Annotated in this window: 63 protein-coding genes and 1 tRNA gene (1 of these 64 cut by a window edge); 53 read left to right on the forward strand and 11 right to left on the reverse strand. The window is 50.8% G+C overall.

Annotation, left to right across the window (positions count from 1 at the left end; genetic code table 11):
* The 6 genes from AC2CGP_RS14190 to AC2CGP_RS14215 form a co-directional block, all read left to right on the forward strand.
* On the forward strand, window positions 1-3,444 hold a 3,444-nt coding region (locus AC2CGP_RS14190; protein WP_484502364.1), incomplete at its 5' end, for a beta strand repeat-containing protein.
* Between the two features lie 170 nt (window positions 3,445-3,614).
* Window positions 3,615-5,051, forward strand: a complete 1,437-nt coding sequence (locus tag AC2CGP_RS14195) for a TolC family outer membrane protein (protein WP_015367420.1) — start codon at window positions 3,615-3,617, stop codon at window positions 5,049-5,051.
* On the forward strand, window positions 5,048-7,195 hold the full coding sequence (locus tag AC2CGP_RS14200; protein ID WP_046884157.1) for a type I secretion system permease/ATPase: 2,148 nt from the start codon (window positions 5,048-5,050) through the stop codon (window positions 7,193-7,195). The genes AC2CGP_RS14195 and AC2CGP_RS14200 overlap by 4 nt, the downstream gene beginning before the upstream one ends.
* On the forward strand, window positions 7,192-8,409 hold the full coding sequence (locus AC2CGP_RS14205) for an HlyD family type I secretion periplasmic adaptor subunit (protein ID WP_015367418.1): 1,218 nt from the start codon (window positions 7,192-7,194) through the stop codon (window positions 8,407-8,409). The genes AC2CGP_RS14200 and AC2CGP_RS14205 overlap by 4 nt, the downstream gene beginning before the upstream one ends.
* Window positions 8,410-8,463: 54 nt before the next feature.
* Window positions 8,464-11,598: a glycosyltransferase gene (locus AC2CGP_RS14210; RefSeq protein ID WP_213759532.1), complete on the forward strand. Its 3,135-nt coding sequence runs from the start codon at window positions 8,464-8,466 to the stop codon at window positions 11,596-11,598.
* Window positions 11,599-11,744: 146 nt separating this feature from the next.
* Window positions 11,745-12,617: a peptidase gene (locus AC2CGP_RS14215; protein WP_213759535.1), complete on the forward strand. Its 873-nt coding sequence runs from the start codon at window positions 11,745-11,747 to the stop codon at window positions 12,615-12,617.
* Between the two features lie 45 nt (window positions 12,618-12,662).
* On the opposite strand, the gene hspQ is transcribed toward AC2CGP_RS14215, so the two are convergent.
* Together hspQ and rlmI are read right to left on the reverse strand one after the other, a co-directional pair.
* Complete coding sequence (gene hspQ, locus AC2CGP_RS14220; protein ID WP_015367415.1) at window positions 12,663-12,980, reverse strand: heat shock protein HspQ; 318 nt, start codon at window positions 12,978-12,980, stop codon at window positions 12,663-12,665.
* Window positions 12,981-13,078: 98 nt separating this feature from the next.
* Window positions 13,079-14,281 (reverse strand): 23S rRNA (cytosine(1962)-C(5))-methyltransferase RlmI, encoded by a 1,203-nt coding sequence (gene rlmI / locus AC2CGP_RS14225; RefSeq protein WP_015367414.1) that lies wholly within the window; start codon window positions 14,279-14,281, stop codon window positions 13,079-13,081.
* A gap of 182 nt (window positions 14,282-14,463) precedes the next feature.
* Here rlmI and yccX point away from each other — a divergent pair, with 182 nt between their 5' ends.
* Window positions 14,464-14,745 carry an acylphosphatase gene (gene yccX / locus AC2CGP_RS14230; protein ID WP_015704915.1) on the forward strand — a complete coding sequence of 94 codons (282 nt, stop codon included), beginning with the start codon at window positions 14,464-14,466 and terminating at the stop codon, window positions 14,743-14,745.
* Here yccX and tusE read toward each other — a convergent pair.
* Window positions 14,742-15,071 (reverse strand): sulfurtransferase TusE, encoded by a 330-nt coding sequence (tusE, locus tag AC2CGP_RS14235; RefSeq protein ID WP_015367412.1) that lies wholly within the window; start codon window positions 15,069-15,071, stop codon window positions 14,742-14,744. The two genes, yccX and tusE, sit on opposite strands and share 4 nt — an antisense overlap.
* 87 nt (window positions 15,072-15,158) lie before the next feature.
* Window positions 15,159-15,818, reverse strand: a complete 660-nt coding sequence (gene yccA / locus AC2CGP_RS14240) for an FtsH protease modulator YccA (RefSeq protein ID WP_015704916.1) — start codon at window positions 15,816-15,818, stop codon at window positions 15,159-15,161.
* A 265-nt stretch (window positions 15,819-16,083) separates the two neighbouring features.
* Between yccA and AC2CGP_RS14245 the strand changes: the two genes are divergently transcribed.
* From AC2CGP_RS14245 to AC2CGP_RS14260, 4 genes are all read left to right on the forward strand, one after another.
* Entirely contained in the window at window positions 16,084-17,712 is a 1,629-nt protein-coding gene (locus tag AC2CGP_RS14245; RefSeq protein WP_213759531.1) for an ABC transporter substrate-binding protein, read from the forward strand.
* 143 nt (window positions 17,713-17,855) lie between these two features.
* A tRNA-Ser gene (locus AC2CGP_RS14250) sits at window positions 17,856-17,943 on the forward strand.
* 275 nt (window positions 17,944-18,218) lie between these two features.
* Complete coding sequence (locus AC2CGP_RS14255) at window positions 18,219-18,488, forward strand: hypothetical protein (protein WP_032710168.1); 270 nt, start codon at window positions 18,219-18,221, stop codon at window positions 18,486-18,488.
* Window positions 18,489-18,491: 3 nt separating this feature from the next.
* Window positions 18,492-18,917, forward strand: a complete 426-nt coding sequence (locus tag AC2CGP_RS14260) for a hypothetical protein (protein WP_032710169.1) — start codon at window positions 18,492-18,494, stop codon at window positions 18,915-18,917.
* 147 nt (window positions 18,918-19,064) lie between these two features.
* On the opposite strand, the gene AC2CGP_RS14265 is transcribed toward AC2CGP_RS14260, so the two are convergent.
* The 6 genes from AC2CGP_RS14265 to AC2CGP_RS14290 all read right to left on the reverse strand — a co-directional run bounded on the left by AC2CGP_RS14265 (window position 19,065) and on the right by AC2CGP_RS14290 (window position 23,962).
* The gene (locus AC2CGP_RS14265) at window positions 19,065-20,093 is read right to left on the reverse strand and encodes a tyrosine-type recombinase/integrase (RefSeq protein WP_049052264.1); all 1,029 of its coding nucleotides are present in this window, start codon (window positions 20,091-20,093) and stop codon (window positions 19,065-19,067) included.
* A complete protein-coding gene (locus AC2CGP_RS14270; protein WP_071609812.1) occupies window positions 20,077-20,310 on the reverse strand; it encodes a DUF4224 domain-containing protein in 234 nt (77 codons plus the stop codon). Before AC2CGP_RS14270 ends, AC2CGP_RS14265 begins: the two co-directional genes overlap by 17 nt.
* 69 nt (window positions 20,311-20,379) lie before the next feature.
* Window positions 20,380-22,494, reverse strand: a complete 2,115-nt coding sequence (locus tag AC2CGP_RS14275; protein ID WP_435339082.1) for a 3'-5' exonuclease — start codon at window positions 22,492-22,494, stop codon at window positions 20,380-20,382.
* 194 nt (window positions 22,495-22,688) lie between these two features.
* Window positions 22,689-22,883 carry a DUF1482 family protein gene (locus AC2CGP_RS14280; protein ID WP_484502365.1) on the reverse strand — a complete coding sequence of 65 codons (195 nt, stop codon included), beginning with the start codon at window positions 22,881-22,883 and terminating at the stop codon, window positions 22,689-22,691.
* A 308-nt stretch (window positions 22,884-23,191) separates the two neighbouring features.
* On the reverse strand, window positions 23,192-23,314 hold the full coding sequence (locus tag AC2CGP_RS14285) for a hypothetical protein (protein ID WP_257850952.1): 123 nt from the start codon (window positions 23,312-23,314) through the stop codon (window positions 23,192-23,194).
* 267 nt (window positions 23,315-23,581) lie between these two features.
* Entirely contained in the window at window positions 23,582-23,962 is a 381-nt protein-coding gene (locus AC2CGP_RS14290) for a helix-turn-helix domain-containing protein (protein WP_032707013.1), read from the reverse strand.
* A 107-nt stretch (window positions 23,963-24,069) separates the two neighbouring features.
* On the opposite strand from AC2CGP_RS14290, the gene AC2CGP_RS14295 reads away from it, so the two are divergent.
* The 18 genes from AC2CGP_RS14295 to AC2CGP_RS14380 all read left to right on the forward strand — a co-directional run bounded on the left by AC2CGP_RS14295 (window position 24,070) and on the right by AC2CGP_RS14380 (window position 36,498).
* Entirely contained in the window at window positions 24,070-24,285 is a 216-nt protein-coding gene (locus tag AC2CGP_RS14295) for a helix-turn-helix domain-containing protein (protein ID WP_032707014.1), read from the forward strand.
* Between the two features lie 2 nt (window positions 24,286-24,287).
* On the forward strand, window positions 24,288-24,842 hold the full coding sequence (locus AC2CGP_RS14300) for a toxin YdaT family protein (protein WP_045389612.1): 555 nt from the start codon (window positions 24,288-24,290) through the stop codon (window positions 24,840-24,842).
* Between the two features lie 44 nt (window positions 24,843-24,886).
* Window positions 24,887-25,906: a DnaT-like ssDNA-binding domain-containing protein gene (locus AC2CGP_RS14305; protein ID WP_484502366.1), complete on the forward strand. Its 1,020-nt coding sequence runs from the start codon at window positions 24,887-24,889 to the stop codon at window positions 25,904-25,906.
* Window positions 25,818-26,363, forward strand: coding sequence for a replication protein P (locus AC2CGP_RS14310; protein ID WP_484502367.1), 546 nt, complete (start codon window positions 25,818-25,820; stop codon window positions 26,361-26,363). Before AC2CGP_RS14305 ends, AC2CGP_RS14310 begins: the two co-directional genes overlap by 89 nt.
* A gap of 13 nt (window positions 26,364-26,376) precedes the next feature.
* On the forward strand, window positions 26,377-26,676 hold the full coding sequence (locus AC2CGP_RS14315; RefSeq protein WP_320904684.1) for a MarR family transcriptional regulator: 300 nt from the start codon (window positions 26,377-26,379) through the stop codon (window positions 26,674-26,676).
* On the forward strand, window positions 26,673-27,017 hold the full coding sequence (locus tag AC2CGP_RS14320) for a hypothetical protein (protein ID WP_484502368.1): 345 nt from the start codon (window positions 26,673-26,675) through the stop codon (window positions 27,015-27,017). The genes AC2CGP_RS14315 and AC2CGP_RS14320 overlap by 4 nt, the downstream gene beginning before the upstream one ends.
* Before the next feature lie 282 nt (window positions 27,018-27,299).
* A complete protein-coding gene (locus AC2CGP_RS14325) occupies window positions 27,300-29,411 on the forward strand; it encodes an ATP-binding protein (RefSeq protein ID WP_484502369.1) in 2,112 nt (703 codons plus the stop codon).
* Window positions 29,404-30,501, forward strand: coding sequence for a DNA cytosine methyltransferase (locus AC2CGP_RS14330; protein ID WP_484502370.1), 1,098 nt, complete (start codon window positions 29,404-29,406; stop codon window positions 30,499-30,501). Before AC2CGP_RS14325 ends, AC2CGP_RS14330 begins: the two co-directional genes overlap by 8 nt.
* Before the next feature lie 501 nt (window positions 30,502-31,002).
* On the forward strand, window positions 31,003-31,236 hold the full coding sequence (locus AC2CGP_RS14335) for a DinI family protein (RefSeq protein ID WP_045389594.1): 234 nt from the start codon (window positions 31,003-31,005) through the stop codon (window positions 31,234-31,236).
* A 342-nt stretch (window positions 31,237-31,578) separates the two neighbouring features.
* Window positions 31,579-31,971: a LexA family protein gene (locus tag AC2CGP_RS14340; protein WP_058649374.1), complete on the forward strand. Its 393-nt coding sequence runs from the start codon at window positions 31,579-31,581 to the stop codon at window positions 31,969-31,971.
* Window positions 31,968-32,171: a hypothetical protein gene (locus AC2CGP_RS14345; protein ID WP_015367393.1), complete on the forward strand. Its 204-nt coding sequence runs from the start codon at window positions 31,968-31,970 to the stop codon at window positions 32,169-32,171. Before AC2CGP_RS14340 ends, AC2CGP_RS14345 begins: the two co-directional genes overlap by 4 nt.
* Entirely contained in the window at window positions 32,171-33,202 is a 1,032-nt protein-coding gene (locus AC2CGP_RS14350) for a DUF968 domain-containing protein (protein WP_148406559.1), read from the forward strand. Before AC2CGP_RS14345 ends, AC2CGP_RS14350 begins: the two co-directional genes overlap by 1 nt.
* A 13-nt stretch (window positions 33,203-33,215) precedes the next feature.
* On the forward strand, window positions 33,216-33,818 hold the full coding sequence (locus AC2CGP_RS14355; protein ID WP_484502390.1) for a hypothetical protein: 603 nt from the start codon (window positions 33,216-33,218) through the stop codon (window positions 33,816-33,818).
* A 1,089-nt stretch (window positions 33,819-34,907) separates the two neighbouring features.
* Window positions 34,908-35,207, forward strand: coding sequence for a phage holin family protein (locus AC2CGP_RS14360; protein WP_314733219.1), 300 nt, complete (start codon window positions 34,908-34,910; stop codon window positions 35,205-35,207).
* Window positions 35,204-35,746, forward strand: coding sequence for a glycoside hydrolase family 108 protein (locus AC2CGP_RS14365; protein WP_327061463.1), 543 nt, complete (start codon window positions 35,204-35,206; stop codon window positions 35,744-35,746). The genes AC2CGP_RS14360 and AC2CGP_RS14365 overlap by 4 nt, the downstream gene beginning before the upstream one ends.
* Window positions 35,743-36,090, forward strand: a complete 348-nt coding sequence (locus tag AC2CGP_RS14370; protein ID WP_032710188.1) for a DUF7940 domain-containing protein — start codon at window positions 35,743-35,745, stop codon at window positions 36,088-36,090. Before AC2CGP_RS14365 ends, AC2CGP_RS14370 begins: the two co-directional genes overlap by 4 nt.
* Complete coding sequence (locus AC2CGP_RS14375; protein WP_484502371.1) at window positions 36,087-36,350, forward strand: hypothetical protein; 264 nt, start codon at window positions 36,087-36,089, stop codon at window positions 36,348-36,350. The genes AC2CGP_RS14370 and AC2CGP_RS14375 overlap by 4 nt, the downstream gene beginning before the upstream one ends.
* Complete coding sequence (locus tag AC2CGP_RS14380; RefSeq protein WP_032705630.1) at window positions 36,301-36,498, forward strand: hypothetical protein; 198 nt, start codon at window positions 36,301-36,303, stop codon at window positions 36,496-36,498. Before AC2CGP_RS14375 ends, AC2CGP_RS14380 begins: the two co-directional genes overlap by 50 nt.
* A gap of 748 nt (window positions 36,499-37,246) precedes the next feature.
* Here AC2CGP_RS14380 and AC2CGP_RS14385 read toward each other — a convergent pair.
* The gene (locus AC2CGP_RS14385) at window positions 37,247-37,369 is read right to left on the reverse strand and encodes a hypothetical protein (RefSeq protein WP_257986015.1); all 123 of its coding nucleotides are present in this window, start codon (window positions 37,367-37,369) and stop codon (window positions 37,247-37,249) included.
* Between the two features lie 8 nt (window positions 37,370-37,377).
* Between AC2CGP_RS14385 and AC2CGP_RS14390 the strand changes: the two genes are divergently transcribed.
* The 24 genes from AC2CGP_RS14390 to gpJ all read left to right on the forward strand — a co-directional run.
* The gene (locus AC2CGP_RS14390; protein ID WP_484502372.1) at window positions 37,378-37,665 is read left to right on the forward strand and encodes a hypothetical protein; all 288 of its coding nucleotides are present in this window, start codon (window positions 37,378-37,380) and stop codon (window positions 37,663-37,665) included.
* Window positions 37,665-38,027, forward strand: a complete 363-nt coding sequence (locus AC2CGP_RS14395; RefSeq protein ID WP_032707024.1) for an HNH endonuclease — start codon at window positions 37,665-37,667, stop codon at window positions 38,025-38,027. The genes AC2CGP_RS14390 and AC2CGP_RS14395 overlap by 1 nt, the downstream gene beginning before the upstream one ends.
* On the forward strand, window positions 37,988-38,338 hold the full coding sequence (locus AC2CGP_RS14400) for a hypothetical protein (RefSeq protein WP_428891102.1): 351 nt from the start codon (window positions 37,988-37,990) through the stop codon (window positions 38,336-38,338). The genes AC2CGP_RS14395 and AC2CGP_RS14400 overlap by 40 nt, the downstream gene beginning before the upstream one ends.
* Window positions 38,335-38,766, forward strand: coding sequence for a hypothetical protein (locus AC2CGP_RS14405; protein ID WP_428891168.1), 432 nt, complete (start codon window positions 38,335-38,337; stop codon window positions 38,764-38,766). The genes AC2CGP_RS14400 and AC2CGP_RS14405 overlap by 4 nt, the downstream gene beginning before the upstream one ends.
* Window positions 38,767-38,957: 191 nt before the next feature.
* Complete coding sequence (locus AC2CGP_RS14410; RefSeq protein ID WP_072383085.1) at window positions 38,958-39,392, forward strand: P27 family phage terminase small subunit; 435 nt, start codon at window positions 38,958-38,960, stop codon at window positions 39,390-39,392.
* Between the two features lie 34 nt (window positions 39,393-39,426).
* Entirely contained in the window at window positions 39,427-41,136 is a 1,710-nt protein-coding gene (locus tag AC2CGP_RS14415) for a terminase large subunit (RefSeq protein WP_484502373.1), read from the forward strand.
* Entirely contained in the window at window positions 41,130-41,309 is a 180-nt protein-coding gene (locus tag AC2CGP_RS14420) for a hypothetical protein (RefSeq protein WP_032722455.1), read from the forward strand. Before AC2CGP_RS14415 ends, AC2CGP_RS14420 begins: the two co-directional genes overlap by 7 nt.
* Window positions 41,309-42,574 carry a phage portal protein gene (locus tag AC2CGP_RS14425; protein ID WP_406912296.1) on the forward strand — a complete coding sequence of 422 codons (1,266 nt, stop codon included), beginning with the start codon at window positions 41,309-41,311 and terminating at the stop codon, window positions 42,572-42,574. The genes AC2CGP_RS14420 and AC2CGP_RS14425 overlap by 1 nt, the downstream gene beginning before the upstream one ends.
* A gap of 37 nt (window positions 42,575-42,611) precedes the next feature.
* Window positions 42,612-43,532, forward strand: a complete 921-nt coding sequence (locus AC2CGP_RS14430; RefSeq protein ID WP_148406561.1) for a S49 family peptidase — start codon at window positions 42,612-42,614, stop codon at window positions 43,530-43,532.
* Window positions 43,533-43,607: 75 nt separating this feature from the next.
* Window positions 43,608-44,894 (forward strand): phage major capsid protein, encoded by a 1,287-nt coding sequence (locus AC2CGP_RS14435; RefSeq protein WP_148406562.1) that lies wholly within the window; start codon window positions 43,608-43,610, stop codon window positions 44,892-44,894.
* A gap of 58 nt (window positions 44,895-44,952) precedes the next feature.
* A complete protein-coding gene (locus AC2CGP_RS14440) occupies window positions 44,953-45,216 on the forward strand; it encodes a hypothetical protein (protein ID WP_045389564.1) in 264 nt (87 codons plus the stop codon).
* Window positions 45,197-45,514: a head-tail connector protein gene (locus tag AC2CGP_RS14445; protein ID WP_072383121.1), complete on the forward strand. Its 318-nt coding sequence runs from the start codon at window positions 45,197-45,199 to the stop codon at window positions 45,512-45,514. Before AC2CGP_RS14440 ends, AC2CGP_RS14445 begins: the two co-directional genes overlap by 20 nt.
* Entirely contained in the window at window positions 45,511-45,849 is a 339-nt protein-coding gene (locus AC2CGP_RS14450) for a phage head completion protein (RefSeq protein WP_032722463.1), read from the forward strand. Before AC2CGP_RS14445 ends, AC2CGP_RS14450 begins: the two co-directional genes overlap by 4 nt.
* Window positions 45,830-46,219, forward strand: a complete 390-nt coding sequence (locus AC2CGP_RS14455; protein ID WP_484502374.1) for a hypothetical protein — start codon at window positions 45,830-45,832, stop codon at window positions 46,217-46,219. Before AC2CGP_RS14450 ends, AC2CGP_RS14455 begins: the two co-directional genes overlap by 20 nt.
* 5 nt (window positions 46,220-46,224) lie before the next feature.
* Window positions 46,225-46,617, forward strand: a complete 393-nt coding sequence (locus AC2CGP_RS14460) for an HK97-gp10 family putative phage morphogenesis protein (RefSeq protein WP_484502391.1) — start codon at window positions 46,225-46,227, stop codon at window positions 46,615-46,617.
* A gap of 34 nt (window positions 46,618-46,651) precedes the next feature.
* Window positions 46,652-47,119, forward strand: coding sequence for a phage tail protein (locus tag AC2CGP_RS14465; RefSeq protein WP_200783277.1), 468 nt, complete (start codon window positions 46,652-46,654; stop codon window positions 47,117-47,119).
* A gap of 63 nt (window positions 47,120-47,182) precedes the next feature.
* A complete protein-coding gene (locus AC2CGP_RS14470; protein ID WP_484502375.1) occupies window positions 47,183-47,551 on the forward strand; it encodes a phage tail protein in 369 nt (122 codons plus the stop codon).
* 238 nt (window positions 47,552-47,789) lie between these two features.
* Window positions 47,790-51,137, forward strand: a complete 3,348-nt coding sequence (locus AC2CGP_RS14475; RefSeq protein WP_484502392.1) for a phage tail tape measure protein — start codon at window positions 47,790-47,792, stop codon at window positions 51,135-51,137.
* Complete coding sequence (locus tag AC2CGP_RS14480; RefSeq protein WP_319840642.1) at window positions 51,137-51,475, forward strand: phage tail protein; 339 nt, start codon at window positions 51,137-51,139, stop codon at window positions 51,473-51,475. The genes AC2CGP_RS14475 and AC2CGP_RS14480 overlap by 1 nt, the downstream gene beginning before the upstream one ends.
* Window positions 51,472-52,227: a phage minor tail protein L gene (locus AC2CGP_RS14485; RefSeq protein ID WP_484502376.1), complete on the forward strand. Its 756-nt coding sequence runs from the start codon at window positions 51,472-51,474 to the stop codon at window positions 52,225-52,227. The genes AC2CGP_RS14480 and AC2CGP_RS14485 overlap by 4 nt, the downstream gene beginning before the upstream one ends.
* A 1-nt stretch (window position 52,228) precedes the next feature.
* On the forward strand, window positions 52,229-52,939 hold the full coding sequence (locus tag AC2CGP_RS14490) for a C40 family peptidase (protein ID WP_484502377.1): 711 nt from the start codon (window positions 52,229-52,231) through the stop codon (window positions 52,937-52,939).
* A gap of 35 nt (window positions 52,940-52,974) precedes the next feature.
* The gene (locus AC2CGP_RS14495; RefSeq protein ID WP_484502378.1) at window positions 52,975-53,310 is read left to right on the forward strand and encodes a hypothetical protein; all 336 of its coding nucleotides are present in this window, start codon (window positions 52,975-52,977) and stop codon (window positions 53,308-53,310) included.
* A gap of 52 nt (window positions 53,311-53,362) precedes the next feature.
* Window positions 53,363-53,968 (forward strand): tail assembly protein, encoded by a 606-nt coding sequence (locus AC2CGP_RS14500; RefSeq protein ID WP_410795489.1) that lies wholly within the window; start codon window positions 53,363-53,365, stop codon window positions 53,966-53,968.
* 66 nt (window positions 53,969-54,034) lie between these two features.
* Window positions 54,035-56,051, forward strand: partial view of a TipJ family phage tail tip protein gene (gene gpJ, locus AC2CGP_RS14505; protein WP_484502379.1) — the beginning only. It continues 7,310 nt past the right edge of the window; the window shows 2,017 of its 9,327 coding nt (coding positions 1-2,017); its start codon is at window positions 54,035-54,037; the stop codon falls past the right edge of the window.

Raw genomic sequence — 56,051 nt, forward strand, 5'->3', positions numbered from 1 at the left:
GACAGCGACTCGGATTCGGACAGCGACTCGGACTCGGACAGCGATTCGGACTCTGACAGCGACTCGGATTCGGACAGCGATTCGGATTCTGACAGTGATTCCGACTCCGACAGCGATTCGGACAGCGATTCGGATTCGGACAGCGATTCCGACTCCGACAGCGACTCGGATTCCGACAGCGATTCAGACTCGGACAGCGACTCGGACTCGGACAGCGACTCGGATTCTGACAGTGACTCGGATTCTGACAGTGACTCGGATTCTGACAGCGATTCGGATTCGGACAGCGATTCGGATTCGGACAGCGATTCGGACTCCGACAGCGACTCGGATTCTGACAGTGACTCGGATTCTGACAGTGACTCGGACTCTGACAGCGACTCGGATTCTGACAGCGATTCCGATTCGGACAGCGATTCCGACTCTGACAGTGATTCTGACTCGGATAGCGATTCGGATTCTGACAGTGACTCTGACTCGGATAGCGATTCGGATTCTGACAGCGACTCGGACTCCGACAGCGACTCGGATTCTGTTGAGGCAATACCTGATACCAACAGTTCTGAGGTTGTGCAGCATTACGGCAACCTTAATGGTACCGAAGGTAATCTGTCGCAGTTGGTTGGCGTCTCGCTGTTAAGCACGATTAATGTGTCACTGCTGTCTGGCAGTAGTTTCCGCTTCAACGTGGATAACAACACCACAGAAAATATGACTGTTGATGTCAGCGGCGTGTCACTGCTTTCAACCGGCGGACTGCTAACTTCGATAGTCAATCTGTTGGGGGCTGGAAATACGTTGACGGCCGACCTCTCGGTGATTGATGTCGCAACTGGACGAGTGGTCGCAATTGACCCTGGAAGTGTGAATATCAGCGCGACATTACTTGGCGGGCTGGTGTATAGCGGTACGGCATCCTTCGAGAACTTACCGGCAGGAAACTATGCGTTGGCGATTTCCTCACCGAATTCTGATGGGGTATTGGTTAGCTTGATTAATACGCTCGCGGGAGCGGGTGTAGCCACCTTTGTCGAGGCAACGGTAACCGATTCGTTGGGTTATAGCGGAAGCACCGTCACCGGCAACGTGCTGGAGGGTTCTGAAAATGGCGACATGGCTGATAGCGGTACGGGTCTGTCAGTTACCACTGTCACCGCGACATCTGCGGCGGGTGAACCTCACTCAGTCAACGGCGGCACAATATCAGTAACGGGGGCCTATGGCGTACTGACGATTAATGCTGACGGTAGCTATACCTATCAGGCGTCTGGTAAGGCGGGTTCGGCAGGTAATGCGGATGTATTCACATACACCATTACGGACAGCAATGGCGTGCAATCAACCACCACACTGACCATCAATATTGGCCAGGAGGTTGAATCGGCCCAGGCCAATCCGGATACCCAGGCTTACTACGTCGGGAATGTCGATGACAATATTGATATACAGGGAGGTAATGTCGTTCAACTGGCTGGACTTTCCTTACTCAATACGGTGAATGTCGCGCTGCCGACAAATGGCTTTAAATTTACCGTAGCCGACGGGACTGAACAGGATGTCACCCTGGCCGTTTCGGGGTCAACAACCTTAAGCGTGGCGCTTGGCGCGGTCACTCTGGATCTTATCCTGGTGAATACCGATACCAACCAGATTGTCGGCGTCATTAAGGATGGAATTTCGGCAACACCGCAGGGGCTCCTTGGATTAAGCCTGCAGTACGCGGGTGGCGGTGAGTTCGAAAAAATTGGTGCCGGTAACTATATGGTCGTTATTTCGTCGCCGACGACTGGAGGATTGATTGGTTCGATACTGAATCTGAATTTGGGCACCAGCATTAGTATGGAGGTGACTGATTCGACTAAATACGTGACGGGGAATGTTCTGCACACCGATAGCGATGGCGATGTTGGCGATACAGGTAATGGAATTACCGTAAGCAGCATCCAGTTTGGATCGCAGGTCGAGACCGTCACTGCCGGCGGCGTCACGATTAACGGCACCTACGGTACTCTGACTATCAAGTCTGATGGTAGCTATAGTTATCATGCTAATGGAACAACCGGTGTGGGTCAGAGTGATGTCTTCACCTATACGATAACGGATACGCTGGGTCATACATCGTCGACAACGCTGACGATGAACATTGAGTCAACGCCAGCGATAGCGGTTGATGATATCGCCTCCCTGTCGGTGGCAACGGCAATGCAGTCGGTTACCTGGACGCAAAGCGTCAGTAATCTTGCGGTAACAAATGCAGCAGTAGCGGCTAATACGACATCGACGACTAAAGTTACAAGCCAGAACTTTACCGTCGCTGAAGGCCGGGAAGTGGATAACGCTTCCATCACCCTAAATCTGAGTGGCACCAGGACTAGTGGCTTGACTGTATTGAACGGCGATCTCTCAGGGACAGTCACATTGGTTCATCATGTGATGGTTGACGGGGTAATGACTGATGTGACGGTCTGGAGCGGGCCTTTGAGTATGGCTCTGGATGGTGTCCCCATCATAAGCCCGACAACGGATACGGACACTGTGACGCTTAACCTGGTTAATGGAACTACTCCGGTACAACTTGCCGCAGGTGATTATACTCTGAGTATTAGTCATACGATGCAGGCTGGACCGGCAATGACATACAACCTGGCGGCGAGCGTGACGGGAACCGAGATTCATACCGATGCGCATCTGACGGCCGCGCAATCTGTGGCCGGCAATATCCTCGACGGTTCTGGCGCAGACGGGGTTCAGGATACGCTTGGATCATTGCATAGCGGGTTCACGATAACGGGGGAAAACAATCTGGGTGTCGTGACGCATTGGACATTCCATACTGATGGAACCTTGACCAACGACACAGGAACCAGCGCGACTAACGGGAAAGCGGTGCTGTATGGTGAATATGGAACGCTGACCATTGATGGGCAGGGAGGTTATACCTATCAGCTGAATAGCGGTATCAATACTGATGCCATTACGGCTAAGGAGACGTTTACTTACACACTTATTAGCAGTGATGGCGGTAGTTCGACGGCGAATTTGACCATCGATCTCCATCCGCAGATTGCCGGCAGCGTCAATGACGATAGCATTCACAGTACGGCTTACGATGACACCTATAGCATGGGAGTGGGCGCCGATACGGTGGTCTATAACCTGTTGGCGGATGACAACACGGGGGGCAACGGCAGCGATACCTGGAACGATTTCTCGGTCGCCCAGGGAGACCATATCGATGTCTCTGCGCTGCTGGTCGGCTGGAATGGATCCAGTGATACGCTGGGTAACTATATTACGCTGAGCTATGTCGGCGGTAATACGGTGGTTTCTATCGACCGCGATGGTTCGGGTGGAACGACGCACCAGCCAGCGACGTTAATCACGCTGCAGGGGGTCCATATCAATTCGCTCGACGAGCTGATTGATACCAATAACTCGCACTAAAATCAGACCATATCACGGGTGGCGCAGGGAGGCGCCGCCATTATGGCTTTATACGCTGGAGGTGAAACGACGAAAAACAACCCCGGAAACGATGGGCAATCGTTAAATAAAAAGAATGATGCGAAAAGAGTATATCCATATTTTCAGTGTGCTTTCTGAAGGGTAATTTTATGCGTCTATTTCAACAAAAAGGGATTGTCAGCGTTTACAGGTTCAGCACAATTTTGCTGTCGTTAAGCGTAATATTAACGGCTGATGCGGAAGAGCTTTCATTTCCGCCGACTAACATTAGTACTCAGAGATTAAACGATAGCCAACAGGTCGCCGGATATTCTGAGGATCTCATCAATCCGCAGAGTCATTTAACCGGCCCGTTAGATATTGCCACCGCGGTAAAATCAGCGGTCAACTGGCACCCGGCGATTACTCAGCAGGTGAGTAAACTTCAGGAACAGGTGCAGCGCGTGGATGTAGCTAAAGCCAAATATTATCCCCAGGTGAACGCGGGGATGAATAATGGTTATAGTAATTCATACTCCGATTCCGGCTATTCACCCTCATTAGTTGTTTCTGTTTCACAAATGCTCTACGACTTCGGCAAAGTCTCAAGCTCGGTCAGAGCGGCAGATGCCGCCGTTGCCCAGCAGCAGGCGATGGTGATGCTTAATATCGACCAGGTGGCCCATGATACTGCTGGCGCGGTGGTGCAGATGCAGGGCTACCAGAAGCTGGTGAAAATCGCTCAGGCACAAGTTGATTCGCTAAAACAAATTGGCGATCTGATCCGCCAGCGTAACGATGCCGGGGCAACTTCGCTCTCTGATGTTGTGCAGACTGACACTCGCGTTGAGGGAGCGCAGGCGACGCTTATCCAATATCAGGCGGCGCTCGAACGCTGGAAAGCGACTCTGGCCACCTATCTTGGGCTTGGCAGCATTACCTCCGTGACTGACGGCGTGCCGCAGGATATGGATGCGGCCTGTGCCGTAAGTAAAATTGATTATCGTGCCGTACCCGCTGTGCTGGCCGCTTTAGCGCAAGCCACGCAGGCGCAGGCGCAGCTCGATAACGCGACAGCGCAAATGCTACCGACCATCTCTCTGGAACCCCAGGTGACGCATTATCTGAATGATAATTACGCCAACAGCGCCGTGTTAAATAAAACGCAATATTCGGCGTGGGTCAAAGTGGAAATGCCAATCTACCAGGGGGGGGCATTAACGGCCTCCCGCGAAGCGGCGCAGCAAATTTTATCTGCGGCTAACGCCGGGATTAGAAACGCCCAACTCGATGCCAGTCAGAAATTAAGCGCCTCGCGCGATGAGGCGCTGAATCTTAAACAATCCATCAGTATCCAGCGCCGCCAGCAGCAACTTGGCGAGCAAACTCGCGCGCTCTATCAGGATCAATATCTGCAGTTGGGTACGCGTCCGCTACTGGATCTGCTTAACGTCGATCAGGAAATCTATCAGGCGCAATTCAGCCAGGTGTTAACTGAAGCACAACTGCGTAATCTGGAGCTGGACTGTCTGTTCAGTACTGGAAAGATGCGCTCCGTTTTTGCTCTGGATAATCAAAGCATCCAGGGTGTGGAGATCCGCCCATGAGCGAACAACCTCATCACAGCGATATTCCCCATCTTCTGGATTGGGCTAACGCGATGGCTTTTGTCGCCAGCCATTATCGGCAGAGCTATTCGCCGGGGACGCTGCATGCGGCGGCGGAGTGGGCGACGCAGAAAACACTGCCTGATGCGCTTAAACATCTCTGTCGGCACGCCGGTTTGCATTGTCAATTTCTCAACGGCAACGACCGGCGTATGTCGGCGTGGCGCTTGCCGCTAGTCGTTCAGCTTAAAGATGGGCAGATTGGTATTATCGAAAGCTTTGATCTTAATAATTTAGTTGGCATCCGTTTTGTCAAAGAGCTCACCTTACTCAGCCAGTGGCCGCTGGACGCATTATTGGCTGAGATTGAGCTTACCGTTGCATTTCGTCCAGCTTCGCCCGAAAAAGATATCCGAACTGAAAGTTATCTTGCGCGCTTTCAGCCGGACTGGCTGCGCAAAATCGTTCTCAAAGATATCCGCCCGTATATGCATGTCATGCTGGCATCGCTGGCAATTAATGTACTGGCTCTGGCCGGCATTCTATTTTCGATGCAGGTGTACGACCGGGTGATCCCGGCGCAGTCTTATCCCACCTTATACGTTTTATTCAGCGGCGTATTAATCGCTGCAGTATTCAACTTTATTCTCAAAATTACACGTGGACACGTTACTGACCTACTTGGCAAACGCGGAGATATTCGTATTTCCGATCGTGTATTTGGTCACGCGCTGCGGCTAAAAAACTCAGCGGTTCCGCGTTCTACTGGCAGTTTTATTTCACAGATACGCGAGCTCGAGCAGGTACGGGAAATGATGACGTCAACCATGATGACGGTTATTGCCGATCTGCCGTTTTTCATCCTTTTCCAACTGGTACTGTTCATTGTTTCGCCTTGGTTGAGTTGGATCGCGCCGGTCGCGACGATCCTGATGCTGCTTCCGGGATTTTTATTGCAAAAGAAACTGGCCGAACTGGCTAACAAGAATCAACACGAAAGCACGCTACGAAACGCCATTCTGGTGGAAAGCATTCAGGGCCTACCGGATATCAAAATGATGCAGGCGGAAAGCCGCTTTCTGCAGCAGTGGAATAGCTATGTGGCTATCACCGCAGAATCGGGGGTAAAAACCCGCAAAGTCACCCACGGCCTGGTGAGCTGGGGGATGTCTATCCAGAATCTGCTGTACGCCACGGTGGTGGTGGTCGGCGCGCCGCTGGTGATTAATGGCGACATTACAACCGGCGCGATGGTGGCGGCATCAATGTTGTCAAGCAGGATGGTGGCGCCAATGACCGCGCTCTGCGGCGTATTGGCGCGCTGGCAGCAGGTGAAGGTGGCGAAAGCCAGCCTGGATAATCTGATGGCGCTGCCGGTAGAAGGCGGGCAGGATGAGCCGCGCATCCACCGCGCTGTGCTGCACGGCAACTATGAGTTTCGCAACGCTGAGTTTCGCTACGGCAAGGACAACGGCCCCATTCCGCTGCGTATTAAGCAGTTATCGATTAAGGCCGGGGAGAAAATCGCTATCCTCGGACGCATCGGCGCCGGCAAATCGACGCTATTGCAGGCGATGATGGGTAACGTTGAGCTGGCATCCGGTGAGCTGCGGCTCGACGATCTTGCCCTGCCGCAAATCGATCTGGCGGATATTCGCCGCAATGCGACTTTGCTGACCCAGGAAGCTCGTCTGTTCCACGGAACGCTACGGGAAAATTTAACGCTGGGAAGGCCAATGGCCAGTGATGACGAACTGGTGAAGGTACTGGAACTGTGCGGGGCGATGGAGTTCGTCAGTAAACTGCCCATGGGGCTTGAGCATCTGGTGATGGAAGGGGGCCTTGGCCTTTCCGGCGGGCAACGGCAATCATTGCTGCTGGCGCGCTCTCTGCTGCGCGACCCCAATATTATTTTGCTGGATGAGCCGACTTCATTCTTTGATGAACGCACCGAAAAAGCGTTTGTCGAGCAACTGGCGCATTGGGTGGGCGAACGTACATTGATTATTGCTACCCATAAAGCGGCGATACTGAGCATTGTCGATCGTATTTTGGTTATCCAGGATGGGCAACTGGCGTTGGATAAACCTAAAGCGACGGTCTTTGAACAAGAAAAAGCGCGTGGCCAGGTGGTGAATATATGAATAAGTCCGACGCGATTCTCCCACTGGCGCAGGATGCCGATCCGGTTTCTGACATGGTCGATAATGAACGGGATGAGGCTGAACTGGTCAAATCGCGCCGCTTAATTCTCCTGCTGGCGCTGCTAATGGTAGTGACCGGCGTATGGGCGTGGTTTGCGACCCTGGACGAGGTTTCGACCGGGACAGGTAAGGTGATCCCAAGCTCTCGTGAGCAGGTGCTACAAACCCTTGATGGCGGGATCTTAACCGAGCTCAACGTCCGCGAGGGGAGCAGGGTGGCGGCCGGGCAGGTCGTCGCGCGGCTTGATCCTACCCGTAGCGAATCGAACGTCGGCGAGAGCCAGGCGAAATATCGCGCTTCACTGGCAGCAAGCATTCGCCTTACCGCCGAAGTTAATAACCAACCGCTGATTTTTCCTCCTTCTCTTAAGGCCTGGCCGGGGTTACTGGCGGAAGAAACCCGCCTCTATCATAGCCGACGGGACCAGCTAACCAAATCGATGCGCCAGCTTGAGCAGTCGCTGTCGTTGGTGAAAAGCGAGTTGGCTATCAACGAAAGGCTGGCTAAAACCGGCGCTGCCAGTAATGTGGAAGTGCTGCGTTTGCGCCAACAGGCTGCCGATATTGAGTTAAAGAAAATCGATCTCAACACCCGCTACTACGTCGATGCCCGCGAACAGTTATCGAAAGCCAATGCCGACGTAGCCAGTCTTGCCGAAGTCATTAAAGGGCGGGCGGATTCCGTCGCCCGGCTGACCGTTCGCTCGCCTGTGCAGGGGATCGTCAAAAATATCAAGGTCAACACCATTGGCGGCGTTATTGCCCCGAACGGCGAACTGATGGACATCGTGCCGATCGATGGTCGCTTATTAATTGAAGCGCGTATTTCGCCACGCGATATTGCTTTTATTCATCCCGATCAGAAGGCGCTGGTGAAAATCACCGCCTATGATTATGCCATCTACGGCGCGCTTAATGGGGTCGTTGAGACCATTTCTCCCGATACTATTCAGGACGAGGCAAAACCCGATCTTTATTACTATCGGGTGTTTATCCGTACCGATCATAACTATCTGGAAAATAAACACGGTAAGCGTTTTTTAATCGGTCCGGGAATGATCGCCACTGTTGATATTAAAACCGGCGAAAAGACGGTAATGGATTATCTGGTGAAACCATTTAATCGAGCAAAAGAGGCGCTGAGAGAAAGGTAATACCCACAAGTTGGCTTCATGTTTGGTGAAATTTTCAACGTATGGAGATTTGAGATGGCATTAAGCGATTTATTACAACAGGCCTGCTTTCAGAGCAGACCATTAAAAACGACCGCGCTGCCTGCTGATTATCCCGGGTGGGTTATCTTTTTTAGCGTGAGTGATGGTAAGGAGCGGGCGCATGTCCAGGTCGCAGCGGCGGCCAGTTTTGATCAAGCCTGGCTTGCTGGCGCCAGAGCCCTGCAGGAGTGGCGCAAAAAACAAGACAACGAACCACAGTGGTTGCGTATTGATATTGTCGATAGCGTTGAAAAACTCAGCTGGGAAAATCTACAGAAGAAACTCAGCATCACCAAACGCAATTATTTCCGCTTTGGCCTCTCTTTCGATGCGCAATTTACTCAGGCGATCCTCGAACAGGAAATTGCGGCGAATGCCTTATTGTATGACGGAGATAACGGTGTCGCGGCGCCAAATGGCATCAATCTGGAAAACTATGGCCAACGACGCTTTAAACAAAGTTTGAGCTGGCCGGATGCACCACAGCAGATACTTTGGCGTTTCAAAACCCGCGCGGTATTCTGCGACCGCAGCGGCGCCAGGCTGATTGAGCACAGCGGCCGCAGTTCAGGCTACCGCGTTATCGGCGAAGAATGGCAAAAAAACTGGCTGGCGGAAGTGATCAAAAAAGGTAGCGATTACTTAGCTCGTCAGGTGAAAAAAGATGGACTTTATTACTACGGTTGGTTTCCCTGTTTCGATCGTCCTGTACGATCCTATAACGCCTTGCGTCATGCCAGTTCGACCTATTCGTTAATTGAAGCATGGGAAGCAACCAGGCAACCGCACCTGCGCCAGGCGATCGATCGAGCGATTGGTTACCTGGTTACCAATCTTATTTCTGTGCGCACCCTTGACGATGGGCAACAGGCGGCATTTTTGTGTGATGTCGATAATGAAATTAAACTCGGCGGCAATGCGGTGAGTATTCTGGCGCTGGTCAAATACACGGAAACGACAGGCGACCAGCAGCACCTGGAATTAATGGCGCAACTGGCCGCCGGCATTGCATTTATGCAGGATGCGCAGAGCGGCGAGTTTGTCCATGTTCTCAATAGTCACGACCTCTCGTTGAAGGCTAAGCATCGTATTATCTACTACGATGGCGAGGCGGCGTTCGCGTTGATGCGTTTGTATAGCCTGACGCAAATGCCGCAGTGGCTGGCGATGGTTGAAAAAGCGTTCGAATACTTCATTCGGCAACAGCACTGGCAGCATCACGACCACTGGCTGAGTTACTGTGTTAACGAATTGACGCGTTTTCGTCCGGAAGAACGTTATTTTCGCTTTGGGCTGGATAACGTGCGTGGACATCTGGATTTCGTACTGCAGCGCGTGACAACCTATCCGACGCTGCTGGAGCTGATGATGGCGGCAGCAGAGATGATTGCGCGCCTTGACGCTTCGCCGGCGCAACGTCATTTACTTGAAGGGTTTGATAAAGAAAAGTTCTATCAGGCGTTGGAGTGTCGTGCGCGCTACCTGCTGGATGGTTTCTTCTGGCCGGAACTGGCGATGTTCTTTAAAAACCCGGCGCGTATCGTCAACAGCTTCTTTATTCGCCACCACAGCTACCGCGTGCGTATTGATGACGTTGAGCACTATCTGTCTGGCTATATTGCCTATCAAAAATATTATCAGGCGGCGACTATGCGCCAGTCAATTCCTGCGGTTGCGCCTCCCGAACGCCGGGGGACAACGGTATTTTTGTTAGAGAACCTGCGTGATGTTGGCAACGGTATTGAAGTCGCCGCCACCCGGCGTGCGAAGCTGTTCGTCGAGCACCTGCAGACTGTGCCCTGGCTTATCACCGCAATGTGGGATCCGGAACTGCATGTCGCGGTCAAGGCGTTAAAGGCGCGCGGCGCGTTGCCGGAAGAGGTGCCGGTTTATAACCTCTACGAGGCTTTAGTGACGAGCTTCGCAGCGGGGAAAATTATCCCGCTGCCTGCGCTTAAAGGTGAGGTTGAGCTCCGACAGGCTATCGCGCCGAAGGCCCAGGCCTCGGTCGGCAAAAATAACTATCAGCTACGCCCGCAGGGACAGCTGGTGGAGGATTATGTCGATGGCGCCGGCAATGTTCTGCTGCGCAAATATTTCGACGAAAGAAAAGCGAATTTGCAAATTGCCCGTATCGATGTTGCCTTGCCTGACGGCGACGTTAAATCCTTCAACCAGCAGGAGGCGTTCTTCTCGTGGATGCTGGAGATGATGCTGCCCGACGAGCGCCGCTGGCATTTTATCGTCGATAAAAATAAAGCCTGGAAAGCGTTTGTCTGTTCTCGTCCGGCACAGCGGATAGGCTGCACGCTGAGCGCGATTATCCACTCCCATCATCAGCTGCTTAATGGCGTAGTGAAAGCCTCCTACCGCCACTTAATTGAGCAACCGGAACTGGTTGACCGCTTAATCGTTCTCACCGATGAGCAGTGGCAGGACTTACAGCATGAAGGATTTCCCGGCGAACGTCTGACCGTCATCCCTAATCATATGGATGACAGCAAAATTCCGGCAAACCCGCAAAAGGATCCCTCTGAAACCGTTATCTACCTGGCGCGTTACTCGGAAGAGAAGCAGCACATGATGTTGTTTAACGCCTTTCGCAAGGTAGCGGCGCAGCTTCCTGGTGCGCGACTGCATACCTATGGCGTTGGGCCGTTACGCCGTACTCTCAGCGATCAGATAAAAGCGTGGAAAATGGAGGACATCATCTCCATTAATGGCTTTACCTCAGATATTGCCACAGTACATAAATCCGCCTGCTGCACGGTATTGTGCTCAAATCAGGAAGGGCAATCCTTGTCAGCCGTTGAGGCGATGGCGTACGGCACGCCGCTCATCAGCTTTGCGATAAAATATGGCCCGCGCGATATTCTGCAGGATCGACAGGCCGGGATCCTGGTGCCATACGGTGATGAAGATGCGCTGGCGGTGGCGTTGGTACAGGTTATTTCTGACAAGGCGCTACAAAAAGAGATGCAGGCTGCCGCCCTGCGTAACGCGCGACGTTATTGCGCCAATGCGATTGCCCAACGCTGGGAGCAGTGGTTGCAGCAGAATGAACAGCGGATAAGCGCTGAGGGCCAACAGGGGCCGAACGTGGTTTCTCTCAAAGAACGGGTAGTGTAAGACGACTGCCGCCCCGGCGAGCATATGATGTCGGGGCGGAGCATGTCGGGGGAGGCGGCGCTATGCAACCAGTAAAATCATGGGCGACATCAATAGCAGCGTGTTGGTTGGCGATGTCTTGTCTCCCTTCAGCCTCCGCGGAAGAAATGGTGCAGGTATCGCGCTGTGTTAAAGGTTCGATACTACTTAAGCATGTTCTTGAAAAAGAATATGTCGAAGATGAGTTCCACATTTTTTATAGCCTGCAGGGGCCTGATGCCCTTAAATTTCAGTACGACAGTTCGGGTAGCGGTGTTCCCGACAGCATTAAGGATATTGCCGTTCAGCTACAGGCCGCTAAATATCTCTACTCCACGGTATTGGGATTACGCTTTCCGCTACAGCAGAAAATTTACGCACAGGCGCGGCAAATCAACATTTATGTGCTGACTTTACCAAAAGGTAACGGCCTTGCCTTCGACCGCGTCGCTTCAGAAACGATGGGCGATGGCAGGCAGATACCTTGCGGCCTGAAGTTTGTGCTGAATGCTGCGCTAGATCCAGCCCGTAACGTCACACCGGCTCATGAGTTTTTCCATCTTTATCAATATGGTTACGCGGTGTTTAAACAACGATGGTATCTGGAAGGAATGGCGCGCTGGATGGAAAATAGTTTTAAAGCGCCAGAGAAAAATACCCGTCGTCTGGCCGTGTTACCGGCCTGTGAAAGTAACTTCTCGCGCGGCTACTCTGCGGCCAACTACTGGGCAAGCGTCGCGGCGGCGCGATTTGCCAGCGTCGCGCTGCCTGCCGCTGCTCAGCGTTTTCGCTACAGCGATGGTTCTACGGTGTTGATTGCGCAGGACGTTGCCGGGGGAGGAATGCTACAGCCTTTCTTTAATCAGCTGTCCCGCAATAGCGCTGCGCAGTCAAGACAGCTGAATGTCGCTAATACTCGTTGGTCAGAAGCTCAACAACAGGCCCCGCAGTTTAACAGCGCGATTTGTCAGGCTTTAGCTGAAGCAGAGGTTGAGCATTAAGAGCGATCGTGGAAACACGCCGCCCATCGGGGCGGCGCGGAGGGCTTAGTTACGCAGACGCGGCGCCTGCAACTGCTTACGGATAGTCTGCGCCAGTTCGTCCATCGACGGCTGTTCGGGATGTTCATCGCTGGCTTCACTGCTGAGCTGCGCTTCCGCGAGGTAGGTGTGGACAGGCTGGCCGTCCTCATCTTCCATCACAACATGATACCAGGGGGCCGCGCGCAGTTCATCGTTGGCGCCGATTTCATCCGCGGCGGGCTCGTCAAGCGAATACTCTGGATCGATATCAACGATTACGCCAAGGTAGCCGAGTAGCGTATGGCGAACCTGTTGGCCGATACCGAATTTGCTGGCAATCATAGTCACCTCCCGGGAAACGCTGGCGCCCACTGTATCCATCATCTTCAAATGTTCTTGAGTCATGAGAATAACGTGTGGGCGATGTTCCGCTTTTCAAGTTACATGACGCGACAGGCAAACCCTTTCAGATACAGTCCTTCCGGGTAGGTTGCGATCACCGGGTGATCGGCAGCCTGACGGAACTGCTCTATAAATTGTACATCACGCCCGGCATCTATTGCGGCGTCGGCGATGATTTTCTGAAATAAATCGGTGGTCATCAGGCCGGAACAGGAGAAAGTCAGCAGCACGCCGCCTGGGTTCAACAGCTGGATCGCCAGCATATTAATGTCTTTATAACCGCGGCAGGCGCCCATCAGTTGGCTTTTGTTTTCGACGAATTTCGGCGGATCCATGACGATAACATCGAATTTTTCCCCCTGATCGCGATATTTACGCAGCAGTTTGAACACGTCGTCGCGTACGAATTCGGCTTTCGACAGATCCAGCTTATTGAGCTCAACGTTCTGTCTGGCGACATCCAGCGCCTCTTGTGAGGTATCAACGCTGGTGACCTGGCGGCAGCCGCCCATCAGCGCAGAAACCGCGAATCCGCCGGTATAAGAGAAGCAGTTGAGGACGCGCTTATCGGCGACGTAGCGGCGGGTCGCCAGACGGCTATCGCGCTGATCGAGATAGTAGCCGGTTTTATGACCGCCCTGAATATCTACCAGCAGCTGCATACCGTGTTCGGTAATGGGCAGTAGCGCTGGCGGCAGTTCGCCTACCACCGGGCCTTGCGCCAGGTCCAATCCTTCTTTTTTACGTACCGCCACATCGCTACGATCGTAGATCGAGCATTGCGGGAACAGGGTCTGCAGAGCGCTGACGATGGCCGCACGCTGATATTCCGCGCCGGCGCTCAACAGCTGCAGGACGAAGAAATCGCCAAAGCGATCGATTGTCACGCCTGGCAGGCCGTCGGATTCCCCGGCGATTAAACGATAGCTGTCAAGACCATCGCGTTCGGCCAGCCATTGGCGCCAGGTTTGCGCCTGCTGCAGGCGACGCTCAAAAAAAGCATTATCGATAGCTTCATGACGATCGAAACTCCAGACGCGGGCGCGGATCTGCGAGGAGGGCGAATAGGCGCCGCGAGCAAGCCATTTCCCCTGCGAATCAACGATATCGATCGTCTCGCCGGAGCGAGCTTTACCTTCCATCCGGGCGACGGCGCCGGAGAAAATCCATGGATGGCGACGCAGCAGGGATTTCTCGCGTCCTTTGGCTAATACTAAGCGGGGGATAATGGAATCTGTCATGGAGCTACCTTTAAGCGACGGAGTGTCGGCACCGAAAAATGGCGCGTAGATTAGCATAACTGGCTGGGGCAAGCACCATTCCTGCCGCCGCCGGGCGGATGTTTTAGCGTCAGGCAAAAGTGAGTATGCTGGTGGGAATTTGCTATTCTCTGCATCAGGATAGCGCAGTTGAGGGGGTAATAATGGCGAAGGTATGCACGATGGCGTGGGTTCACGGAGTCGTCCAGGGCGTGGGATTCCGCTATTCAACGCAGCGTGAAGCGCTGCAGCTGGGGCTGACCGGTTACGCGCGAAATCTGGATGATGGCAGCGTAGAAGTGCTGGCCTGCGGGGAAGCGGAGCAGGTGGAAAAACTGATTGCCTGGCTTAAGGCCGGCGGGCCGCGTAGCGCAAGGGTCGACAGGGTGTTAACCGAGCCCCATCAACCCACCAGAGAGTGGCAAAAATTCGCTATTCTCTATTAAATGCACTTTACAGGCTTCGGCAGGCCGGCGATTTTCGTCGCCTGCTTGGCCGGCCCTTTGGGGAATAACCGGTACAGATAGCGGCTGTTGCCTTTCTCTTCACCGAATTTATTCGCCATGGCTTTGACCAGCATACGGATGGCTGGCGAAGTGTTGAACTCCAGATAAAAATCGCGCACGAAGCGCACTACTTCCCAGTGTTCGACGGACAGGCTGATCCCTTCCTGAGCGGCGATAACCTCCGCCATCGCTTCACTCCACTGAGTCGTCTCTTTCAGATAGCCTTCGCTATCGGTCTCTATTTCACTGCCTTCAAAGATAAACATGATTTTTCACATAATGCGGAAACTGCGCGCAGTGTAGCAAAAAATAAGGCCCCGCATAAGCGAGGCCTGGTGTTGCAGGAGAGAAGGTTAGTCTCTGCTGGCGAAGCCGAGGATGCTGAGCAGGCTGACAAAGATGTTGTACAGCGAAACATACAGGCTAACGGTGGCGCGAATGTAGTTGGTCTCGCCGCCGCGGATGATGTTGCTGGTTTCAAACAAAATCGCGCCGGAAGAGATAAGGATGAACACCGCGCTGATGGCCAGATGTAGAGCTGGCAGCTGCAGGAAGATGTTCGCCACCATACCAATCAGAACGACCACTACGCCCGCCATCAGCATGCCGCCGAGGAAAGACATGTCTTTGCGCGTCGTCAACACGTAAGCCGAGCAGCAGAAGAAGACCAGGGCGGTGCCGCCCAACGCCAGGCCGATCAAATCGCCCATGCCTGCGGACAGGTAAGCGTTCAGCATTGGCCCCAGAATGTAGCCGAGGAAGCCGGTAAAGGCGAAGGCCGCCAGAATACCGCTTGGCTTATTAGCCAGTTTGTAGGTCAGGAACATCAGACCATACATACCCACCAGGGTGAGGATAAGGCCCGGAGACGGCAGCATCAGCACGGTACTGGCGGTGGCGGTGATCGCCGAAAACGCCAGCGTCAGGCTGAGTAGAAAATAGGTGTTACGCAGAACTTTGTGCGTGCTGAGCAGCGATGAACGGTCACGCGATGAGGTAATTATACGATCCATGAGTCACTCTCTTATGACAGATGTAATTAGTTATGAAGCATAAGAAAAGCGAGCCGAAAGCCATAATGCTTTTACCCATCTTTACTCAGATCCCGGTGTCGGTGGGGCAGCGTTTTATTCTGGTGAAACAGATTAATGCAGTATGTTTATGCGTTCAGCGGCGGAAAGCAGATCTGAATCTTATAGGTCACTGAAAAATATTGCCTTATTGCCAGTCAGCGACTAAGTGTGGAAGGGGTATCAACGAAGCATAAAGGCAAGGGAAATGAAACGACAACAATATAACCACATCACACACGCATTACTGGTTTTGGGTTTACTCGGCAGCGCGGCCATGGCAATGGCCGCCCAGGTCCCGCAGGGTACCGAACTTGCAGCAAAACAGGAGCTTGTCAGGAACAACGGTAATGAACCCGCTTCGCTCGACCCGCATAAGGTCGAAAGCGACGTCGAGTTTAATATCATTAGCGATCTGTTCGAAGGACTGGTAAGCGTTTCGCCGCAGGGCGAGATTCAGCCGCGGCTGGCGCTGAAGTGGGAGAATAAAGATAACCTCATCTGGACTTTCCATCTGCGTCCGGGGATCACCTGGTCCGATGGTTCAGCGATTACCGCGCAGGATATCGTCTGGAGCTGGCAGCGGCTGGTCACACCGACCACCGCTTCGCCGTACGCCAGCTATCCGGGCAATATGCATATTGTTAACGCCCGCGATATCTCGGAGGGGAAACAGCCGCCGGAAACTCTCGGCGTAAAAGCGCTGGACGATACCACGCTGCAGGTCACGTTAAACCAGCCTAACGCCGCCTTCCTCGCGATGCTTGCTCACCCGTCGCTGGTGCCTATTGATAAGGTGCTGGTGGAGCGTTTTGGGGATAAATGGACTAAACCGGAACATATTGTCACCAGCGGCCCTTACACGCTGTCGAAGTGGGTCGTCAACGAGCGCATCGTGGCGCAACGCAATCCTAAATACTGGGATAATGAACATACGGTAATCAATAAAGTGACCTATCTGCCGATTACTTCCGAAGCGGCGGATGTGAATCGTTATAAAGCCGGTGAGATAGATATTGTTTATACGGTGCCGGTGAACCAGTTTGCGTTACTCAAGAAAACGATGGGCTCGCAGCTGAACGTTGCGCCACAGCTGGCGACCTACTATTACGAACTGAATACCACTAAACCGCCCTTTAATGACCCCCGAGTGCGCCGGGCGCTCAACATGGGGCTGGATAAAGATATCATCGCCGATAAGGTGATGGGGCAGGGACAACGTCCGGCATGGCTGATTAGCCAGCCCGATATCGGCGGCGTCACGCTGAAACAACCGGATTACGCCAGCTGGCCGCGCGACAAACGCATTGCCGAGGCAAAAAAACTGCTTAACGAGGCGGGCTTTAATGAAAGCCATCCGCTGGTCTTTAATCTGCTGTATAACACCTCGGAGACGCACCAGCGCATTGCTATCGCCGCCAGTTCGATGTGGAAGAAAAATCTCGGCGTAGAGGCGAAGCTGCAGAACCAGGAGTGGAAGACCATGCTGGATACCATGCATACGCATAATTTTGATGCCGTACGTTATGCCTGGATCGCCGATTATGACGATGCGGCGTCATTCCTGAATAACTTCCGCACCGGCGACAGCGAAAACACCAGCCAGTACAGTAACCCGGCCTATGATAAGGCGCTGCATGATGCGGCGAAGGCGGCGGATACCACCGCGCGAGGCAAATTCTATCAGCAGGCGGAGGATCTGTTGGCTGAGGATGTGCCCGCGATTCCGGTTTATCACTATGTGCGTACCCATTTAGTGAAGCCGTGGGTCGGCGGCTTCGAGCCGGATAAGCTGGGTTACTACTACACCAAAGATATGTACATCATAAAACATTGAGTCAAAGGGCGCTCTCAACGCCGAATTTCTGTGCAAACTGCCTGAAATTCAGACGAATAACACAGATTTGTTTGTTTTTAAGGCAGTTGAACAAAATGATGCTTTACAGCATCGGCAGAGGTGTTTATAGTGCGCCCCATACCGGAAGCGTGGCCGAGCGGTTGAAGGCACCGGTCTTGAAAACCGGCGACCCGAAAGGGTTCTAGAGTTCGAATCTCTACGCTTCCGCCAAATAAAACAAGGGGTTACCGAAAGGTAACCCCTTGTTGCTTTGGGCTGTTGGTATAGTGTTGGTATATTCTGTTGGTATATTCTGTGAAAAAAGACAGGGTCAGTAGTTGGTAGAAGGCGATTTTTTTGCCCCCAAATTTTGTTCACTTGTTTTTTTCGCCAAAACCGATTTTGTCGTTCTGTGCTTGTTGTTAGATTTCGCTCATTCTATGCTTGCTTAAAGCATTAACATCGATGATAACCTTTAACGATGGAGCAATAACAAGGAGAGTCATATGGCAGTTTTTGCAATAATAGCCTCCAATGATGGGCCAGGTTTAGGCCTGAAAATTAAAAGCACCATTCAGCCGCAGGATTTTTGCGAGGTAGATGGGAATACATGGCTTGTTAGTGCCCCACAGCATATTGTGACAGCTAAAGAGCTTTCTGATTTTCTGGGAATATCGACGGGTGCTATCGGGCAGGTCGTCGTTCTTCATGTCACGACCTACTACGGTTTCCATAAACGCGAAATGTGGGACTGGCTGGCGATGAAAGGGGTTTAAGCGATGGCGGGTAATTACAACTATAATTCGTCCCCCAATAATGAAAGCCCGCGCAGGGACGGACCTCCCAGCCGTACGAACGAGAATGCGCAGATTCAGTGGTTGATTGAGTCTGTTACTCAGCTCAAAACCAGTCATGAATCACTGAATGGAAAAATTGAACAGCGGTTTGAGTGTCTGGAAACGAAGATCGACGCCAGAAATCAGACAACAGACGCCAGAGTCGATGCACGACATCAGACGACAGAACAAAAAATCAGTGGTAATCACGATCTCCTGATGAATAAAATCGAGACGATGGAGTTGAGAATTCAAAAATCGATTTCGGATTCAAAGGTTGACGGGATTAAGTGGGCTATCGGTCTGGCTATCGGCCTACCATCCGTTGCATGGATGGTGATACAGATAGTGAAAGCTGTCATACGATGAACAAATACCCCGGGTTACCAACCGGTGACCCTAAATGGTTTTAGAGTTCGAACACCTACGCCTCCGCCAAATAAAACAAGGAGTTACCGAAAGGTAACTCCTTGTTACTTTGGGTTGTTGGTATATTATGCTGCCCAACTGCCGCTTTCACTTCTCCTTACTCATCATCGGAACATCCAACGTCGGCGAAATTTTGACCTTACGATCATACGTCACAACCTGGCTTTCTGTTTTGTGTCCACTAAACATCTGCTTCTCTTTGCTACTACCTTCATAGTCTGAAATTGCCTTGGCTTTAATATCATGGAACGTACCCGGAACAGGTCGACCCAGTTTCACCGCGGCTTGCTTTTTCGCGTTATTCCACCATGTATTGAATGTTTTTTTATTCATCCGTCCACCTGATGGTGAAGGGATTACATAACCGGCTGCTGATTTTCCGATAAGATGTTTTTTAGCCAAATCAATCGCCGCACGTAGACGGGGTGTCCATTTCTTGATCTGTTTTTTACCCGTCTTGTTTTGCTCAATAAAAATCCCATCTTCCATTAGCTCGGAAACTATCAAATCAAAAACGTCGCCTTCGCGGGCTGCACAGAGATAAGATATTTCCATCGCAACTTTTACTTCTATTCGTGCGCATTCGTAAACAGCCAGATAATCTTCATCTGGAATATAAACGTCACGATCTGCGAGAGTGAACTTACGGATCCCGCGACAGGGATTTCCCTTCACATAGCCACGTTCAAAGCCCCAACCAAAAACCCGCGACATGCTGGATACTTCCTGATTTGCCTGGTTCTTACTGGAAACGCCGCGCTTATCCATATAAATACGAACCTGCTCAATTTTAATGTCGTCTGCTTTCATCTTGCCGAATACCGCCAGTAGCTTCTTCTGGTGTTGGCGATAATCACTCTGGGTACGAGTCGCCAGCTCAGTGAATGTCGGGCTGTCGAGGAACATTCCCCATAGCTTGGCAAATGTCATTACGTCATGGCGCTCAGCTTTTGCTTTTTCGTAATTGGCCCAGAGTTTTGACATACTTGTTTCGCGTATCTTCCCCAAACTAATACTTTTCTTTGTACCTTTTGGTTTCCAGACATAGCTATATTTATTTTTTGTGACCCGAGGCGGAAGTTGTATATCCTTCGGATCTTTACGTGGTCTTCCCATAGATGGCGTCAAAGTTGGGTTCTGTTGCAACATACTCGTCAACCTTTGGCAATTCAGTAATATTAGGTGCCAGACTTCTACGCAGGACAATTGGGCGATTTCTTCGATCCGTAGTAAACGGAATGCCGTGACATCGAAGTTGACGCTGCTGTTCTGTGTACCGTCTGTATCCAGTAATTTCAGCAATTTCCACTGGTGACAGTGTGAGTTCGTACATAGCTATCACCTCAGATAGCCAGCCAGTAAAAGATAACTGGCTGGTGGGCGTAATTCTGAAAATAAAAAATCAGTTTTGAGTCAGTTTTTGCAGCACTCTATTACCCTCAATGAGACGCTGCCAGATTGCAGAAACATACCGGGCCTGGTGTATAGCATCGGCAAGGGCGTTGTGCCGTTCTCCCTCAAATGGGATGGTTTTCTTCGGGTCGATTCCAATTGCTTTACCGAGCTCTACAATTGTTCGAACATCGCGATCATTCCAGTATTCCCATGGGTATTCTTCAGCGATGAAATCAAATGAAGAACGCAGAATACAATTATCGAAAGATGCACCATTTCCCCAGACCTGTGCTTTTTTGCGACCGCCCGGGATATTTTCAAAAATGAATTCACCGAACTGGAGCAGGGCATCATGTAGCGGGATAGCATCATCATTAACGATTGCCGAGCGCGCTTCAGAGGACTGCTTAAGCCACCAGATGACGGTTGATGGATCCATTTTGGCGCCCCAATCCACTGAGGATTCCAGGCTTACGACTTTGTAGAAACTTTCTCCGATTGAGCCTGTTGCCGGATCAAACACAACTGCGCCGATAGCGACGATAGGAGCGTCTTGTTTATTCCCCATGGTTTCAAGGTCAACCATGACGTGAATATTATCTGCTGGTAAATCTTCAACATCATTATGATGTCCGGATTCAATATTTACGGTAGTTGTTTCGCTACCAATGTCAGCATTACCTGCACCTGTCTCAGTTGCTGTTTCGCTCTCAGAAATTTCATTATCAGTTTCGGTTTCATTCCCGAAATTCTCTTCCATCTGCACATCGCTGGTGGTCTCTTTTTCCTGGGCTGTGGTTTCTGATGACATGAGGCCATCAATGGAGAACACGCCGCCGCCGAGGTTGGCAACTCCTGGCTGCTTAGTTTCTGTCAGATGTTCTGTTACCCACTTTGGATCTGTTGGGTCACTTATCCCTTCAACAAACTCCCCGCGGTCTGCGGCAAGCTGGCGGCTAATTTCGCTTTCCCAGCTTTTGTTTGGGGTATGACGTGCTGCTTTTAGTGTTTCTTCTGAGGGCTTTGAATGCTCGCTTTCTGTAAGGCTCGCGCTGATATAACCACGAAGCCTATCTGGGAATGGAGTTAATCCAGAAGACGCTTCGCGGATCAGAGCGAAAATTGCTGCGCGCGAGTAATCGAGGATCCCAGGTGTGGCACGAAGTGATGAGGACCATTCTTTGAATGGACTTTCTTTTTTCTGAACGATTTCTTTCGCACGACGGTAAACGTCGCCCGGAATATCATAGATGTTAAAATCCATCGGCAGAGTTGCTAAGGCAATTTCTAGGTCCAAGCTATCAAAATCATGGCTAAGCTCAGGGTTACGATCGGTCTTATTGCCGCCGCCAGCATTGGCGCCTGAAGGTGTACGACTTATTGATGATATGTAATTACCAGCAGCCCATTCTTTGGTTAGGACCCCACGGTCAATGTGTGCCGTTTCAAACCACAATTTGGTAAACTGAACCTGCTTACCAAGCTCATAGCGCTTTCCTTCTGGGAAAACGGTTTTGAAGGCACTGGTGAATTTCCACAGACCAGGCATATCGTATTTCTTAATTTCCGGAACATTTTCAGCAGCCAGAATCAGATTCTGTACAGCGTGATTCTCCGTATCCATTTCCATCACAGAAAGGCGGTCACGGTGCGGAATGCTAATGTGATAAACATGGCGATCGTCGGCCATGTACTGGGCAAGCAGCTGCGTGCGGAAAGGCATTTCAGCCAGGTTGAACAGGGCATCTTCATTGGCCGAATAGTCCTCTTCATCATTCTTGCTGACAGGGGGATTAGCTACCGGTTCATTGCTTACTTCTGGCTCAGCAGGGACTGGAGCAGCAATTTTTTGCCAGCTCAGTCCATCCTCGCCAAGTTCGTAGCGGTCACACCAGGTGTCATCCAGTACACCTTCTTCCGGTAGGTCATCAACGATAAACCAGTTGGTGCGGATAGGCAGCTGGTGGTTGGCGCCGCGGCCAACATTAATCTCAGCGTCTTCCAGAATGTCCAGGATACGGCGTTCGGCGCGGGAATCGGATTTAGCAGAGAACCAGCAGAAGAGGTTTTTAGCTTCGGTGGCTTTTGCCTTTGATTTAATGAGATACGCGTAGTTGTTCATTGCGTTTGGGTTCCTTAAGGCTGTAAGATACCCGGGACTGTGAAAGCTCCCTCTGGGTAGTGGTCATTGTCAAAACTCGAATCCGGAAAGCTTTGGTCGGCTAACCGGGGTACTTAACCCGCCTTGCGCGGGTTTTGTGCTTTATGGGCCTTTTTCAGGCTGGTGGTGTTCAATAGTCATTCTCAAAACCCGAATCAGAAACTTACTGCAGGCTGTTGGTCGTCAGCCGTCTTCAATGCCTTTTTAAATGGCTGGCATGTGCCTTTTACGTGCTGGGCCTCAGCATCGCTGTTACAACTGGTCTCAGATGGATACACGCCTATCAGGACATCAGAGCACTCGCCAGTCAGGGCGCACACGCTGATGACAAGGGCAAACAGCGTATTCATGCTTTAGCCTCAGGGTTCCCTTTCTGGGCTAACAGGTAGCAAAGCTGACGTAGCCTTGCTTCAAACCAGTTCAGTCGTGTTGCCTGGTGGCCAGTCGGTACTCGGGCAAAATCTGTCATATTCATCTCCCGTTTATTGATGGGTAGGGGCTTTGCAGCACGGCGCCGGGTGCCTCCCGGTGGCTGCAGCCAGTTAACAACTGCTGCCGACCTGCTTTTTCCCGCAACATGGAAACCGCCCATGTTTACCTTTTAACTGTGTCGCGCGCGCTTAGCCGCATTCACCGTGGTGCAAAGCAAAATTTGCGATTAGAACTCTGGTGCAGTCGTATCAATTCGCTTAACTGAAAGCGCCTCTTTGAACTCTGCAAAACTCAATACTTCGTCGCCTTCTGACAGGCTTTCAAAATATGCTTCGTATTCCTTTTCCATCACTGTTTCCTTCCCTTAAGGCCGGGTCGCCGAACGTTGAAACCTGCTGCGAGTGTTATTGCTGTCATCTCATCCGGTGTTTCGTATGCCGCCGGCAGCTACTACGTGGGCTTCCTGCCTCGATGACGTCTCTGTGTTTATAGTTAAACTCAAAACGTGTTTGATTGTCAACACGTGTTGTGTTTTGGTCTTGAGATTGTTTACGGGAGGAAAAAAAAGGCACAAAAAAACCAGCCATATGGCTGGTTTGTATGAAATTAGAGTTGATTATTCTTCGGTGCTTTTAAAACGACCACGTAAATATTTTTCTACGTAATCGTCTATCTCCTTAAGACGAACTTGAAACAGATCTATCATTCGTTCTTGTTCAGATTCGGGCAGTTGATCAAACAAGCTGATAAGCCTTCTATGTTGAGGCGTCAGCCATTCCTGCGTGCTGTCCTCTCCGAAAATAAGTTCAGAAGGTGACATTTTTAAGGCCTTAGCAAGCGCAACAGCATCATCAATACCAATGGTTCTACTCGCTGACTCGTAGTTGCCCACGCGGGACTGAGCCCACCCGCATATTTCAGCAAGTGCTTTCTGAGATAGTCCTCTTTGCTCTCTGGCTTGTTTAAGACGAGCTGCAATTTGTTCATTCGTATTCATAAAGCGGTTTTACCACGTTGCGTGTTATCACTCAAAAAACATACCGTGTTGACACTCAAACACATACCGTGTTTTAATCTCTTCATCGCTTCTGTGCAGAGGTAAAAATGAACAACATCGCGAAGGAGAGACAGTCTCTCGGACTTACTCAAGAACAACTGGCCTCACTTTTTGGTTGGCGCCAGTCACGAATTTCTAATTACGAAAATGGGACACGAAAACCAACGCTGATTGACTGCCGCCGTATCGTAGAGCAGCTAAACAAGCTAGGGGCTGAATGTACCCTCGATAGTGTTTTCCCACCAAATATGGAGAAGGAATAAGCATGCAAACCATCTCTTTTGAAAATCATATCCCGGTGAAGGGTATGCAGCTGAAAACAGAAAATCAGTATTTACCGACGCGCCGCGATCGCAATAAGTGCAGGGCCATTTATACCGCCGTTCAGGAATGGGAGTCTTCATTACCTGGGCGTGCGCAAGACCACGTCGCGCAGCTGGTGGCCGAACAGTGGGAGAAACAAAACGGGCGCGGAATCAGCGTCAATAAACAGAATCTGTATCGCTACCTGAAAAACGAGGGCGGTTCAGAGAAGTACACCAGTTATGTCATCCAGCTTTCGACGGCGATCGCTGATGCAATGCCGATAGAGATCGCGCGCAAACATGGCCTAAAAAGTGGCTTAACTGAAACCGAGCTGGTGGCCAATGCAATCAAAGAATGCAGCGAAGCGCACCAGGCCAAGTTGCTTGGCGCACCTCTGCAGAAGCTAGAGCGTGAAATACGCGAAGCTGCAATTGCACTTTTTAACATGCTTCCTGCAGATGCGGCGGGACCACTACTGGCGAGCATTAGCGCCGTAGCGCCGCAATTTTTTTAATCGAGTTTTTACAATGAGTACCGTACAGAAAATAAGGGGGCTTCATGAGCATTGATGCAATGCGATGGGCCAAAAAAGTCAAAACCGGGAAATCTTCTGCGAAGGCAGTTCTGACCTGGCTGGCCGATATGTGCGGGGCTGATCTCTGTGCTTTTCCATCCATTCCTGCGCTGGCTGAAGCAACTGAACTGGATAAGAAAACAGTCCAGTCGAGTCTGCAATATCTGGTCTCGATTGGGCTTATTGAAGATACAGGTGAACGGCGTGGGCGGACTAAACAAATCCCTGTTTACCGGCTTCTTGGTGTGGAAGAAAGCATTGCCGAAGCTGAACACACCCAAAAACGGGAACATTACCAAAAACGGGATCGTTTAAACACACCCGAAAACGGTGTTGTTACATCTGCTAAGGGTACCGAAAACGGGACTGTTTCCTGTACGCAAAACAACCAAACGATCCCGTTTTTTCCGTCAAACGATCCCAAAAACGGGATCCGGAATCTACCAGAGGAACCAAAAGATATAACCCCCACATATAGCGATCTGGTCGAACCAGCTAACCCGAGTTATCCGAATCAGCCCGGGGTTGCCTTTGGTGCCAGTCAGACATTTGGGAAGTTTGCGATGCACCATGACTGGAAACCATCCGCGGAATTTCCCAGACAGGCCACGCTCTGGGGCATGCCGCTAAAGCCGGGGTTAAATCTTCCCGCAGAGCTAAGTAGCTTCATTGCCTACTGGCAGGCCGAAGGAAAAGTATTCCATCAGGTGCAATGGGAACAGAAGTTAGCCCGGCATCTCAGCCGGGCGGAAGTCCGCCAGAAAAAACCAGTTAACGGGGGTAACGCGAATGCAGGAGTTCAACCAGATAACACCAGATCTCGGGCAGTCCAGGAAATTCAGGCGGCCCGAGAGCGCTGGGCACGCAGGAACGGACTTGCTGGCGGCGGAAACTGCATGGCGCCTATGGACAGTCATGGGGGAAATATATTCGAACAGGTGGACACAGAAGAACGGGGCGGAGCCCTCGGATATGTGGATGGCCAAGATTGGAGCGATGAATGAAGCGCAGATCACACGTGTCTGCCAACAGTGTATTGAGCGATGTGCTTCGGGTAATAGCTGGCCACCGGATCTGGCTGAGTTTGTGTCGCTGGTTTCTGCTAGTGGGGCCAATCCCTTCAATCTGACCACTGAAGTGGTGATGGATGAATACAAGCGCTGGCGTAATGAGTCTTATCGCTATTCCGACAGCGACAGATACCCTTGGAAACAGGACGTGCTGTATCACATTTGCATTGAGATGCGTAGGAGTGGGGTTGAGCGAAGTCTGACTGAGGGGGAGCTGAAGAAACTGGCGGGTAAGTTACTCATGAAATGGACAAAGCACGTGGCTAATGGGTTTTCTATCCCGCCGATTCGTCGGCAGCTTGAAGCGCCGCGACATCCGGCAGGGCCGACACCAGCACAGCTTCTGATGGAAGAGTACAAACGCCGCAAAGAGGCAGGTTTAACCAAGTAAACGAGTTTTGACCATGACCAAAAAAATCAAATCCAGATATCGCAATGAAATAACCGCTTTTGAGTTCCTCAGGGCTAATCCGGATATGACGTCCGGCGAAATAGCTAGAGCAATGGGGCGTAGTGGCAGCTCTGTCAGTGGGCAGGTTAGACAACTGGTGGGTACCGGACGGATTGTCCAGACGGGCACTAAAAATGGTTCCCCAACGTGGAGAGTAAACGATATGCCGTTTGGCTGCGCTAACCCGATCAGAATGAGATTCGAACAACTGCTGCAGGCACAACGTTCGAAAGGTAGGGAGTTCGCAGCATGACTGATATTACCCGGTTGTTAGCCAGCCTCAAGCGCCGCTCAGCCCATGCAAAAGAGTTTGGCCACGACGTTCTGTTCGTAAAGCTTGAAGACCTCGACGCGCTGGTAGCGGCTCTGGAGAAGGCGCAGCAGTGCATCGGCGAACTCGAGCGCGAAGAGGAATCTTTTCGCCCGGTCGGCGTAATGAGTGAGAAAGCGTATCACCGCCTGGAAAACAGAGAATCACGCTTTATTGCACTCTGGCCTCGCCCCGAGATCTATTTACCGCGTAAGCGCCCGGAAGATGGCGTCATTGTTTATGCCCGAACCGTGGTCCCCTCAATCAACAAGAGGGAGGGATGAGTATGGACGCTTCACTTAAATATGCCTGCAAGCGCCTGAAACAGTATGGCCAGCGGAAGTCATTATGGTCTTCTCTCAGATTGAAAACGCCGGGGGATTCCTGGCGTACCACCAACGCTACTACCAGCGTAATAGAAGTCACTGGTGGAACAAAGACTAATTATGTGAACCAGATTAATTCTTTTATTGTGAACCTCTTGAAGATGAAGGGTTTTTTGCTATGTTAGACGTACCTATTTCTAACGAATCTGAGCAAAAAAGCTCTTTGAGAAGGATTTTTACATGGCACGTCAATATGAAATGCAGATATCAAGGATGACAGTAGACAAATTGGGAGTGAAACTATATGACAGAGCTTATGCTGTTATAGCCGAATTAGTATCAAACAGCTATGATGCCGATGCAACAAAAGTAACAATAAAAGCCCCAATGGGGCAATATCTCGCTGTTAAGCAAGATGGTGTTGTGACATCAAAACATGTCACTATTGAAGTAGAAGATAATGGAGTCGGAATGGCTCCTGATGAATTACAAAATTTTTATTTAGTTGTAGGGAAAGAAAGAAGAAAGGATCCTAAAAGAGGAGAAACTTCTAGGATATTTAACCGTAAGGTTATGGGGCGAAAAGGTGTTGGGAAATTAGCCCCGTTTGGTGTTTGTAAACGGGTTGAAATTATTAGTGCTGGGGGGAATAAAATTAGTCATGAGGGGAATGAGGGTTATGAAGTTGCTCATATCCTTTTAGACAAGGAAAAAATAATGGATGACACTGCTGTATCTTATAAACCAGAAACAGGTAGCTTAGATGGCACGTTGAGTGAAACTACTTATACTAAAATAATATTGAGTGATTTTGAATACAGAAAAATTAGTGAAATTAAAGATTTATCAAGGCAGCTTTCACAACGCTTTGGGGTTAAAAGCAAGGACTGGACTGTCAAACTTATTGACACTTCCAAAACAAGCTCCAACCCTGACTATGAAGTTGAGGTTGGTGAGTTTACAGTACCTGTAATGCCTAATTCTAAAATAGAGTTTCGCTCAGCAAGCGGAAGTATTGCGACTGATTCTTGTAGCGATTTAAATGATTATGTTGCTATTAATCCAGATGGCACTCGTTCTACGAATGTTATGCCAGGGTTTGAACATGAAGGAAAAGCTTATCCGATTTTGGGTTGGATTGCTTACGCAAAGGAACCTTATAAAGATGAGTTAATGGCTGGTGTGAGAATTTACTGTCGAGGTAAATTTGCGGCTCAAACTACTGTTTTTAATAGAAAAGCTGGCTTCACAGGGGAGCATTCTATACGTTCTTATTTGGTTGGTGAGTTGCATGCGGATTGGTTAGACGAAAAAGAGGATCTAATTCAAACGGATAGACGAGATATTCTATGGTCTGATGATTTAGGGACTCAATTCCAAGATTGGGGGCAGGAAGTAATCTTACATGTAGGAAAAATAACTCGTGATCCTCTGAGAACAAATATGATGAACCAATTCTTCGAATTGGCTCATGTAGACGATAAGGTAGAGCAAGCATATCCTGGTACTAGTCAGAAAGATATGCGTACACAGGCAAGAAAAATAGCTAAATTATTGGGTAAGTCATTACGGGGTGATGAATTACATGATCCGGATGCACTGGATAATTTAGTTCAACTAAGCATTATGTTGGCGCCATTACAATCATTAGATGCAAAATTAATTGAAGCATCAAGTAAAGCAGATACGCCGCTTAATGTTCTTAATGATATATTAGCTACTGCTCAGTTAGCAGAAACGGTTAGTTTTGGTCAAAAAGTCAAAAAAAGACTTCAAATTATTGAAAGGCTTGAGACCCTAAAGGATGCGAAAGATACAGCTGAGGACGAACTACAGGATCTGATTGCATCGGCACCTTGGCTTGTTAATCCTCAGTGGGTGCCAGTAACAGCTAACAAAGCATTGTCAACCTTAAAAAGAGAGTTCCAAAAGTTTTACAAAAAGAAAACCGGAGAAGATATATTTCTCATAGACTTTGATCGTAAACAGAAAAGACCTGATTTTGTTTTGTTTAGCCAAGATGGGAAGTTGCAAATCATCGAAATTAAGAAACCACATCATCATATATCAAATGATGAAATGGATCGAATCATTAATTACTTTGAAACCTTTGAGGAATTTTTAAACGATGAGAGGCATAATGACTTTAAGTCTATTGCTTCTGATTTTCACGTTACGCTTGTTAGTGATGGGGAACGCTTGAGTGGTGCACGTCGTAAAGCTTATACTGCATACATTGAAGAAAAACGCCTGACCCCTGTTGATTGGGCAGGTTTTTTGCTGAGGACAACTCAAACTCACCAAGAGTTTTTGGATGAGGCTGAGCAGTTGAAGTCGGGAATTAATGAGTGAGAAAATGGTGACCAGTTTGAATGCAGTTGACCTATTTAGCGGTGGTGGGGGGCTTACCATGGGGCTAAAAATGGCCGGGTTTGATGTCAAAGCTGCTGTTGAACTGGATGCACATGCAGCCGCTACCTTTCAAGCAAATCATCATGATACAAAGCTCTTTGTGCAAGATATTCGATTTGTTAAAGGTGGCGACATCCTTGGACTTATTCCTGAACAAAATTTGGATCTTTTATCTGCATGCCCACCGTGTCAAGGGTTTACTAGCCTTACAGCTAAGTATAAAAGGGAAGATCCTCGCAACTTATTGATTAACGAAATGTTGAGGTTAGTTGAAGAAACCTCTCCTTCAGCAATCATGATGGAAAATGTTCCTGGCTTAGCCTCCCGTGGGAACCACCTACTTTCGCCTGTTATTGCGAGGCTGAAAGAACTAGGCTATGTCGTGAACTACGGCGTTTTGCAAGTAGCCGATTTTGGTGTTCCTCAATTCAGGAAAAGATTTGTATTGTTGGCAGGTAAAGGCTTTTCAATCCCTTTACCTGAAGGGTCACATTCAAAAGAAGGAAATGAAAAACCTAAATGGGTAACAGTGAAAGAAGCTATTGGCGGTATGCCAAAACCCTTAACACTTTCACAGGCCAAAAAATTAGGTAAATTTCCCTTGTCTAGTTGGCATATTGTTAGAGACCTTTCTGAGCTCAATATAAAACGATTGCAAGCGGCTGTTCCGGGGATGTCTTGGGAATGTATCCCAGAAGAACTCCGTCCAGACTGCCATAAAGGTGACTATAAAGGATTCAGTAACGTCTATGGTCGTATGGCGTGGGATGATGTGGCTCCAACGATTACTGGCGGGTGTACAACGCTAAGTCGAGGGCGCTATGGTCATCCAGAAGATACTCGTACAATTTCTGTTCGTGAAGCTGCAAAGTTACAGACTTTTCCTGATAACTACATCTTCGACACCGCTTTGATGGAAAAAGTTTGTGTCATTATAGGAAATGCTCTCCCGTGTAAATTTGCAGAGTATTTAGCCATTCACTGTAAAAATTATATTAATGAAGCAAAAAAAAATGGGTTGATAGCTTAATCGGACATGCATACAAGTACCCGCTTCGGCGGGTTTTTTTGTGCCTTTAAAACAAAGGCACATCATCTTTCAGGACTATCTCGGGGTTAAGTATGCTAGGGAAAAGCAGATTGCAGGGTAATAGAGGCAAGCGCGAGTTTCGCCGTTGTTGATGTTTCCTGCGGCCTTAAGCAGGGAGATCTCGTCCTAATTTCTTTTCAGCGGGATAATCCAGTTTGGCATTGTTCGCGGTCGCGTACTCATTACTTCAGATGGTGATGCCCTGGACGATGTGGATGTGAAGGGAGTTTTAACGTTTCTGATCAACCGGGCAAATTACGTCGAGGAAGGCCCGAACCCTGTGATTTAACCCCGACCCGCTACGGCGGGTTTTGTTTTTTTGGGGGAAAACTTCAAGTTAAACATGGGCATGTGATTAGCAAAAAGTGACATCAAGGGCTTGAACATTTCATCTAACAGGTATACTGTTTATTTATACAGTATTTGCGTGAGGAGCTAATTATGAAAGTGGAAATCACAATTGATCGTCGCAAAAAGTTACCAGATGGCGCCGTTCCGGCATTAGAGAAGGAGTTACTGCGGAGGCTGGACCAGAATTTTAACAACTGCAGTTTGATCATTCGCCGAACCGGTACTGATGGTCTGAGTGTGTTTGGTGGGATGGATGGAGACAAAAAGCGGGTGGAGCAAATCCTTCAGGATACCTGGGAAAGTGCTGACGACTGGTTCTATTAAGTAGAGGTCCAGTGGCTGACCTGGTTTATTTTGAGGATTTTGCTGTGGCTAAAAAACAACAAATGCCGAACACCGGCTATGTAGTAATCAGATGCGATGACGGGGTAATTGTTGCCCGTCTCACCTCTTTTCCCGTATGTGAGCGCGCTTTAATGTACCGTCGCGGTGATACTGTTTCGTTTATGCCTCTGCAGCCCGATGAGATCGTGGGGACTCTCTCGCTATTTTCGCAGATGATTGAAAGAGCAAAGGCCGGAGGGGGTTACCAGATTCCTCCGGGCTCTGTTACACTCCCGTCATAGGCCTGAACAACCTATACCTGCTGCGTCACGGAGAGAAACCATGGCGCAAACAAAATTAATATCTGATGCGGAACAGGCTGGCGATCATGTTGATGGCGCTGGTCTTTCTTCATTCCACAACCTGACACCACGACAGCAGGAAGTTTTTGATCTGCTGGTGGCATATATCAATCAGCATGGCTACCCGCCGACCGTTCAGGAACTGGCCGGGCTTCTCGGCGTTAGCTCACCGAATGCTGTCGCTTTGCACCTTCGTGCGTTACATAAAAAAAACTTCATAAAACTATCTCGCGGTGTTTCCCGTGGGATTTCTGTCGTCGGAAGAAAGGAACCATTACTTGCCGTGCAGCTGCTGCAGGAAATGATCGCTGACGCACCTGGAGCGCGTGATCGGGCGCTGGAGTTCCTGCGAGTGTACGAGGCCCGCCCATGAAGAAAAGCTGGTTTCTCCATGAACAACTTTCAGAGTCTCAGGCTCTGGAACTGGCGGAACGCTACCGGAAAAAGAATTGTCCTGTTGAGAAAAGCCTGTCGAGCGACTTTATCTCATGGGAACTCCGTGTGCTGTTGCCGGAATCCAGCAAGCCACCGCGCATTAACAGAACCTACACACAAAAAATGTGGAGGGACTGATGCGCGCATTACTAAATGTTGATGTTGCCCGGCACCTGGGAATTGTGTTGCTTAAACCCGGTAGAGAGTTGATGTCTTTATTCAGCGGTGGGCGCGTGCTGGTGGAGACTCTGCCAGAAAAAATGAAGGCTCTCCCAAGTGGGCGCATTCCTGAAGCCGGGCAACCTTTACGAGATGATCCCGACATTCACCCATTCTTTATGAAAGAGCGGGTAGTGAGGGCAGCTGGTGGTGTGAATAGTCTCGAATCCTGGTTGCTTAAGAGGGTTAAGCATTGCCAGTGGCCACATTCTGATTATCACCATTCAGAGCTGGTAACGTTCCGGCATTCAACCGGGGCAATCGTCGCATGCTGGCATTGTGATAACGAGCTGAAGTACCAGACCGATCAAACCCTTGATAGGCTGGTAGGTATCAATAACGCAGATCTGATAATCGATGCTGCCCGTATCGCACTGGGATTTGACCCTGAACGCTCCCTGTCACTTGCTGAATTGTGTTGGTGGGCTGTCAGCGTTGGAATAGGGGACGAAATCACAGAAGAGATGGCGCGTCGTTCCCTTCGGCTTAAAGAAGAGGTTTTCCAGTCAGTCTACAAAGAAAGCGAAATCGTCCCATCGGTGCCGGCCACCAGCATTCTTTCCCCGCTTGTTGCTAAGGTTGTCAGGCATCCTGGACCACCAGCCCCGGTAAAACCAGAGGTGCCAGTGGTTGTTGATCCCGTGGCACCAGCCACTTTATTCACCAGACCTAAGCGGATCCGCTGGGTGTCAGATGGTTTTATTTCCTGGGTAAAGACTCAGCCATGTATGTGCTGCGGTCAGTCTGCTGACGATGCGCATCACCTTATCGGATGGGGGCAGGGCGGCGTTGGTACCAAGGCACACGATATTTTTACGATCCCTCTTTGCCGTAAGCATCACCGGACGCTTCATCACGATCCAGTTGCTTTCGAGAGTGAGTACGGCAGTCAGCCGGAATTAATTATTAAATTGCTGGACCGGGCCTATGCGCTCGGCGTTCTGGCGTAAGGAGAAGAGCATGATGACACCACGTCAACGCCGGCTGCAGCGCGTAGGATTAGAAACAGTGGCCGCCGCGCCTCGCAAAAGCTGGTTAGGCCGGTTTACGCCCCTGAATGGCATTCAGTCTGCCTGGATTAAATCGCTACTTACAATATGGGGAGAGAGCATGCGTGGGGGAACAGCTCCCCGAAAGCCCACAGGCCACTCCTGCTGGCGAGGTTTGAAAGGGGACCGCTGGTCAGATAAAGCGCTGGAACGATTTACTGCCGCGATAGAACAGGCGAGGGAGGAGGGATATCGAGGCCAGCAAGCCTTAAACCGAGCACATGCGATTTTATGGCCTCAGCCTGTCATCGGCTTGATAGATTCCGCTATTCATGATGATGATGCCGAATTCGTAGAGCGCTGTGTTCTCGGCGCATTTGAAACGGCGGATCCGGTTTATCTGGTAGGAGTTAGTTATTACACCACACGTAAAAAAATCTCTGACATAACCCGGGAATTACAGCTGGTGGCTCCGTGGCTAACAGATGGTGAAGCCCGCAAGCGCGTGCGATGGTGCCTAGAAATATTCAGAGCAAAAACATTTCTGTCGGTACGAAAGGGAATTCAGGCTGATTAACAAAAAGTGCTATAAATCCCTTTTGATGTTGAAAATGGGCCAAAAAATCAGATAATCCATTCATGCTTGGCAGAGCTGCGCCACTCGGCAGCGACAAAAAGCGACAATTTGATTATAACGAGAGCCCCGCCAGTGCGGGGTTTTTGCTTTCCGGCGATACGACAGGGGTATTCGCGAGATGCTGAGCATCAGTACCCCTGTCATATCGTCGAGTTGTATTTTCCAGATTTAGACAAAATCTTGAGTGTGGTGGGTGAAGATTTTTGTTACTTTTCCTGCGTGGTGAATCCCCAACGCGGTGGAGTGTACAGCGGTTCCTATCTTTTATCGTAAGCACACGGATCGGTTCGCTGGCCGATTCTCCGGGAAGCACCCGGCACCACACACCTTAGGTGTTCGATTCTTTCTGTCCTGATTTCAGGGCCCTGTAGAGATACAGGGCTTTTTTGTTGTCTATAATGTAGTTGTGATACCGATACCCGTGTATCACGCCCAATACAAAATCGAAGTCACATCCCTTTGCCAGTCCCTCCAGAGGCTGGCATTTTTTTACCTGAATACTCCGTGTCAATTCCGCCTTCGCAAAACGACGTTGCTCCACGAAACGGAGCGCGCAACAGATAATGGCACTTTCCCTTATGGGACCTGGCTTAAATGCACTGAGCGCCATTATCGTTGTGGTGAATGCGCAGGCTGATGCGTGAAGCCGACGCGATGAAAATCAGCGAAGACCGCTAATGCGCTCCAGGTCGCTTTAGTAAATCGCGGGAGTACCAGAATAGGTTCAAGCCGGAGATCTGCACCGGCCACCAGACAATCACTTGATGACCTCGCTACCTTGCGGCGCTTTTTGCTATCTGGTGGATCAGATTTCAACCGCTTGTGGTGATTTCCAGCGTCAGTGATCCTCTGGCGACAATTAAAAATATTACCCACGACAATTACAGGCTGCGCATTTGCGTGGCCTTTTTCATTTCAGGTTCACGGGATTCATCATCGATACGGCTCGTTGTTAAATCAGCCTGATAGGCCTGATCCTTTCAAACTCATACAGCACCCCGTTAACCCGGAGGTGATATGGCTAAACGTATGCAAGATAAAGAAAGCATTGCCGGAGTTTCATGGCTGATTGTCCTTGCTCTGTCATGCTGGGGCGGCCTTGTCCGATACCTGATTGACGTTAAGCAAAACAAAGCCACCTGGAGCTGGATTAACGCTCTCGCTCAAATTGCGGTATCCGGGTTTACAGGGCTTATCGGCGGGTTGGTTAGCGTGGAAAGCGGACTTAGCCTTTACATGATCTTGGTAACTTCAGGCATTAGCGGTGCGATGGGCTCTGTGGCGCTTACGTACTTTTGGGAACGCATTACCGGAGTGAAAGCACAATGACAGCAGACCAGATCATTGAAGCCATCCTCGGCAAAGAAGGGGGTTACGTTAATAACCCGAATGATAAAGGTGGTCCTACTCGTTGGGGTATCACCCAGAACACAGCCCGTGCATACGGTTACAAAGGCGATATGAAAGAGCTCCCTAGGGATACTGCGAAAGAAATCTATATGCAGCAGTATTGGTTGGAGCCCAAATTTGACAAGATCGCCGAACTGTCACCATCAATCGCAGAAGAGTTATGCGATACCGGCGTCAACATGGGGCCGCGTGTTTCCACAACTTTCCTGCAGCGTTGGCTGACGGCACTGAACCAACGCGGCAAACTGTATCCCGACCTGAAACCAGATGGCGTCATCGGGAACATCACGATCGCCGCGCTGCGCAGTTACCTCGCCGTACGGGGTAGCGCAGGGGTCACGGTGATGCTGAAAGGGTTGAACTGCAGTCAGGGCGCACGGTATCTCGAACTGGCGGAAGCGCGGGAAGCCAATGAAGAATTTCTCTTCGGGTGGGTGAAGGAGAGAGTAAACCTATGAAGCTTATTATTTTCTTCCTGCTTGCACTGGTGGCTGTTTTAACGTTGTTGCTGTTAAGAAAGTATACCCGTCTTGAGTTTGTGGGACATGCTCGCCTGTTACTTAGAACTTGGTCTGTTCGTCTGGGGACAGCTGGTGCACTGGTTGGTGTATGGGCGCAGTCATTCCCGCATGCAGCACTTCATGCCTGGGCGATGCTGCCACCGGACATCAAAAACATCTTGCCGCCAAACATCGTTGCGATGATTAGTCCCGCCCTGGTAGTGCTGGCGGTGCTCTCACAATACGTACGCCAGCCAGCATTGAAAGATAAGGCCGACGAACAGAAGGAGCCGCAACAATGAGCTTTGAAATTATTGCTGGGCTGGTGGTCCTCATCATGGGTGCTATCGCTGGTGCGTTCAGCCGCGGGACCAGTAAGGCAGAAGCCAAAGCAGCACAAAAGCGTACTGAAGAGAAAGCCGCTGCTAGCGTCGCCGCGGCTGAACGGAAAGAGGAAGCCACCAGAGAGGCCAGCAATGTTCAGCAGACTGTTAGCCATATGCCTGATGACGATGTTGATCGGGAGCTGCGCGAAAACTTTACCCGCCCCGGTGGTGGTTGATACGGCCTGCAGCTGGGTACGAATTATCTACCTGACCGACCACGATATCGACGTGCTGGATAAGCAGACCAAGCGCGACATTCTGGCGCACAATAAATTGGTGCTAGCTAACTGCCAGAGCATTAACTCCTCTCAGCGAGTGAAATAAATGGCCTCATCCTTGAGGTCCACGGGTAAGTAAACGCAAGGTCTTTTATGTAATGGCTCTTTTAGCCTAGAAGCCAGCTCAGAAACAACAAGCGTAAGCGGTAAATAACTCGAAAATATTTTCAGAGCAGTTCAGGTGCGATATCCTGGCAAATAACAAATCGATGAGAATGTCTATCTCATCTAAGGGTAGTGGGTAAATCTCCCGATACTGCTCACAAACAGCACTCTCTTGTTAAAATTTTGTGATAGGATCTGGTCTTGTAAGGGGCAATCACATGATATCGTGTGACGAAGTTTTGAACTATGGAATGGCTGACTTAATGAATTCGGAGTAATTGTGACGATTCACAGCGATTTGGAAGCTTACTTATTACTTTTGCTTAACATGTGGCCTGTATTGATAGTCGTTTGTATTGGAATGGCATTGGCGTTTTATGGTGTATTCATGCGCAAGACGGCCATAACTTTAATCGTACTAGCAATAATTATTAGTGTGTTAGGTTGGATGTATGCCTGATTGTGGAAATATATTTTCCTTATTTCCTACGGTCGCTGATGCGGCCTTTTTTATGGGTATTAATGTATCTAGCCCATACGTTTTGTGTTGATTTTTCTGGTGGGCGAATAAAAAAAAAGCCCTGTTTTATGGGGGAACAGGGCGAGATGTAATATGAATAAAAACAGTTATCGTTTTGGTCCAAACTGACGTTATCACATTTTTCGGATATTTCAATGCACTGGATACATCAAGTTCTAAATCCGGATGTTTCTTTTGCCAAATAGCCTTTGAATAGAGTTTTCTCAATGCCGCCCAGCAACACCATGATGTTTAACCAGTAGCCTCGCAGATGCGAGGCTTTTTTATTCATAAAGGTCCATGATGCAAAATATCAAGATTGAATACGTTAATGGCCTCATTGCTGGCCATTTAGTTTCTGGCTCAATATTCGGTACAACAATCCCCGCATTGAGCATCAAGCCAGGCGCCGATTGTAAGGAAAAACAGACTTCAACCATTACGATAAAAGTTGATATGGATGCTAGCGCAGCCCTGAAGACGATAGATGATGTCGGTAACGACATATCTAAGCGGATTGATACCGCTTTAAATATTGCGTTTAGACCGGGTAGTAAAGCCTGGTCTGCGATTAAGAATAACCGCTAATGCCAGCCCGCTCTAAACGCCCATGCCGCCACCGGGGGTGCGCGGCAATAACCAATGATGCCAGCGGATATTGTGACGCCCACCGACTGCAACATGCTGGCGATGGTTGGCGCAATTATCAGGCTGGGAAAAGTCGGCATGAAAGGGGTTATGGCCGACCGTGGGAAATTCGCCGCGCCAGAGTTCTCCAGCACGACAAATATCTTTGTCAGAACTGCCGACGCCACGGCATAGCCACAAAAGCTACCAGCGTCGACCACATCATCCCTAAAGCCCACGGCGGTACTGATGACGACTCCAACCTGGAGTCATTGTGCTGGCCATGTCACAGAAAGAAAACAGCAACAGAGAGAACGCGATGACCGCCACGAATCTTAAAATTGAATACGTTGATGGGCAGTTGGTTGCCCTGGAGAAAAACGGAACGTCATTCCTCGGTGCCGGAGTAACAGCGCTTTACTTCAGCCATACGCTCGAGGAAAAGCCCTTGCTGAAGGTTGAAATGGGCGGAGGTCCGGTAGAAGAGATGCCTGCGCCACCGCCCCAGCAGGTGCAAGCCGAACCAACGGTTCCAGTTAGTGCAGAACCGCCGAAGGAAGGAGAGCACCTTCCACCAGCCCAACAACCGCAACCGCGTGGCCGCCGCCGCCGTAACCGTCAACGGAGCCAATAATGTATAACCGTAATGAGCTAACCCTAGCCATGTTCTATGCCTCCAGCACGAACGATGAAGGCAATAAGGTCGCTACGATCACCGTTAAGGTGAACAACTCGGATCAGGTATCCATGCAGACCAGCAAGCTGGTATGTGTCTCCGGGAAAGACAACAAGAAAACCTACCAGGTTGGCGAGCAGTCAGTTAGCAATGGTTCTGATCCGTTACTGACGGCCATCGAGAACTACTGGCGGCAGGACACAGAAAGCATCGTTAACGCTTTATTGATGGATGTTAGCGACTTCATCACCGGCAATATCAATACCAACACAACCTTCCTTGGTTTCGATGGACTCAAAATCTTTGAGATGCAGCCGTTGGAAAGCCGTATCCCTGAAAGTGTGCTGCAGGCTGATGGCGGAACCGCTCCTGAGTTAGAGGAATAAAAACGATGAAGTATTAAAGCGGTCAGGCCGCGGCCCGAATGGCGACTTCCACCTCGACTGAGGCAACTGCCGCCAGGGGGAAGGGGGGTCAAATCCCTAACCCCTTTCGCGCTTCGGGACTGCCGCTTCAGGTAGATTTTTGCGCGTGTGAAATAAGAATTTTTTTTTGGGACGTTTTGGGGTGCTTTTTAATGACTACGGGGATGCGATCACCTGGTGCTGGAAGAAAATCGAACAACACAGGAACCCAGGTTAGTCCTGTTACCAGAGCGGTAACTCCGCCAGATGAACTGCTGGGCGATATGGCCATCGATGCCTGGAGACGGACGTGCAAAATTTTGATTAGCCGTGGCACGTTCCAGATGGAGGATTGTTATTTGCTGATGGAGTACTGCAATACCGTGCAGCTGCTGTACGACGCCAATCAGGAAATTAAAAGCGATGGCCTTGGTGATGATACCGCAGCCGGTGGCCAGAAACTTGGCGCAGCAGTAAAAGCACGCAGCCGTTATATCAGCGAATTAATTCGACTCTCCGTTGTATTAAAGCTGGACCCCAATAGCCGCATCCTGAAGAAACAGCCCGGAGATAATAATAATTCCAGCGGTGAGTTCGACGATTTTTAATTGTGGTGCGGCCCTAATGACTTAAGGACGGAGCATGGCCGCATATCCAAACGTCAATGTGGCGAACAAATATGCGCGGGATATTGTAGACGGAAAAATAGTCGCCTGCAGAGCTATCCGGCTGGCATGCCAGCGCCATTTTGACGACTTAAAGAAATCACTCGATAGCAATCACCCTTACCGATTCGACCGGGATTTAGCAGAAAGAGCCTGCCGGTTCGTTCAGCTATTACCTCACTCCAGCGGCGATTTAGCCGGACAGAAATTAAAGCTGGAACCGTGGCAAACTTTTATATTCAGTTCGATTTTTGGCTGGGTCACGAAAAAGGATAAAAAACGCCGATTTCGCGAAGCGTATATCCGGGTAGCAAGGAAAAACGGGAAATCGTTTTTTGCTGCCGGGATTGGCACCTACATGTTCTGCGCTGATGGTGAAAATAGCGCAGAAGTGTATTGCGGTGCGACAACAATGGCGCAGGCGAAAAAGGTTTTCACCCCAGCCAGGCAGATGGCCAGCCGCCTGCCAGCACTACGCGCCAGATTTGATATTTCAGTATGGACCGACAGTCTGACCCGCCCGGATGGTTCTGTTTTTGCGCCTATGGCGGGGAAACCAGGCGATGGCGATAGCCCGCATTGCGCGATCATTGACGAGTATCATGAGCATGATACGGATCATATGTATGAAGCGATGACGATGGGTATGGGCGCCCGTTCGCAGCCATTAACGCTCATCATCACGACAGCCGGTTCGTCACTTGAGTCCCCTTGCTATGACAAGGATAAGGAAGTTAAAGAGGTTATCGAAGGCATTACCCGTAATGATCGCCTGTTTGGCATGATTTACGAACTGGATGCTGGCGATGACTGGACCGACCCGAAAAACTTAATCAAAGCTAACCCAAATCTGGATGTTTCGGTTAAGTACAGCGACCTGGTTGAGCTTCTGGAAGTAGCAAAACAGGTTCCCCGCAAGGTTAATGCCTTTAAGACCAAACGTCTCAATATCTGGGTATCCGGTAAATCCGCGTTCTACAACATGGAGCAGTGGAAAGCCGCTGAAGACCCTAGCCTTGAGCTGGCAGATTTTGCCAACGACAGCTGCAACATTGGTCTCGACCTTGCGAAAAAGCTGGATATGAACGCCGGGATACGGTTGTTTACGCGGGAAATTGAAGGTAAGCGGCATTACTACTGCATCAAGCCTAAATTTTGGGTGCCAGAAGACACAATCAATACAACCGATCCAAAGCTGCTGAAGACGGCAGACCGATACCAGAAATTCTATGAAATGAGGGTTCTGGAGGCTACAGATGGCGCTGAGGCTGATTATCGGGAGATTCTGGCCAGCATTCTCGACATGCAGGGTGAAACCCGCATTGACGAGATTGATATCGACCCTGCAGGAGCAACAGCGCTTCGCCACCAGTTGGAAGATAACGGGTTTACCGTCGTCGATATCCGGCAGGACTATACCAATATGTCACCGGCAATGAAGGAGCTGGAAGCGGCTCTGGCCGGTGGCCGATTCCACCATGATGGCAATCCCATTCTTACCTGGTGTATCAGCAACGTTATCGGGAAATTTATCCCTGGTAGCGACGATCTCGTTCGCCCTACAAAGGGAGACAATCAAAGCAAAATCGATGGGGCCACGGCGTTATTTAACGCTATGACTCGCGCAATGCTGAATGAAAGCAGTGGCGGTACATCGGTATATGATGAGGAAGATGTAGCGTGTTAATCACAATTCTGAGTTTCATTATTGGCCTTGCCGGGGCTTTATTGGTTTCTGCTGGAGCCTGGCTTGTATTACCTGCAGCGGGGTTTATCACCGGCGGGATCATCTGCCTGCTCTGGTCTTTTTTAATCGCGCGCTCGGCATCTGCCAGCGTTAAAAATAACGGGGAAAAATAATGTTTATTCCCCAGATGTTTCGTGGACAAAAACGGTCCGTCTCAGGGGGCGGTTTTTGGGAGGCGATGCTGGGCGGCGTCAGTTCCAGCCAGAGTAAAGCCGGTATCATGATTACGCCGGAAACGGCGCTTGCACTTTCCGCTGTTCGAGCGTGCGTAACCCTCCTGGCGGAGTCCGTCGCGCAGCTGCCTGTCGAACTTTATCGACGAGATAAAAATGGAGGGCGACAACGCGCGACAGACCACCCGATTTATGACCTGATTCACTCCCAGCCAAACAAAAAAGACACCTCATTCGAGTACTTTGAGCAGCAACAGGGGTTGCTGGGGCTGGAGGGAAATTGCTACTCGATCATCGACCGCGATGGAAAGGGCTACCCGAAAGAGCTGATCCCAATTAACCCGAAAAAGGTGATTGTCCTGAAGGGGCCGGATGGGATGCCGTATTACGAAATCCCGGAAATCGGCGAAACCCTACCAATGCGCATGATGCACCATGTGAAAGTATTTTCGCTGGATGGCTATATCGGTACCTCTCCCATTCAGACGAACGCCGACGTTCTTGGTCTGAATCTGGCAGTTGAAGAGCATGCATCAGCCGTATTCCGTCGAGGCACCACAATGAGCGGCGTGATTGAACGGCCAAAAGAAGCGGGAGCAATTAAAAGCCAGGACGCGATTGACCGCCTGCTGGCGAAATGGACCGACCGCTATTCAGGGATACACAACATGTTCTCTGTGGCGCTGCTGCAGGAGGGGATGAGTTACAAATCGCTCTCGCAGGACAACGAGAAAGCGCAGCTGCTGCAGTCGCGTCAGTGGGGCGTGGAAGAGGTTTGCCGCCTCTACAAAATCCCGCCACACATGGTGCAAATGCTGGCGAAAGCGACCAACAACAACATCGAGCACCAGGGCCTGCAGTTCGTGATGTATACGCTGCTGGCATGGTTGAAGCGCCATGAAGGCGCGCTGCAGCGCGATTTGTTGCTGCCCAGCGAACGCCGCGACTTGTATATCGAATTCAACGTCTCCGGCTTACTGCGTGGTGACCAGAAATCGCGTTATGAATCCTATGCGCTTGGCCGCCAGTGGGGCTGGTTGTCGGTTAACGATATCCGCCGTATGGAGAACCTGCCGCCGATAGCCGGTGGTGAAAAATATCTGACGCCACTGAATATGGTCGACAGCGCACAAATCATCCCTGGCGATAAGAAGCCGACCGCGCAGCAGATAGCGGAAATCAACACCATCCTGTCCCAATCCTGAATACCACCCGCAGTGTGGGCTTAACCGGTAAAAAACCATGACAACGAAACAAATTAACCTTCCGCACCTTGCGGAGATGGTCTTTGGCGTGCCGCATTACGTATCACGACAAACGATGGACTCAGTAAAGGCGGTACTAATCCCCCGTATCCAGGGAACGGTAGATAATAGCGGCATCCAGTTAGCGCTGGACGCGGAGAAAGCACCGGCATCGGAGCAGGTACAGCCAGCCGGTGGCGTGGCTGTTATTCCTGTTCACGGATTGCTGGTAGCGCGTCGCGGACAAATCACGCAGGCCTGCACGGAGCTGACGAGCTATGAGCGAATCCGCAGCCAGCTGAACGCGGCATTAAACGATCCATCAATCAGCGAAATCGTTCTGGATATTAACTCCGGCGGTGGCGCGGCAGTGGGCTGTAAAGAGCTGGCTGATTACATTTATCAGTCTCGCGAGACGAAACCCATCACGGCAATTGTGAATTACAACGCTTTTTCAGCTGCGTATTTCATCGCATCGGCCTGCAGCAAAATCATCGTAAGCCAGACCAGTGGCGTAGGCTCCATCGGTGTGATTATGGAGCACCTGGACACATCAAAGCTGGAAGAGAAAATGGGGCTGACGTTTACCACGATCTTCCGGGGTGATAACAAAAATAACGGTACCCAACATGAGCCACTAAGCGAAGAAGCACAGGCCATGTTCCAGGGGATGATTGACGAAATGTACGAGACGTTTACCGGGTCAGTAGCGGAATATCGCGGCCTCGACCGTCAGGTCGTCGTTGATACGCAAGCTGGGCTGTATTTCGGTCCAGGCGCTGTTTCAGCTGGCCTTGCTGATGAAATCTCAGACCCACAGTCGGCGATTAATGCGATCGCCGCGAAGTATAAGCAACCCCGTCAAAAAACCTCCATTCAGATGCAGGCAGCCGCGATGGACCTGCAAACCAAAATGTAACCCGACGCAAACGCGTCACTACCAGAAAGCAGCCTTCGGGCTGCTTTTTTTATACCTAAAAAAGAGAGAAATAAAATGCCACAGATTGAAGAATTGCGTCGTCAGCGTGCGGGTATCAACGAACAAGTTCAGGCCCTGGCAGCCATTGAAGCGAACGGCGGTACGCTGACAGCAGAGCAGCTGACAGAATTTGCTAACCTGCAGCAGCAGTTCACTGATATCAGCGCCAAAATGGATCGTATGGAGGCAGCGGAACGCGCCGCTGCAGTGGTCGCGAAGCCAGTCAAAGCTACCCAGCACGGTCCGGCGGTCATCGTCAAAGCAGAGCCGAAGCAATACCCTGGTGCAGGCATGACGCGCATGGTGATGTCGATTGCTGCTACGAAGGGCGATTTGCGTGATGCAGCTGTCTTTGCTGCTGAAGAACTGAATGACCAGTCTGTATCGATGGCCATCTCAACTGCAGCTGGTTCTGGTGGCGCACTTATCCCGGAGAACATGCAGAACGAGGTCATTGAGCTGCTGAGTGAACGCACCATCGTTCGTAAGCTGGGTGCCCGTTCTATCCCACTGCCTAACGGTAATCTGTCGTTACCGCGCTCCGCTGGCGGTGCAACGGCCAGCTACACCGGTGAAGGGAAGGATGCGAAGGCGTCTGAATCAAAATTCAACGACGTAAAACTGGCTGCAAAAACCATGATCGCGCTGGTACCGATTTCGAACCAGCTGATTGGTCGTGCCGGTTTTAACGTTGAGCAGCTGGTCCTGCAGGATATTCTGACCGCTATCTCAGTTCGCGAAGATAAAGCGTTTATGCGTGATGATGGTACCGAAGATACACCGATTGGTATGAAGGCTCGCGCGACGCAGTGGAATCGCCTGCTTCCGTGGGAAGCCGCTGCAGAGATTAACCTGAAAACGGTTGATGAATACCTGGACAAGATTATTTTGATGGCGATGGATGGAAACAGCCTCATGATTAAGTGCGGCTGGGGCATGTCGAACCGTACCTATATGAAGCTGTTTGGTTTGCGTGACGGCAACGGGAACAAAGTCTACCCGGAAATGGCGCAGGGCATGCTGAAAGGCTATCCGATCCAGCGTACCAGCGCGATTCCGGTTAACCTGGGCGAAAGTGGCAAAGAATCGGAAATTTATTTCGCTGACTTCAACGATGTTGTTATCGGTGAAGATGGCGCAATGACGGTCGATTTCTCCAAAGAGGCCACTTACAAAGATGCCGAAGGCAATCTGGTATCCGCCTTTGCCCGTAACCAGTCGCTGATTCGTGTTGTTGTTGAGCATGATATCGGTTTCCGTCACCCGGAAGGCTTGGTCCTGGGTACCGGCGTCCTGTTCTAATTCCCACATACATCAATAAGGCCCGCTCACGCGGGCTTTTCTATTTAAGGAGAATGCTATGGCTGTGAAGAAAGATAAGCCCGTAGAGCAGGAAGAAACGGCTGCAGATGATAGTCATGCGACCGCGGTCGCACAGACAGAACGCAAATCCGTCGTGTTCCTCGGCCCATATAGCCGCTATTCCCGTGGTGATATCGCATGGTTTGACAGTAAGCATGCGGAAGAGCTGGTTGAGCGTCATATCGCTGTGTGGCCGAAGGATGCCAAACGCGCGATGGCACCAAAACCGGGAGATGACGACTTTGATACTGACATTGGATGAAGTGAAAAACCAACTCCGACTGGAGCTGGACTTCACTGAACATGACGCCATGCTCACGCAGATGGTTAACGCCGCGCAGCGGAGCATCGAGCGTGATTATTACTGCAAGTTGGTCAGCAATGATGAAGAGCTGCAGGCGCTCCCGGAGACGGAACGCGGATTCATCGCGGATGAAGATATCAAGCTGGCCATCCAGTATCTGGTCAGTGATGCATACCTGAATGGCCACACCGGGCAATGGCTGGAAACCACAGCAGTGAAGTATCTCCTTTTCCCTATTCAGGAGCATACCGTATGAGCCTGAAACCGGGAGAGATGAACTGCCGCATTACGATTAGCTATCTTCAGTCCGGTCGTGGGCCGTTGGGCGAACCGCTGCCGGAAAAGTTAGTTGAATCGGGAAAGGCCTGGGCAAAGCGGGAGCTGGTATCAGGTAGAAAAGTCCGCACGATGGACCAACAGCAGGTTATGGAAACCTGTTTGTTTACCGTCTATCCGGGCGTGGTGGTCGATATCGACTGGAAAATCACGACAAAAGACCTGGTTTATACCGTCCGAAATATCGACCGAAAAACGGACCAGATCATCATTACCGGGGAGGCAGACGGGCGGCATGATAGAACTGGCGATTAAAAATGAGCTGGAGCGTATCAGCGGCATGAATGCGTACCCGCTTTTACTGCCGGACACGGTCCAGGAAGGGGTGACCTTTCAGCGTATCTCTGACCCGGAAATGTACTCGGGAACACTGCGGACGGGGATCGTATCGGCCCGTATCCAGGTGAATCTGTATCGTGTTGATGATTACACCTCACTGTTGCGGCTGGATAAAAAAATCTGGTCGGAATGGAAGTCAATCGTTCATGGCCAGCTGGATGGCGTCCCGGTCCAGTATGTTGAGCGTGGTGGCATTCAACAGGATAAAACGACGCTGACGAACCGCAGCATCCAGTACCGCCTGATTCGCGACTTCATCATTCACTATGTGGAGGATACATCGTGATTCGGATGGAAGTTAAAGGGCTGGATGAGCTGGAACGGCAGTTAACCGCCCTGGGGGAAAAGGTCGCGACGAAGGTGTTACGGGATGCCGGTCGCGAGGCATTAAAGGTAGTCGAGGAGGATATGAAGCAGCATGCCGGCTTCGACGAAACGTCGACCGGGCAGCACATGCGGGATTCAATCAAAATCCGCTCTTCTACCCGAAAGGCGCAAGGGAATGCGGTTGTAACGCTCCGTGTTGGCCCCAGCAAGCAGCACCATATGAAGGCGCTGGCGCAGGAGTTCGGCACGGTTAAGCAGGTTGCAGACCCCTTTATTCGACCCGCCCTGGATTACAACGTCCAGACAGTTTTGTGCGTCCTGACCGTGGAAATTCGAAACGGTATTCAAAACAGGTAGCGATCGCTACCGATTCATATAAGAGAGAATAATCATGGCTGAGAATCAGACATCGCCTGAGTATGCAATGTTGCCTGCAGGCACGCTAACCAAATGGGGCAAACCCGGCGACGCGCTGGCGGCGTTGAAGCCGCTTGATAACTGTAAAGCGTTGGGCGCGATGGGCCAGACCGGTGGGTTCGTTGACTGCACCACGCTGAAGGATAAACAAAAGCAGTCCATCAGCGATCTGCCGGATGGCCCGGAAAAATCGCTGGGGTTCATTGATGATCCTGCTAACGTGAGCTTTACGGCGTTACTTAATGCGGCAGAAGCCCGCGAGACTATTCAGCTTTATGTCGAATTGCCGAACAAGCGTACCGCGACAATGCTGCTGGCGTTGTCTGGCTGGCAGATGAATGAAATCACCGCGCCAGCGAGTGAAGTGATTCAGATTACTGTGCAAGGTAAGCAGAACAGCATTGTTTGGGGTACTGCCGGTGCCGATGCTGGCGGCGAATAAGCAGCATTTTTACCAATAACAGATAGCCACCTTCGGGTGGCTTTTTATTTTTAAGGACGTCCTGTGAAAGATAAAGATTTTGACCTGTCCGCGCTTAAGTCCGCGCTTCTTAAATCAGTCCCGACGGTAGTTAAAACCGAGCTATTCGGCGCAAAAGTTTATATCCGCCGCCTGACCGGGGATGAACTGATTAGCTATGAAGAAAAAATGGTGGAATCAACAAAAGCTGGGGTACCGCGCGAGGCATCCGAGCATTTAGTCCAGATCATTATCGATGCGCTGGTTCAGCCAGACGGAACGGCTATTCCCGATGAATTAAAGCCAACGGTTGCAGAGCTGCTGAAGGCCCATGAAAACCCAGAGCTGCTGGAAGCTGTGGAGAAGGTGAAACGCCACTCTATTGGGACGCTGGAGGAAGCGGAAAAAAACTAAATGACTCGCCCTGGCTGGAGCTGATTTTCTGGCTGGCCGACCGCTGGGGCGAGCCTGACCCATCCAAAATTGCTGCACTTCCGGCAAACACCCTGTACCACTGGCGCGCTTACTTCCTGAGACAAGGTATTTTCCGCCGCCCTGGCGATGAAAATGCGCCTCCTTCCGAAACAACACCTGCGCCATCCCGGACGAAGATGGAAGAGGAATGCGCGGCAGTCATGAGGGCATTAATGTAATGGCAGACGTCGCATCTTTAGCGGTCGGGCTGCACCTTAACGCAGCCAACTTTAAATCCCAGCTTTTGGGGGCGTATGGCGACGCGGAGAACCAGTCCAAAAGGTTTAACCGCAATGCCCAGGCGGACGCGAAAAAGACGGAAGACGCCTATAAAAAGGTCGGCCTGTCTATATCCGGGATGGCCAGCAGGCTGGCGGGGCTGGCAGGCGCCGGTCTTTCCATAAGTACGATCATCACAACGTCCAGGCAGTATGGCCAGGCGCTATCTGACCTGCAGGCGATCACCGGCGCGACCGCTGATGAAATGAAAGCGCTGGATCTGGCCGCGCAGGAAATGGGGCGCACGACAGAGTACAGCGCCAGCCAGGCGGCTGAGGCGCTCAAGCTGATGGCATCGGCTAAACCGGAGCTGCTTAAGACGTCAGATGGTCTGCAGCAGGCGACGAACAGCGCGCTGATTCTGGCACAGGCAGCCGGAACGACGCTCCCGGATGCAACAAAAACGCTCGCGCTTTCATTGAACCAGTATGGCGCCAGTGCGCAGGAAGCGGATCGTTACATCAACGTTCTGGCCGCTGGCGCGAAGTACGGTTCATCCGAAATTACGGATACGGCAGCAGCCATTAAAAATGGCGGCGTCGCAGCTGCACAGGCTGGCGTCGGTTTTGAACAACTGAATGCGGCCATTCAGGTTCTGGCCGAGCGTGAAGTGAAAGGTGGAGAGGCAGGAACGGCGCTGCGAAACGTCATCCTGAATCTGGAAAAGGGAACAGATAAAACCCTGAAACCTTCGGTTGTCGGCTTAAGCCAGGCGCTCAATACGCTGGCAGGCAAGAACCTTTCAACGGCTCAGGCGGTGAAGCTGTTTGGCGTGGAAAACCTCAGCGCGGCTTCCATTCTCGTCCAGAACCGTTCAAAGCTTGATGAATTAACCGCTTCGTTGACCGGTACTCAAACGGCGCATGAGCAGGCATCAATCAGGGTCAACAACCTGAACGGCGATCTGCTTGGGCTGAGTAGTGCGTTTGAGGGGATGGTCATTAAGATTGGCCAGAGCAGTAACGGTCCTCTTCGCAGCGGTATTCAGGCTGCTACGGAGGCGCTGAACGGCCTGGCGGATAACTTTAATACCGTCTCCAGTATTGCGCTTTACAGCCTGATTCCGGTTCTTTCCACAAAACTAACCGCAGGGCTTCGGGAAAATATCTCTGTCTGGCGGGAAAGCCAGGCGGCGGTGAAAGCGAGAGCACTTGCCGATGCAGACATCGCCCGTAAAACGCTGGATTCAACTGCAGCCATCCTGAAACAAAACGATGCCGAGTTCGGTTACTACCGGCAGATGGAGCGGACGGCTAAACAGTACGGGATGAATATCAGTTACCAGGATGAGTTTACCCGGCTTATCCGACAGGAAACTGAGCAAACCAATCTGGCCAGCCAGGCGAAGTTGAAGCTGGCGGCGGCTAACCGGCAATTGTCGATAACTGCCCGCGCGGCATCGGTCGCCGTAGGTCTGGCCAAAGGTGCTTTGGCGTTCGTAGGTGGCCCATTTGGTGCCGCGACACTAGCTGGCTCTGCTTTACTGTTTTTCCATCAACGAGCGCAGGAAGCCCGGCAATCAGCCATTAATTTAAAAGACGCCGTCGTTGAAACCAGCGAAGCGCTGATGCGTCTCTCTCTTAACCAGCTAAATGTGAAGCAATTTGACCTGGAGGATCAGTATGAAAACCAGGTTGTTCAGCGGAACCAACTGATTAAAGAGATTCAGGATGCCGACAGCCGTATTGGCAGTCTAAAAGGCTTTGACCCCTTCGGCCAGCTGGATGGGGTGAAAAAAGACCAGACGCGTGCGCGGGCGGACCTCGATAGCGTTAACGAGGGATTGCGTAAAACAGAGGAAAATATCAAGCGCGTCAGTGACGCCAAAACGCTGGCTCAGCTTGGGTTGTCTGGAAAAATTACGTCCCTTACAGACGACCTGAAAGGCGCGCTGAATGCGCCGCCCAAAGAGACTGGCGACGGGAACCCCTGGACCGGGGACGGTGGTACCGGCTCCGGGAAGGGTAATAAGGCTAAGGTCGACCAGTTCAAAACGCTACGGCAACAAATTGAAGAGGCCCATGCATCCAGCCTGGCCCGGATTAACCTTCAGGAGAAAGACAGCAACAGGGAGCTGCAGGAGGCAGCGAAGAAGAGTGGTGCCAGCGATGCCGACCTTCAGCGCGCGCTATTGATGAATGCGGAGAACTACCAGAAGCAGCGACTGGATCTGGCCGCACAGTATTCACCGGCGCAGGAAACCTTGCGCAAGGAACAGGAAGTCAGCCAGGACCTTGCCGAGCTTTTCAAAGCCCGTCTTCTTACCGAAAAAGATTACCAGACTGCCCGAATAACTCTGGCCAGGGATACCGCCAAAGAGTTACTGCAGGCGCAGGCTGACGAAATCGCGGCTCCTAAACTGGATATCGCCGGTGAAGTTGATCCACTGGTAGCGCTTCGTAATCAGCTAGCAAAGCGGCAGGCTTTACTGCAGTCGTACTATCAGGGCAGCGCGATTAGCAAAGACCAGTACGAAATGCTGATGCAGAAGGCGACGAAAGAGTCCGCCGATGCGCAGTATCAGACCTCGCTGGAGCTATATCGATCGCAGGGTGAATTCCAGAGCCTGGCCGTTGGGCTATTCGAGACGGCACATGAGCGCTCCACGAATTTCTTAACGAGCATGCTGACGCGAACTCAAAGCTTCAAGGAAAACATGGTTGGCCTGTTTTCCTCGTTGACGCAGGCAGTCATCAAAAATCTCATTGATATGGCCGCGCAGGCGCTCGTCACCAGTTCCATCATGCAGACCATCATGGGAGTGGTTGGTATTGGAAGCAGCATAGCGGGTGGTGCAGCCTCCGGCGCCGCTGGCGCCAGTACCGGGACGGCGATCCAGAATGCGGGTAGTAGCTTCCAGTTTAACGCCAAAGGCGGCGTCTACGATTCACCTTCCTTAAGTGCCTACAGCAATCAGATCCACGATACCCCGCAGTTCTTCGCCTTTGCTAAAGGCGCTGGTGTATTTGGTGAAGCAGGACCGGAAGCCATTATGCCGCTGGCACGTGCCGGTAATGGTTCTTTGGGAGTACGTGCCATTGGTGGTGGTCAGAATGCCAGCACCACCGAAGGGCCAAAGGTCTGGATCACTATTTCCGGCGATAAGACGTCTACTGAGAGCTCGTCAGGTTTTGAAGAGTTTGGCCAGCAAATTGGGTCGTTCGTTGAGAAGAAATACCGTGAGCTGCAGGCGAAAGATATGCGCCCAGGCGGTGCTATCTGGAACGCTGTAAAAGGACAACGCTGATGGCTATAGAAATATTTACCTGGAGTCCCCGAGTAAACCCAACGCAAACGGTGAATTTCCGTACCCGAAAGGCGCAGTTCGGCGATGGATATGCGCAGGTATCAGGGGATGGATTGAATACCCGGTCACAGGAATGGGAGCTGAATTTTGTCGGTACCGAAGACTATATCCGACCGATAAAACTGTTCCTGGACCGGCACGGCGGTACGAAATCTTTTCAGTGGACACCACCACTTGAAGATATTGGGCTTTTCCGTTGTGAGCAATATAAACCAGTACCGATGGGTGGAGGGAACTACTCCCTGTCGGCAACCTTTATTCAGGGATTTAAACCATGAGCCTTAATGCAGATTATCAGAAGCTGGAGCCGGGTGATTCAATCCGGCTTTTTGAAATTGATGGCCGTTCTTTCAATATGGACGAGGTCTTATACTTCCACGGCTATAATATTCCGCACTCAGCCGAGGAAATTATTGCAGCCGGTGGTGATGAGTCGAAATTGCCAGCTAAAAGTATCTGGTGGCAGGGCACCGAATATAAAGCATGGCCATGCGATATCGACGGCATCGAATCGTCCACTACTGGCAGCGATGCGCAGCCCACGCTCAGGGTGGGTAACGTAGACGGGAAAATTACCGCGTTGTGTTTGCATTATGACGATCTGGCGATGGCGCGGGTCACCATTCATGATACGCAGAAGCAATATCTGGATGCGCGAAACTTCCCTGAAGGTAATACAACCGCGGACCCGACGCAGGAAAAGCGCCAGCTATTTTTCATTGACTACAAAAGCCTCGAAACTGATACGGAGGTAGAGTTTACCCTTTCAAGCCCGATGGACCTGCAGGGAATGATGATTCCTACCCGGCAATATCATTCGGTTTGTACCTGGTGTATTCGGAATAAATACCGTAGTGGCGATGGCTGCGATTATGCCGGGACAAAGTATTTCGACAAGAATAACAAGCCGGTTGATGACCCATCACAGGATGTCTGCCCAGGAACGCTTACGGCCTGCAAATTACGTCATGGCGAGCATAACGAGCTGCCGTTCGGCGGATTCCCTGGTACGTCGCTGATAAGGAGCTGATATGCGCCAGAAAACGATTAAGGCGATACAGGCTCATGCGGCAGCTGATTATCCGCGTGAGGCATGCGGATTGATTGCTCAAAGGGGAAGAGTGGAACGCTATTTCCCCTGCAGGAACCTGGCCAGCGAGTCGAATGATAATTTCGTCTTGTCTCCAGAAGATTACGCAGAGGTAGAGGATTGGGGAACGATTATCGGCATTGTTCACAGCCATCCTGATGCGACCACGCAACCCAGCGAACTGGATAAGGCGCAGTGCGATGCAACGCTGCTCCCCTGGCATATTATCAGCTGGCCAGAAGGCGATCTGCGTACCATCCACCCACGCGGAGAGTTGCCCCTCCTCGAGCGTCCGTTCGTGCTTGGCCATTATGATTGCTGGGGTTTAGTGATGAGCTATTTCCGGCAGAACCACGGCATCGAGCTGCACGATTACCGCGTTGATTATCCTTGGTGGGAAAACGACTATCCCGAAAACTTCTACCACGATTGCTGGTATGAATGCGGGTTCCGTGAATTTGATGGCCCCCCGCAGCCGGGTGATATGGTGATCATGCAGGTGCAGTCGGACAAATGGAACCATGCCGGGATTCTGCTGGAAGGTAACATGCTGTTGCACCACCTTTATGGCCATCTCAGCCAGCGTATACCGTATGGTGGATACTGGTTAGACAGAACGATGAAAATCGTCCGATATCATTCTCTGTGTTAACCTTTGGGGAAATTAAATCCAAAAAGGAAATGGAGATGAATAAAGCAGTTCTGTTTTTTTCAGCATTCTTGCTTAGTGGCTGCATGGTAAGTTCGCTTGAATCGCAAAAAACAATTTATTCTGGGCACTCCACAAAAAGTGCAGATGAAATAAATAAATGCCTCGCACCCAAATGGATTGAGCTGCGGCCTTCAAGTTCAAGTATTCCTACTGAGTTTGGCTATAAAATAATTTCATCAGATGATTTATTGGGTACCGTGTCTGTAGTAAAAATAGAAACCAATAAAGCCGGTGGCAGTGATGTAAATGTTTACGCAATATCCAAAGGCTGGAATGACCCTTGGGGAAGTGCAGCAAGAAGTTGCATTTAAATCTATTTGTTTTTGATAAACCCACTTCGGTGGTTTTTTTTATGGGGTTAATATGAAAGAGGTAATGACTAAAATAGTACTAAGCGGAACTTTAGGTAAAACTTTTGGTAAATATCATGAGAGATTAGTTGCAAGTTCATCTGAAGCAATTAGGGCATTATGCTGTACAATTGATGGGTTTGAAAAATACCTCAATAGCAGCAAAGAAAGAGGAATAACCTTCGCTATTTTTAAAGGTAAAAAAAATATTGGAGAAGAAGATTTGCCCTTTCCTCTAACAGGCGAAGTTTTACGTATAGTTCCGGTGGTCATTGGTAGTAAAAAGGCCGGTGTTTTACAAACAATTATGGGGGCTGTTTTGGTCGCCGTTGGGGTAATTGTCGGATATGTGAGTGGCTGGACTGGTGTCGGTTGGGCAGTCGGTTCGAAGATGGCCATGATGGGTGGTGCCATGATGTTAGGCGGTGTCGTCCAGATGCTTTCACCTCAGCCAGCAGGGCTGGCCCGTAAAGAATCCCCCGATAATAAAGCCAGCTATGCCTTTGGCGGCGTAACCAATACCGCCTCACAGGGTTATCCCGTTGGTTTGCTTTATGGTAAACGCCGGATTGGCGGCGCGATTATTTCCGCCGGTATCTATGTCGAAGACCAGCAATAAATATATTCATTAAGTAATTCCCTCCAATTCAGGCCACCTTGCGGTGGCTTTTTTTATGGGCGTAATATGGCAAATAACATAATTAAAGGGCGCAAGGGTGGCAGCTCTAAACAGCGCACGCCGACGGAACAGCCGGACGATTTACAGTCTGTAGCAAAAGCCAAAATTCTTATCGCATTAGGTGAGGGTGAATTTGCGGGAGGTTTAACCGGGAAAGATATTTATCTCGATGGCACCCCTCTGGAGAATGCCGACGGTTCGCAAAACTTTAGCGGAGTTGCGTGGGATTTCCGACCGGGTACGCAGGCACAAAATTATATTCAGGGTATTCCCGGCACTGAAAATGAAATTAGCGTAGGGACTGAAGTTTCCAGCGAGACAGCCTGGACCCACACATTCACCAATACCCAGCTTTCTGCCGTTCGCGTCCGCCTGAAATGGCCATCCCTGATGAAACAGGAAGACGACGGCGATGTGGTGGGGAATACCGTTAAATACGCCATCGATTTACAGACGGATGGCGGAGCCTGGCAGACCGTACTGGAAACCGCCGTCTCCGGCAAAACGACTTCCGGGTATGAACGTAGCCACCGCATCGATTTACCGCAGGCAGGCAGCACCTGGACGCTGCGTCTTCGCAAGGTATCGCCGGACGCGAACAGCGTCAAAATCGGCGATGTCATGACGCTGCAGAGCTACACCGAAGTTATTGACGCGAAGCTGCGTTACCCACACACCGCGCTGCTGTACATCGAATTCGACTCCAGCCAGTTCAATGGTTCCATCCCCCAAATCTCCTGCGAGCCGCGTGGGCGTGTTATCCGTGTCCCGGATAACTACAACCCGGAAACACGCGAATACACCGGTACATGGACAGGAGGCTTTAAATGGGCATGGACCGACAACCCGGCGTGGATTTATTACGACATCGTCGTTGAGGGGCGCTTCGGTCTTGGTGAGCGTCTGACCAGCGCGAATATTTCCAAATGGGCGCTTTACCAGATTGCGCAGTATTGCGATCAGCTGATACCCGATGGCAGGGGCGGCGATGGTATGGAGCCTCGCCATACCTGTAACGTTTATGTGCAGGAACGCAACGACGCCTACACCGTATTGCGCGATTTTGCTGCTATTTTCCGGGGTATGACCTGCTGGAGTGGTGAGCAGATTATCGTGCAGGCCGATATGCCGCGTGATGTCGATTTCAACTATACGCGCGCGAATATTATCGGTAGTCCTCGTTATTCCAGCAGCACCAGTAAGGCTCGGTACACCAATGCCCTGGTTTCATGGTCTGACCCGGATAACGCCTATGCCGATGCGATGGAACCCGCATTTATCCCGGAGCTGGTTTCCCGTTACAGCTTTAATCAGGTGGAAGTCACGGCCATTGGATGTACGCGGCAGAGTGAAGCCCATCGCAAAGGGTTATGGGCCATTCTGACCAACAACAAAGACCGCCTGGTCGAAATTGATGTTGGCCTTGATGGCAGAATCCCGCAGCCGGGTTACATCATTGGGCTGGGCGACGAACGCCTGGCCGGTCGAGTTAATGGTGGTCGTATCAGCGCGGTGAATGGACGCGTCATCACGCTAGACCGTGATATCGATGCAAAAGAGGGCGACCGCCTGCATCTGAATCTGCCGTCGGGTATCTCGCAGGCCCGGACCATTCAGTCGGTGAACGGTCGTCGGCAGGTGACGGTCACAACGGCATACAGCGAGACGCCAGAGGCGGAGTGCGTCTGGATCGTCGAATATACCGACCTGGTGCCTCAGCAGTACCGCGTTATCGGTGTAAAGGACAACAATAACGGCACGCTCACCATCACCGGCGTGGCTCACGACCCGGATAAATTCCCGCGTATCGATAACGGCGCGATCATCGACCAGCGCCCGATTAGTGTTATCCCGCCTGGCAACCAGGCTCCGCCAGATGGCATCCTCCTGACGTCCTTCTCCGTGGTGAATCAGGGGATCAGCGTCGAAACCCTGCAGGCCAATTGGGACGCGGTACAAAACGCTATCGCCTATGAGGCTCAGTGGCGCCGCAATGACGGCAACTGGATTAACGTGCCGCGCA

The organism is Klebsiella sp. SYXHC3 (assembly GCF_057196925.1).

Excerpts from the sequence above, each read along its gene's own strand:
- AC2CGP_RS14385 (WP_257986015.1), bottom strand. The coding sequence starts at position 37,369 with ATGAATAAAAAAGCCTCGCATCTGCGAGGCTACTGGTTAAACATCATG.
- yccA (WP_015704916.1), bottom strand. The coding sequence starts at position 15,818 with ATGGATCGTATAATTACCTCATCGCGTGACCGTTCATCGCTGCTCAGC.
- AC2CGP_RS14315 (WP_320904684.1), top strand. The coding sequence starts at position 26,377 with ATGACCAAAAAAATCAAATCCAGATATCGCAATGAAATAACCGCTTTT.
- AC2CGP_RS14375 (WP_484502371.1), top strand. The coding sequence starts at position 36,087 with ATGAGCTTTGAAATTATTGCTGGGCTGGTGGTCCTCATCATGGGTGCT.
- AC2CGP_RS14325 (WP_484502369.1), top strand. The coding sequence starts at position 27,300 with ATGGCACGTCAATATGAAATGCAGATATCAAGGATGACAGTAGACAAA.
- AC2CGP_RS14280 (WP_484502365.1), bottom strand. The coding sequence starts at position 22,883 with ATGAATACGCTGTTTGCCCTTGTCATCAGCGTGTGCGCCCTGACTGGC.
- AC2CGP_RS14285 (WP_257850952.1), bottom strand. The coding sequence starts at position 23,314 with ATGGAAAAGGAATACGAAGCATATTTTGAAAGCCTGTCAGAAGGCGAC.
- AC2CGP_RS14275 (WP_435339082.1), bottom strand. The coding sequence starts at position 22,494 with ATGAACAACTACGCGTATCTCATTAAATCAAAGGCAAAAGCCACCGAA.
- AC2CGP_RS14290 (WP_032707013.1), bottom strand. The coding sequence starts at position 23,962 with ATGAATACGAATGAACAAATTGCAGCTCGTCTTAAACAAGCCAGAGAG.
- AC2CGP_RS14350 (WP_148406559.1), top strand. The coding sequence starts at position 32,171 with ATGCGCGCATTACTAAATGTTGATGTTGCCCGGCACCTGGGAATTGTG.
- AC2CGP_RS14345 (WP_015367393.1), top strand. The coding sequence starts at position 31,968 with ATGAAGAAAAGCTGGTTTCTCCATGAACAACTTTCAGAGTCTCAGGCT.
- AC2CGP_RS14300 (WP_045389612.1), top strand. The coding sequence starts at position 24,288 with ATGCAAACCATCTCTTTTGAAAATCATATCCCGGTGAAGGGTATGCAG.
- AC2CGP_RS14465 (WP_200783277.1), top strand. The coding sequence starts at position 46,652 with ATGGCTGAGAATCAGACATCGCCTGAGTATGCAATGTTGCCTGCAGGC.
- AC2CGP_RS14370 (WP_032710188.1), top strand. The coding sequence starts at position 35,743 with ATGAAGCTTATTATTTTCTTCCTGCTTGCACTGGTGGCTGTTTTAACG.
- AC2CGP_RS14390 (WP_484502372.1), top strand. The coding sequence starts at position 37,378 with ATGATGCAAAATATCAAGATTGAATACGTTAATGGCCTCATTGCTGGC.
- AC2CGP_RS14245 (WP_213759531.1), top strand. The coding sequence starts at position 16,084 with ATGAAACGACAACAATATAACCACATCACACACGCATTACTGGTTTTG.
- AC2CGP_RS14305 (WP_484502366.1), top strand. The coding sequence starts at position 24,887 with ATGAGCATTGATGCAATGCGATGGGCCAAAAAAGTCAAAACCGGGAAA.
- AC2CGP_RS14365 (WP_327061463.1), top strand. The coding sequence starts at position 35,204 with ATGACAGCAGACCAGATCATTGAAGCCATCCTCGGCAAAGAAGGGGGT.
- AC2CGP_RS14295 (WP_032707014.1), top strand. The coding sequence starts at position 24,070 with ATGAACAACATCGCGAAGGAGAGACAGTCTCTCGGACTTACTCAAGAA.
- AC2CGP_RS14205 (WP_015367418.1), top strand. The coding sequence starts at position 7,192 with ATGAATAAGTCCGACGCGATTCTCCCACTGGCGCAGGATGCCGATCCG.
- AC2CGP_RS14340 (WP_058649374.1), top strand. The coding sequence starts at position 31,579 with ATGGCGCAAACAAAATTAATATCTGATGCGGAACAGGCTGGCGATCAT.
- rlmI (WP_015367414.1), bottom strand. The coding sequence starts at position 14,281 with ATGACAGATTCCATTATCCCCCGCTTAGTATTAGCCAAAGGACGCGAG.
- AC2CGP_RS14475 (WP_484502392.1), top strand. The coding sequence starts at position 47,790 with ATGGCAGACGTCGCATCTTTAGCGGTCGGGCTGCACCTTAACGCAGCC.
- AC2CGP_RS14310 (WP_484502367.1), top strand. The coding sequence starts at position 25,818 with ATGGGGGAAATATATTCGAACAGGTGGACACAGAAGAACGGGGCGGAG.
- AC2CGP_RS14360 (WP_314733219.1), top strand. The coding sequence starts at position 34,908 with ATGCAAGATAAAGAAAGCATTGCCGGAGTTTCATGGCTGATTGTCCTT.
- yccX (WP_015704915.1), top strand. The coding sequence starts at position 14,464 with ATGGCGAAGGTATGCACGATGGCGTGGGTTCACGGAGTCGTCCAGGGC.
- AC2CGP_RS14460 (WP_484502391.1), top strand. The coding sequence starts at position 46,225 with ATGGAAGTTAAAGGGCTGGATGAGCTGGAACGGCAGTTAACCGCCCTG.
- AC2CGP_RS14380 (WP_032705630.1), top strand. The coding sequence starts at position 36,301 with ATGTTGATCGGGAGCTGCGCGAAAACTTTACCCGCCCCGGTGGTGGTT.
- AC2CGP_RS14355 (WP_484502390.1), top strand. The coding sequence starts at position 33,216 with ATGACACCACGTCAACGCCGGCTGCAGCGCGTAGGATTAGAAACAGTG.
- AC2CGP_RS14450 (WP_032722463.1), top strand. The coding sequence starts at position 45,511 with ATGAGCCTGAAACCGGGAGAGATGAACTGCCGCATTACGATTAGCTAT.
- AC2CGP_RS14255 (WP_032710168.1), top strand. The coding sequence starts at position 18,219 with ATGGCAGTTTTTGCAATAATAGCCTCCAATGATGGGCCAGGTTTAGGC.
- AC2CGP_RS14415 (WP_484502373.1), top strand. The coding sequence starts at position 39,427 with ATGGCCGCATATCCAAACGTCAATGTGGCGAACAAATATGCGCGGGAT.
- tusE (WP_015367412.1), bottom strand. The coding sequence starts at position 15,071 with ATGTTTATCTTTGAAGGCAGTGAAATAGAGACCGATAGCGAAGGCTAT.
- AC2CGP_RS14425 (WP_406912296.1), top strand. The coding sequence starts at position 41,309 with ATGTTTATTCCCCAGATGTTTCGTGGACAAAAACGGTCCGTCTCAGGG.
- AC2CGP_RS14320 (WP_484502368.1), top strand. The coding sequence starts at position 26,673 with ATGACTGATATTACCCGGTTGTTAGCCAGCCTCAAGCGCCGCTCAGCC.
- AC2CGP_RS14410 (WP_072383085.1), top strand. The coding sequence starts at position 38,958 with ATGACTACGGGGATGCGATCACCTGGTGCTGGAAGAAAATCGAACAAC.
- AC2CGP_RS14500 (WP_410795489.1), top strand. The coding sequence starts at position 53,363 with ATGAAAGAGGTAATGACTAAAATAGTACTAAGCGGAACTTTAGGTAAA.
- AC2CGP_RS14270 (WP_071609812.1), bottom strand. The coding sequence starts at position 20,310 with ATGTACGAACTCACACTGTCACCAGTGGAAATTGCTGAAATTACTGGA.
- AC2CGP_RS14430 (WP_148406561.1), top strand. The coding sequence starts at position 42,612 with ATGACAACGAAACAAATTAACCTTCCGCACCTTGCGGAGATGGTCTTT.
- AC2CGP_RS14485 (WP_484502376.1), top strand. The coding sequence starts at position 51,472 with ATGAGCCTTAATGCAGATTATCAGAAGCTGGAGCCGGGTGATTCAATC.
- AC2CGP_RS14395 (WP_032707024.1), top strand. The coding sequence starts at position 37,665 with ATGCCAGCCCGCTCTAAACGCCCATGCCGCCACCGGGGGTGCGCGGCA.
- AC2CGP_RS14435 (WP_148406562.1), top strand. The coding sequence starts at position 43,608 with ATGCCACAGATTGAAGAATTGCGTCGTCAGCGTGCGGGTATCAACGAA.
- AC2CGP_RS14495 (WP_484502378.1), top strand. The coding sequence starts at position 52,975 with ATGAATAAAGCAGTTCTGTTTTTTTCAGCATTCTTGCTTAGTGGCTGC.
- AC2CGP_RS14265 (WP_049052264.1), bottom strand. The coding sequence starts at position 20,093 with ATGGGAAGACCACGTAAAGATCCGAAGGATATACAACTTCCGCCTCGG.
- hspQ (WP_015367415.1), bottom strand. The coding sequence starts at position 12,980 with ATGATTGCCAGCAAATTCGGTATCGGCCAACAGGTTCGCCATACGCTA.
- AC2CGP_RS14490 (WP_484502377.1), top strand. The coding sequence starts at position 52,229 with ATGCGCCAGAAAACGATTAAGGCGATACAGGCTCATGCGGCAGCTGAT.
- AC2CGP_RS14195 (WP_015367420.1), top strand. The coding sequence starts at position 3,615 with ATGCGTCTATTTCAACAAAAAGGGATTGTCAGCGTTTACAGGTTCAGC.
- AC2CGP_RS14200 (WP_046884157.1), top strand. The coding sequence starts at position 5,048 with ATGAGCGAACAACCTCATCACAGCGATATTCCCCATCTTCTGGATTGG.
- AC2CGP_RS14480 (WP_319840642.1), top strand. The coding sequence starts at position 51,137 with ATGGCTATAGAAATATTTACCTGGAGTCCCCGAGTAAACCCAACGCAA.
- AC2CGP_RS14260 (WP_032710169.1), top strand. The coding sequence starts at position 18,492 with ATGGCGGGTAATTACAACTATAATTCGTCCCCCAATAATGAAAGCCCG.
- AC2CGP_RS14440 (WP_045389564.1), top strand. The coding sequence starts at position 44,953 with ATGGCTGTGAAGAAAGATAAGCCCGTAGAGCAGGAAGAAACGGCTGCA.
- AC2CGP_RS14400 (WP_428891102.1), top strand. The coding sequence starts at position 37,988 with ATGTCACAGAAAGAAAACAGCAACAGAGAGAACGCGATGACCGCCACG.
- AC2CGP_RS14330 (WP_484502370.1), top strand. The coding sequence starts at position 29,404 with ATGAGTGAGAAAATGGTGACCAGTTTGAATGCAGTTGACCTATTTAGC.
- AC2CGP_RS14215 (WP_213759535.1), top strand. The coding sequence starts at position 11,745 with ATGGTGCAGGTATCGCGCTGTGTTAAAGGTTCGATACTACTTAAGCAT.
- AC2CGP_RS14335 (WP_045389594.1), top strand. The coding sequence starts at position 31,003 with ATGAAAGTGGAAATCACAATTGATCGTCGCAAAAAGTTACCAGATGGC.
- AC2CGP_RS14455 (WP_484502374.1), top strand. The coding sequence starts at position 45,830 with ATGATAGAACTGGCGATTAAAAATGAGCTGGAGCGTATCAGCGGCATG.
- AC2CGP_RS14210 (WP_213759532.1), top strand. The coding sequence starts at position 8,464 with ATGGCATTAAGCGATTTATTACAACAGGCCTGCTTTCAGAGCAGACCA.